At 62.7% G+C, this 57,671-nt stretch carries 42 protein-coding genes (1 of these 42 running past the window's edge); 13 read left to right on the forward strand and 29 right to left on the reverse strand.

The features are described from left to right. Positions 1 to 872: 872 nt before the first annotated feature. Positions 873 to 1,766 (reverse strand): hypothetical protein, encoded by an 894-nt coding sequence (locus DQG19_RS19460; protein ID WP_116128019.1) that lies wholly within the window; start codon positions 1,764 to 1,766, stop codon positions 873 to 875. 191 nt (positions 1,767 to 1,957) lie between these two features. After that, entirely contained in the window at positions 1,958 to 3,592 is a 1,635-nt protein-coding gene (locus DQG19_RS19465) for an ABC-F family ATP-binding cassette domain-containing protein (protein WP_116128021.1), read from the reverse strand. Positions 3,593 to 4,036: 444 nt separating this feature from the next. Here DQG19_RS19465 and DQG19_RS19470 point away from each other — a divergent pair, with 444 nt between their 5' ends. The 3 genes from DQG19_RS19470 to DQG19_RS19480 all read left to right on the forward strand — a co-directional run bounded on the left by DQG19_RS19470 (position 4,037) and on the right by DQG19_RS19480 (position 5,734). After that, entirely contained in the window at positions 4,037 to 4,360 is a 324-nt protein-coding gene (locus DQG19_RS19470) for a winged helix-turn-helix transcriptional regulator (protein WP_198661815.1), read from the forward strand. 175 nt (positions 4,361 to 4,535) lie between these two features. Next, positions 4,536 to 5,132 (forward strand): FMN-dependent NADH-azoreductase, encoded by a 597-nt coding sequence (locus DQG19_RS19475; RefSeq protein WP_116128023.1) that lies wholly within the window; start codon positions 4,536 to 4,538, stop codon positions 5,130 to 5,132. 176 nt (positions 5,133 to 5,308) lie between these two features. Beyond that, positions 5,309 to 5,734, forward strand: a complete 426-nt coding sequence (locus tag DQG19_RS19480; protein ID WP_116128025.1) for a DUF4259 domain-containing protein — start codon at positions 5,309 to 5,311, stop codon at positions 5,732 to 5,734. 35 nt (positions 5,735 to 5,769) lie between these two features. On the opposite strand, the gene DQG19_RS19485 is transcribed toward DQG19_RS19480, so the two are convergent. Next, entirely contained in the window at positions 5,770 to 6,681 is a 912-nt protein-coding gene (locus DQG19_RS19485; protein WP_157974612.1) for an alpha/beta fold hydrolase, read from the reverse strand. A gap of 279 nt (positions 6,682 to 6,960) precedes the next feature. Here DQG19_RS19485 and DQG19_RS19490 point away from each other — a divergent pair, with 279 nt between their 5' ends. After that, positions 6,961 to 8,130 carry a hypothetical protein gene (locus DQG19_RS19490; RefSeq protein WP_116128029.1) on the forward strand — a complete coding sequence of 390 codons (1,170 nt, stop codon included), beginning with the start codon at positions 6,961 to 6,963 and terminating at the stop codon, positions 8,128 to 8,130. A 1,352-nt stretch (positions 8,131 to 9,482) separates the two neighbouring features. Here DQG19_RS19490 and DQG19_RS19495 read toward each other — a convergent pair. The 6 genes from DQG19_RS19495 to DQG19_RS19520 form a co-directional block, all read right to left on the reverse strand. Beyond that, positions 9,483 to 11,213: a glycoside hydrolase family 13 protein gene (locus tag DQG19_RS19495; RefSeq protein WP_116128031.1), complete on the reverse strand. Its 1,731-nt coding sequence runs from the start codon at positions 11,211 to 11,213 to the stop codon at positions 9,483 to 9,485. 103 nt (positions 11,214 to 11,316) lie between these two features. After that, the gene (locus DQG19_RS19500; RefSeq protein WP_116128033.1) at positions 11,317 to 13,125 is read right to left on the reverse strand and encodes a T9SS type A sorting domain-containing protein; all 1,809 of its coding nucleotides are present in this window, start codon (positions 13,123 to 13,125) and stop codon (positions 11,317 to 11,319) included. A 337-nt stretch (positions 13,126 to 13,462) separates the two neighbouring features. Beyond that, positions 13,463 to 16,546: a T9SS type A sorting domain-containing protein gene (locus DQG19_RS19505; protein ID WP_198661816.1), complete on the reverse strand. Its 3,084-nt coding sequence runs from the start codon at positions 16,544 to 16,546 to the stop codon at positions 13,463 to 13,465. A gap of 724 nt (positions 16,547 to 17,270) precedes the next feature. Beyond that, positions 17,271 to 18,401 (reverse strand): Sb-PDE family phosphodiesterase, encoded by a 1,131-nt coding sequence (locus tag DQG19_RS19510; RefSeq protein ID WP_232826556.1) that lies wholly within the window; start codon positions 18,399 to 18,401, stop codon positions 17,271 to 17,273. Between the two features lie 63 nt (positions 18,402 to 18,464). After that, entirely contained in the window at positions 18,465 to 19,865 is a 1,401-nt protein-coding gene (locus tag DQG19_RS19515) for a SusD/RagB family nutrient-binding outer membrane lipoprotein (RefSeq protein ID WP_157974613.1), read from the reverse strand. A 44-nt stretch (positions 19,866 to 19,909) separates the two neighbouring features. After that, positions 19,910 to 22,999 (reverse strand): SusC/RagA family TonB-linked outer membrane protein, encoded by a 3,090-nt coding sequence (locus DQG19_RS19520; protein WP_116128039.1) that lies wholly within the window; start codon positions 22,997 to 22,999, stop codon positions 19,910 to 19,912. A gap of 231 nt (positions 23,000 to 23,230) precedes the next feature. On the opposite strand from DQG19_RS19520, the gene DQG19_RS19525 reads away from it, so the two are divergent. Further along, the gene (locus tag DQG19_RS19525; protein ID WP_157974614.1) at positions 23,231 to 24,145 is read left to right on the forward strand and encodes a DUF2167 domain-containing protein; all 915 of its coding nucleotides are present in this window, start codon (positions 23,231 to 23,233) and stop codon (positions 24,143 to 24,145) included. 24 nt (positions 24,146 to 24,169) lie between these two features. On the opposite strand, the gene DQG19_RS19530 is transcribed toward DQG19_RS19525, so the two are convergent. Further along, positions 24,170 to 24,769 carry a hypothetical protein gene (locus DQG19_RS19530; protein WP_116128043.1) on the reverse strand — a complete coding sequence of 200 codons (600 nt, stop codon included), beginning with the start codon at positions 24,767 to 24,769 and terminating at the stop codon, positions 24,170 to 24,172. A 184-nt stretch (positions 24,770 to 24,953) separates the two neighbouring features. On the opposite strand from DQG19_RS19530, the gene DQG19_RS19535 reads away from it, so the two are divergent. Then, positions 24,954 to 28,259, forward strand: coding sequence for a WD40/YVTN/BNR-like repeat-containing protein (locus DQG19_RS19535; RefSeq protein WP_116128044.1), 3,306 nt, complete (start codon positions 24,954 to 24,956; stop codon positions 28,257 to 28,259). A gap of 8 nt (positions 28,260 to 28,267) precedes the next feature. On the opposite strand, the gene DQG19_RS19540 is transcribed toward DQG19_RS19535, so the two are convergent. The 4 genes from DQG19_RS19540 to DQG19_RS19555 form a co-directional block, all read right to left on the reverse strand. After that, a complete protein-coding gene (locus tag DQG19_RS19540) occupies positions 28,268 to 29,701 on the reverse strand; it encodes a T9SS type A sorting domain-containing protein (RefSeq protein WP_116128046.1) in 1,434 nt (477 codons plus the stop codon). A gap of 156 nt (positions 29,702 to 29,857) precedes the next feature. Then, complete coding sequence (locus DQG19_RS19545) at positions 29,858 to 30,976, reverse strand: cytochrome-c peroxidase (protein WP_116128049.1); 1,119 nt, start codon at positions 30,974 to 30,976, stop codon at positions 29,858 to 29,860. 114 nt (positions 30,977 to 31,090) lie between these two features. Beyond that, entirely contained in the window at positions 31,091 to 32,107 is a 1,017-nt protein-coding gene (locus DQG19_RS19550; RefSeq protein WP_116128051.1) for a cytochrome-c peroxidase, read from the reverse strand. Continuing rightward, a complete protein-coding gene (locus DQG19_RS19555) occupies positions 32,108 to 32,875 on the reverse strand; it encodes an MbnP family protein (RefSeq protein WP_116128053.1) in 768 nt (255 codons plus the stop codon). Positions 32,876 to 33,050: 175 nt separating this feature from the next. Between DQG19_RS19555 and DQG19_RS19560 the strand changes: the two genes are divergently transcribed. The 3 genes from DQG19_RS19560 to cysS all read left to right on the forward strand — a co-directional run bounded on the left by DQG19_RS19560 (position 33,051) and on the right by cysS (position 36,115). Next, the gene (locus DQG19_RS19560; protein ID WP_116128055.1) at positions 33,051 to 33,587 is read left to right on the forward strand and encodes a flavin reductase family protein; all 537 of its coding nucleotides are present in this window, start codon (positions 33,051 to 33,053) and stop codon (positions 33,585 to 33,587) included. 86 nt (positions 33,588 to 33,673) lie between these two features. Next, entirely contained in the window at positions 33,674 to 34,288 is a 615-nt protein-coding gene (locus DQG19_RS19565) for a DNA-3-methyladenine glycosylase family protein (protein ID WP_116128057.1), read from the forward strand. 336 nt (positions 34,289 to 34,624) lie between these two features. Continuing rightward, on the forward strand, positions 34,625 to 36,115 hold the full coding sequence (cysS, locus tag DQG19_RS19570) for a cysteine--tRNA ligase (RefSeq protein ID WP_116128059.1): 1,491 nt from the start codon (positions 34,625 to 34,627) through the stop codon (positions 36,113 to 36,115). A gap of 28 nt (positions 36,116 to 36,143) precedes the next feature. Here cysS and ppgK read toward each other — a convergent pair whose 3' ends face one another. Genes ppgK through DQG19_RS19585 form a run of 3 tightly spaced genes read right to left on the reverse strand, consistent with a single transcriptional unit; the run spans position 36,144 to position 38,189 of the window. Further along, positions 36,144 to 36,941 (reverse strand): polyphosphate--glucose phosphotransferase, encoded by a 798-nt coding sequence (gene ppgK / locus DQG19_RS19575; RefSeq protein WP_116128061.1) that lies wholly within the window; start codon positions 36,939 to 36,941, stop codon positions 36,144 to 36,146. 52 nt (positions 36,942 to 36,993) lie between these two features. After that, on the reverse strand, positions 36,994 to 37,869 hold the full coding sequence (locus tag DQG19_RS21400; RefSeq protein ID WP_116128063.1) for a peptidylprolyl isomerase: 876 nt from the start codon (positions 37,867 to 37,869) through the stop codon (positions 36,994 to 36,996). Positions 37,870 to 37,898: 29 nt separating this feature from the next. Continuing rightward, positions 37,899 to 38,189: a hypothetical protein gene (locus DQG19_RS19585; protein ID WP_116128065.1), complete on the reverse strand. Its 291-nt coding sequence runs from the start codon at positions 38,187 to 38,189 to the stop codon at positions 37,899 to 37,901. A gap of 81 nt (positions 38,190 to 38,270) precedes the next feature. Between DQG19_RS19585 and DQG19_RS19590 the strand changes: the two genes are divergently transcribed. Continuing rightward, positions 38,271 to 40,154, forward strand: coding sequence for a cation:proton antiporter (locus DQG19_RS19590; protein WP_116128067.1), 1,884 nt, complete (start codon positions 38,271 to 38,273; stop codon positions 40,152 to 40,154). On the opposite strand, the gene DQG19_RS19595 is transcribed toward DQG19_RS19590, so the two are convergent. The 3 genes from DQG19_RS19595 to DQG19_RS19605 all read right to left on the reverse strand — a co-directional run bounded on the left by DQG19_RS19595 (position 40,140) and on the right by DQG19_RS19605 (position 43,881). Further along, positions 40,140 to 41,465 (reverse strand): UDP-N-acetylmuramoyl-tripeptide--D-alanyl-D-alanine ligase, encoded by a 1,326-nt coding sequence (locus DQG19_RS19595; protein WP_116128069.1) that lies wholly within the window; start codon positions 41,463 to 41,465, stop codon positions 40,140 to 40,142. The two genes, DQG19_RS19590 and DQG19_RS19595, sit on opposite strands and share 15 nt — an antisense overlap. An 86-nt stretch (positions 41,466 to 41,551) precedes the next feature. Then, entirely contained in the window at positions 41,552 to 43,063 is a 1,512-nt protein-coding gene (locus DQG19_RS19600; RefSeq protein ID WP_116128071.1) for an SUMF1/EgtB/PvdO family nonheme iron enzyme, read from the reverse strand. 215 nt (positions 43,064 to 43,278) lie between these two features. Then, the gene (locus DQG19_RS19605) at positions 43,279 to 43,881 is read right to left on the reverse strand and encodes a hypothetical protein (RefSeq protein ID WP_157974615.1); all 603 of its coding nucleotides are present in this window, start codon (positions 43,879 to 43,881) and stop codon (positions 43,279 to 43,281) included. A 64-nt stretch (positions 43,882 to 43,945) separates the two neighbouring features. Between DQG19_RS19605 and DQG19_RS19610 the strand changes: the two genes are divergently transcribed. Beyond that, positions 43,946 to 44,554 (forward strand): VOC family protein, encoded by a 609-nt coding sequence (locus DQG19_RS19610; protein WP_116128075.1) that lies wholly within the window; start codon positions 43,946 to 43,948, stop codon positions 44,552 to 44,554. Positions 44,555 to 44,701: 147 nt separating this feature from the next. On the opposite strand, the gene htpG is transcribed toward DQG19_RS19610, so the two are convergent. The 8 genes from htpG to DQG19_RS19650 form a co-directional block, all read right to left on the reverse strand. Beyond that, positions 44,702 to 46,585: a molecular chaperone HtpG gene (gene htpG, locus DQG19_RS19615; RefSeq protein ID WP_116128077.1), complete on the reverse strand. Its 1,884-nt coding sequence runs from the start codon at positions 46,583 to 46,585 to the stop codon at positions 44,702 to 44,704. A gap of 91 nt (positions 46,586 to 46,676) precedes the next feature. Further along, positions 46,677 to 47,258, reverse strand: a complete 582-nt coding sequence (gene nadD, locus DQG19_RS19620; RefSeq protein WP_116128079.1) for a nicotinate (nicotinamide) nucleotide adenylyltransferase — start codon at positions 47,256 to 47,258, stop codon at positions 46,677 to 46,679. A 9-nt stretch (positions 47,259 to 47,267) separates the two neighbouring features. After that, positions 47,268 to 48,257 carry a succinylglutamate desuccinylase/aspartoacylase family protein gene (locus tag DQG19_RS19625; RefSeq protein ID WP_116128081.1) on the reverse strand — a complete coding sequence of 330 codons (990 nt, stop codon included), beginning with the start codon at positions 48,255 to 48,257 and terminating at the stop codon, positions 47,268 to 47,270. After that, complete coding sequence (locus DQG19_RS19630) at positions 48,257 to 48,946, reverse strand: hypothetical protein (RefSeq protein WP_116128084.1); 690 nt, start codon at positions 48,944 to 48,946, stop codon at positions 48,257 to 48,259. Before DQG19_RS19630 ends, DQG19_RS19625 begins: the two co-directional genes overlap by 1 nt. 19 nt (positions 48,947 to 48,965) lie before the next feature. Further along, positions 48,966 to 50,900, reverse strand: coding sequence for an OmpA family protein (locus DQG19_RS21580; RefSeq protein ID WP_116128087.1), 1,935 nt, complete (start codon positions 50,898 to 50,900; stop codon positions 48,966 to 48,968). 56 nt (positions 50,901 to 50,956) lie between these two features. Beyond that, positions 50,957 to 51,907, reverse strand: coding sequence for a tetratricopeptide repeat protein (locus DQG19_RS19640; protein WP_198661817.1), 951 nt, complete (start codon positions 51,905 to 51,907; stop codon positions 50,957 to 50,959). 301 nt (positions 51,908 to 52,208) lie between these two features. After that, positions 52,209 to 53,879 carry a DUF6089 family protein gene (locus DQG19_RS19645; RefSeq protein WP_198661818.1) on the reverse strand — a complete coding sequence of 557 codons (1,671 nt, stop codon included), beginning with the start codon at positions 53,877 to 53,879 and terminating at the stop codon, positions 52,209 to 52,211. Between the two features lie 200 nt (positions 53,880 to 54,079). Then, on the reverse strand, positions 54,080 to 54,547 hold the full coding sequence (locus DQG19_RS19650) for a hypothetical protein (protein ID WP_232826557.1): 468 nt from the start codon (positions 54,545 to 54,547) through the stop codon (positions 54,080 to 54,082). Between the two features lie 56 nt (positions 54,548 to 54,603). Here DQG19_RS19650 and DQG19_RS19655 point away from each other — a divergent pair, with 56 nt between their 5' ends. Continuing rightward, positions 54,604 to 55,371 (forward strand): acyl-[acyl-carrier-protein] thioesterase, encoded by a 768-nt coding sequence (locus tag DQG19_RS19655; RefSeq protein ID WP_157974616.1) that lies wholly within the window; start codon positions 54,604 to 54,606, stop codon positions 55,369 to 55,371. Positions 55,372 to 55,412: 41 nt separating this feature from the next. Next, positions 55,413 to 56,735, forward strand: coding sequence for a serine hydrolase domain-containing protein (locus DQG19_RS19660; protein ID WP_116128095.1), 1,323 nt, complete (start codon positions 55,413 to 55,415; stop codon positions 56,733 to 56,735). Here DQG19_RS19660 and DQG19_RS19665 read toward each other — a convergent pair. Further along, a protein-coding gene (locus DQG19_RS19665; protein WP_198661819.1) for a lamin tail domain-containing protein crosses the window boundary here: on the reverse strand, positions 56,678 to 57,671 show its 3' portion. It continues 857 nt past the right edge of the window; only the last 994 of its 1,851 coding nucleotides appear in the window; its start codon lies off the right edge, out of view; it ends in the stop codon at positions 56,678 to 56,680. The genes DQG19_RS19660 and DQG19_RS19665 overlap by 58 nt on opposite strands.

The following is a 57,671-nucleotide window of genomic DNA, read 5'->3' on the forward strand; positions in this document are numbered from 1 at the left end:
TCGCGGTCCGGAACCCGGGCGTTCGCAAGGGCGGTCCTCCCGCACACTCAGGTTCTTGGGCAGTTTGTAGCCTGCGGGTAGGGTACGGAGGGCACTGGTGATTTGTGTCAGTGCCGCTGGCAGCCCGGCAGGGGCGGCCCGAATCAGTGTTATCCCGCATCGGCCCTGCGCGCCAATGCATCAGGTTTGCGGGAATCTGTGGCCATCTGTGCCCGAGCGCAGCGACACGAAGTTCGACGAAGTCAATCTGTGTTAGCCGCAGGCGATCTGTGGTAAGAGCCTATCCCGCCGGGAAGACCTACTGTTCGTTCTTTTCCCTTGATAGAAAAGAACCAAAAGATCAAGCCTGTGCGTCCGCCTATTCGTGTCCCGCACCCCGAACCGGCTAAAACCTGCAAACTCGCGTCAGCGGTACCGGCTTCGATTCAGTACGCTCCCGACTACTGATGACCAGGCACCTTGATGTCCCTGACGGCTCATACAGTGCAGCTTTTTTCACGCCGGTTCGCGGTCCGGAACCCGGGCGTTCGCAAGGGCGGTCCTCCCGCACACTCAGGTTCTTGGGCAGTTTGTAGCCTGCGGGTAGGGTACGGAGGGCACTGGTGATTTGTGTCAGTGCCGCTGGCAGCCCGCAGGGGCGGCCCGAATCAGTGTTATCCCGCATCGGCCCTGCGCGCCAATGCATCAGGTTTGCGGGAATCTGTGGTCATCTGTGCCCGAGCGCAGCGACACGAAGTTCGACGAAGTCAATCTGTGTTAGCCGCTGGCGATCTGTGGTAAAAACCTACCCCGCCGTCGACGTTTCGCGCTTTTCCTCGCCAAAGCGCAAGCCGCTACACTACGCAGCCGTGGTTGACGTATTTCCGGAAACACTAAAGTCCCAGCACCCACCCCTCGTGCCCGATCACCCGCTTCTCTACCTTCGGATCCTCGCCCCACGGCCGGTCCAGCAGGGCCGTAAGTCCCCCGTTGCGCTGCTGTTCCTGGAGCCAGGCAACGTAAGTTTTCACTTGCTCCCGGTCGAGTATGTCCCTTTTTCGGCGGGGGATAGTCAGCAGGCTCGGATAGATCTCCACGTGCAGGATCATTGCACCTGCGTCCGCGCCTACCCCTCCGGGCTGTTCGAACGGCCAGATACGGGAGACCTCCCGCAGCTTTTCGTGGTCCCGGAGGGCCCGCACCCGGGGAATGCCCAGCAGGGCCTGGCTGCCCACGCTCCCGGTGTAGGCCAACTTCCAAGCGGGTTGCAGGCGCAGGTTGTGGGTTTCCACGAGGCGACGCTCGCGGAGCCAGCCCTTTTTAGTCGGTACGGGAAAGTCAAAATCGCACTTGGAGCCCAGAAAAATCCCACTCTGTCCCACCGGCACCCCCCAAAACGGGCCGCTGGGTGCCTGGATACGCTCGTTGAGGCGGGCCCCGACGAGGAAGCGGTTGTTTTCGTTCTTCGGGCCGTCCTGGATCAGCTCGCTCAGCAGGTCCCAAACGGCACGCCAGGCGGGTTTGGCCTTCAGGCGCAGCGCCTTGGCAAAGCCCTTCGGGTAGCCGAAACTGAAGTCCCAGCCTACCAAGACCCGCTGGTTACGCAGGCGTACCAATCGCTTCGTTACGTATTCGCAGCAGGCCTGGCGGGTGCGGAAATACCGGGTGCGGATCCGGCCGGCGGCGGTGGCCTCAGCGATCCAGATGGCGTCTTTGGTGGGCTTGGCCGGACTGGGCTTATTACGGGCGCTCCAGTCTACGGCTATGAAATGGTCGAAGGGGGGCATGAGGGCCAAAATAGCAATTGGCGGATTACCGGGTTGTTGCCTTGATGCGTTGGCCGGCAGGCTTGCGCCACTCGCTACGCTCGGGTGTGCCCGACCAGGAGCCTCACCTACCGGAGCGAAGCAAGGGGCAAGGGGCAACTGCCAAACGGGCAACGCACCAATTCAGTAATGCAACAACTCACCAACCCTACCTAAGCAACCATCTCGTAGATCCCCTCCCGCTTCTTCTCTACCTCGTCCGATTCGAGGAACTCCTCGTAGGTCAGCAGGCTGTCCACCATGCCCTTCGGGCCGATCTCGATGATGCGGTTGGCGACGGTGTTGGTGAGCTCGTGGTCGTGGCTGCTCATGATGAGGTTACCCTTGAAGTCGCGCAGCGCATTGTTCAGGGCCGTGATGGACTCCAGGTCGAGGTGGTTGGTGGGCTCGTCGAGCAGGAGGAAGTTCGGGTGGTTGAGCATGGCCTTGGACATCATGCAACGCACCTTCTCGCCCCCACTGAGGACGCTTACGTTCTTGTGCACCTCCTCACCGCCGAAGAGCATGCGCCCGAGGAAGCCGCGGATGAACTGCTCGTCCTTGTTCTGGCTGTACTGCCGCAGCCACTCGACCAGATCGAGCTGTCCGACCTCTTCGGTGAAGAAGTCATTGTTCTCGTTGGGGAGGTACTGGGCGGTAATGGTCTGCCCCCACTCGATGCTACCGCTGTCGGGCTCGCTGATGCCGGACAGCACCTCGTAGAAGGCGGTCAGGGCGGCGGCTTCCTTGCTGACGAGGGCGATCTTATCGGGGCTGTTCATGGTGAAGCTGACGTTCTTGAACAGGACGGTGCCGTCGGGGGAGGTCTTGCTCAGGCCGGTCACTTTCAGGATCTGATCGCCGGGCTCGCGCTCGGGCTGGAAGGCGATGAAGGGGTAGCGGCGGCTGGAGGGCTTGATCTCGGTGAAGTCAAGCTTCTCCAGGGCCTTTTTGCGGCTGGTGGCCTGTTTTGACTTGGAGGCGTTGGCGGAGAAGCGCTGGATGAACTCCATCATCTCGGCCTTCTTCTGCTCCATCTTCTTGTTCTTGTTCTGCAGCTGCTGGGCGGCGAGCTGGCTCGACTGGTACCAGAAGCTGTAGTTGCCGGTGTAGATGCTGGCCTGCTGCCGGTCGATGTCGACGATGTGGGTACAGACCATGTCGAGGAAGTAACGGTCGTGGCTCACGACGATTACCGTATTGGGGAAGTCGGCGAGGAAGTCGGCCAGCCAGTGGACGGTATGGGCGTCGAGGTCGTTCGTCGGCTCATCCAATAGCAGGATATCGGGGTTGCCGAACAGGGCCTGGGCCAGCAGCACCTTCACCTTCTCGGAGCCGTTGAGCTCCTCCATCAGCTTGTAGTGGAGGTCTTCGGTGATGCCCATGTTGGACAGCAGTTCGGCGGCGTCGGAGTCGGCCGTCCAGCCGCCCATCTCGCCGTACTGGTTCTCGAGCTCGGCGGCGCGCATCCCGTCGGCGTCGCTGGCGTCGGGATTCATATAAATGGCGTTCTTCTCCTGCTCGATGGCGTAGAGCTCTTCGTAGCCCATCTTGACGACGTCGAGCACCTGCTTGTCCTCGAAGCCGAAGTGGTTCTGGCTCAGCACCGCCATCCGGTTGCCGGGCTCGAGGCTGGCCCCGCCGCGGTTGGGGGTGAGCTCCCCCGAAAGCACCTTCAGAAAGGTCGACTTCCCGGCGCCGTTGGCCCCGATGATCCCGTAGCAGTTACCGCGCACGAAGTTCAGGTTGACCTCATTGAAGAGGACGCGTTTGCCGAATTGTACGGTCAGGTCGTTGACTGAAAGCATAGTCGTCTGATTTTAAGGGCGCAAAGGTACGAACCTCGGTACAATGCGTCTTCTGGACGCGATGTTGAATGCGGCTTCCAGCCGCGGCGCGGGTTCTCCCACGGAAGGCGAATTAGGCGGACGCGGAGGTTTCCGCAAGGCGGTTAATCTAGGTACATGCGGTTGTTTTACTTTCCCGGTAGGTGCGGTAAAAAACCTGTGCTAACTCTCCGGAAGTACGTGGTAAGCTGGACGGCGGAGCGCAGGTGCCAGGTCTACCCCGGGAACACCGGTCCATCGGGTACGATTCATGCCATCGTGTTCGTGCCGGAGGGGAAAGCACGGGCGGTGCGCCAACCCGGTCCCGCGTAGGGGATGCCCCGGTGCCGGACACCCCCCCGGCGGAAACCCATTCGCCTAAGAAAGGTAGCCAACCAATCCTCCGCCCGTGATTACCCCCGAAGCGTGCGCCACCGGGCCGTCCGTGACACGTTGGACGTGATCGGCGGCAAATGGAAGATCATTATCCTGACCGTGCTGCGGGAACGCAATATGCAGTTCAACGCCCTCTGCCGGGAGATCGGCATCAGCCCCCGCATCCCCACCCGGGAACTGCGCGACCTGGAAATCAACCAGCGGGTCAGCCGCACGGAGCAGGACACCCGTCCCGTGACCCTGGTGTATGCGGCTACCCCCCCACGCCGGCACCCTGGCGCCCCTCATTGCCGCGCTGGGCGACTGGGGCTACCAACACTACGAGGCCCTGAGCGGCAGCCGTCGCGCAAATGACTCGCGGCCGGAATAGGTAGTTACCTGGAGATACCCGGTTGTAGATATATAATCTTCACCCTCCCGTACAACCACTACGCCGTTGACGTGTATTCAAGCTGTACATACCATATTGATGTACCTACATCATAATTCAGCCCACCCGTTCCCGGTGCGGGTCACAAACCAGCTAAACATGAAGATTTTACACGTCATCTCCAGCCCCCGCGGCAAAGACTCCTACAGCATTCCGCTGGGCAATTCCGTCATTGAGCACCTGCAGGCCACCGCGCCGGACAGTGACGTCACCGTCCGCGACCTGACGGCCCCGCCCTTCCCCCACCTGGAGGAGGTGCACCTGCAGTCGTTCTTCACCCCGGAAAAGGACCACACGCCCGAACAGGCGCAGGCCGTGCGCCACTCCAACGAGGCGATCGCCGAGCTCAAGGCTGCCGACGCCATCGTGATCGACGCGCCGATGTACAACTTCGGCATCCCCTCGGTGCTGAAGTCGTGGATCGACCACATCGCCCGGGCGGGCATCACCTTCCACTACACCGAGAACGGCCCCGAGGGCCTGGTGAAGGGCAAAAAGGTTTACCTCGCCGTTGCCTCCGGCGGCGTCTACAGCGAAGGCCCCGCGGCCGGCTACGACTTTGTAGCTCCCTACCTGAAGGCTGTTCTTGGCTTCCTAGGCATGACCGACGTGACCGTCTTCCGCGTAGAGGGTACCGCCGTTCCCGACCTGAAGGATCAGGCGCTGGAGAAGGCGATGGCCAGCGTGGAGGTATAGCCCCGGTCACGTGGATACGTGGCCGGGGCGCCGTTGTTTGGGAGGTTTCGCGTGCCTGCAGCAGGCCCTGTGGGTGTGGGTTTGCCGCCAGGTAGCGTAACTGGGCAAGAAGTAGCGGACCGCCAAGCCGCGCCGGACTATTTTCGGGCATCTTACCACCCTCCTATCTTCTACCCATGGGCGCCTGGGACTACGGCATTTTCGACGACGACACCGCCTACGACTTCCTCGATGACATCGCGGAGGATCCGCAGGGCTTCCTCACCGCCGCCTTCGAGCGCGCGGGCCGGGCCGATTACCTCGAATACGACGACGGAGTAGCGGCCCTGGTCGCGGCCGCCTACCTCGATAACCTGCTCAGCGGCACTTCTTTCCGCAACGATAACGAGGACCTACAGGACATCACCAACGTCAACCGCTTCCGGGAGCGCTACGCCGGCCCGCCGCTCGATCACCTGGCCGCGCCGGCGGCCGCCGCGGTACGGGCCGTGCGCACCGGCGATTCGGAATTGCAGGGACTATGGGAAGAAAACGAGGAGCTGTACCCGCTGTGGGTGCGGCAGCTGGAGGAGATGGAAGCGCGGCTGGATGGAGGTGAGTGAAAGCGGGTTATCAGTATCACCTTTTTGCGCGCCCCTTATAGATTATACCTTTCCAAAAACCCCCGGAGCAGCGGAAACACGACCTCCGGGTTTTCGTCGGCGGTGTCGTGGCCGGCATTCGGCACGATGGCCAGCTCCTTATTGCCGGGGTGCCGTTCGGTCAGGCCGGCGAAGATGATTCTTGCCTGATCGATGCCGATGGAGTAATCGCCGTCGCCCTGGATCACGAGTACGGGGATAGCGATGTCAGCCAGCCGGTTTACCATATTCAGGTTATTAAAAGCGGGATCCGTGCGGAAGGCTTCGTTGACGACTCTGCCTTTGGTGAAGAAACCCTTCGCGGTCTCCAGGTCTACCCCGGCGTCGGCGAGCACCTCCTCACTGGGGGGACCGCCGTGGGAGTTAACGCGGTAGGGATTGAAATTTAATTGTCGGGGAATAGTCCGCTTAATCAGCCGCGTGGCGGCGTAGAAATCGTCGAAACTGCTTCGCTCGATGCGTTCGAGTGCTGTGATCATCCTGCGGTATTCGGCGATTTCTTTCTCGTTGCGGGTTTCCGTCAGTAACCCACGGGCCAATTCTTTTTCCTTCTCAATCAGATTGCGGTACCCGTACGGGGCGTCGGCCACGCCCCCGTTACTGATCAGGGTGACGACCTGGGATGGGTGCTTCAGAACGTACAAAAACCCGTAGCTCGCGCCCCAGGAATCCCCCATCAGGTTGAGCCCCGGTTTGGCGTAGCGGTCAAGCAGTTGCTGTACGACCAATTGCAGGTCGCGCAGGTACTGGGTCATGGTGAGTTGATCGGTACCGTCGATCGCGCTCGACTGACCGCAGCCGCGCTGATCCAGGTAAGCGATTAGGTAGTCGGGCTCCAAGACGTTCCGGTACCGGTGGTGTTGCAGCGTGGAGAAGCCACCCGGTCCGCCGTGGAGGTACAGGATCAACGGGCGTTGTTCGTTCCCGCATACCCGGACAAATAGTTCGGCGCTCTCTACGGGCAAGTGTAAGGATTCGTCGATCATATTCGCGCGTCCCGGACGGATTGGTGAGACAGGGAATGTATGGCGTCTGCCGGGAAGGATTCCCAGCCACGCTTTCCCGTAGCAGGGCAGCCGGGTACAACGCCGCCCCCCGACAGCGGTAGTACGGGAATACCTCCCCTTCCCGGTCGGCCCGGCACCCGCGCCCGCGCCGAAGTCCCGCAAAGCGCCGATCTTCAGGCCATGACCCCGAGCCCCATAGCCGTAGGCATCATGCAGCTGGAAGTGGCCGGCCACTCCACGCCCGGATTGGCCCGGCTCACCCGGCGGGCCACCGAACGCTTTACGGAAGCGCTGGAACGGGAACCGCGGATCGCCATCACCTCCCTCACCTTCGCGGGGCCGCCATTGACACCCGACGAGAACGGCTACCGCGCGCTCGACTTCGTACAGATCGGCCTCAACGAGAAGACCGAACGGCAGCTCGCCTTCCTACTCATCGTCACGGAACTGGAGATCGCCGCCGATTCGCGCTCCTACCTGCTGGCGCTGCCCTCTCAGCTGACCAACGTGGCGGTACTCTCTACCCGCCGCCTCTCGGGCCGCAGCGATCCGCAGGCCGAGAACGAGGACCTGCTGGCCCAACGACTGGCGACCCTGATGGTCCATTGCTTCGGCCGACTGCTGAACCTCGACTACCAGGCCGATCCGGCCAACTACATGCGCCACATCCACCATCCCGCCGACCTCGATGCCATGCGCCACTTCACGGACGCGCAGTATGCCACCATGTCCGGGAACCTGCCGCGGGAGGCTAACGACGCTTATTCCGCAGGCAACCGCCTCGGCTTCTTTCTGCGACAAACGGTCCGTAACCTGCCCCGCATCCTCCGCGGGGCCTGGCGCGCTAACCCCCTGCACATCGCCACGAAATTGCCGCGGATGATCGCCACAGCGTTGTCGGCCATCGTGATTCTGATCTTCGGAGCAGAGACATGGGACTTCGCCGCCTCGGTGTCGCCGCCCCAGCTGGCTGTATTTGTCGTGGCCAGTTTTCTCGCCGCCACCTTCGTGCTGTACCGGGCCTTCTCCTTCCGGCTGGTCTCTACGCGGCAGGGCGAGATCTCCGAGAGTGCGGTGGTGACGGCCGGCGCTACCGGGCTGGCGCTCGTGCTCACGCTTTGCTGTCTGTTCGCCTTCTTTGCTCTGCTGATGTACGGGGTGGTGATCTTCGTCTTTCCGGATCCGCTGATGAGTACGTGGACCTCCGCCCGCGACGGTGCCTCCGCCGGGGCGCACTTCCGGTTGGTGCTGTTCCTGGCTTCGGTGGGCATCTTGTCGGGCTCGCTGGGCGGCTCGGCGGACTCTCGGTCGGTGGTGCGGAACGTGCTGTTTGCGGTGGATGAGACCTGATGCTTTCTTGTTACGCTCGGTTTGGGGGGGGCCAATAGGCGGGCGCACAGGCTTGATCTTTTAGTTCTTTTCTATCAAGAGAAAAGAACGAAGGGTAGCCGATTACTAGCAGGATAGGGTTTCACGCAGATCGCCTGCGGCTAACACAGAGGCGCTGCGCTTCCACACAGATTATCACAGATTCCCGCAGGGCTGATGCAATGGCGCGCAGGACTGATGCGGGATTACCCGGATTGCGGCCGCCCTGCGGGCTGCCGGCGGCACTGATGCGCACTTCTCAAGGTAAATTTGCATTTCCGCACGACCAATAGGCACAGGAATAGGTAAAGCGTCTACTACACGGAATGACCGCCCTTGCGAACGCCCGGGTTCCGGGCCGCGGACCGGCGTGAAAAAACCTGCACTGTATGAGCCGTAAGGAACAACAAGGTGCCTGATAAGCAGTAGTCGGGAGCGTACTGAATCGAAGCTGGTACCGCCGAGGCGAGTTTGCAGGTTTTAGCCGGTTCGGGGTGCGGGACACGAATAGGCGGGCGCACAGGCTTGATCTTTTGGTTCTTTTCCATCAAGGGAAAAGAACGAACAGTAGGTCTTCCCGACGGGATAGGGTTTCACACAGATCGCCTGCGGCTAACACAGAGGCGCTGCGCTTCCACACAGATTATCACAGATTCCCGCAGGCTGATGCAATGGCGCGCAGGACTGATGCGGGATTACCCGGATTGCGGCCGCCCTGCGGGCTGCCGGCGGCACTGATGCGCACTTCTCTAGGTGAATTTGCATTTCCGCACGACCAATAGGCACAGGAATAGGTAAAGCATCAACTACACGGAATGACCGCCCTTGCGAACGCCCGGGACCCGGGCCGCGGACCGGCGTGAAAAAACCTGCACTGTATGAGCCGTAAGGAACAACAAGGTGCCTGATAAGCAGTAGTCGGGAGCGTACTGAATCGAAGCAGGTACCGCCGAGGCGAGTTTGCAGGTTTTAGCCGGTTCGGGGTGCGGGACACGAATAGGCGGGCGCACAGGCTTGATCTTTTGGTTCTTTTCCATCAAGGGAAAAGAACGAACAGTAGGTCTTCCCGGCGGGACAGGTTTTACCACAGATCGCCTGCGGCTAACACAGATTGACTTCGTCGAACTTCGTGTCGCTACGCTCGGTCGCGGATGGAAACAGATTCCCGCAGGGCCGATGCGGGGGCGCGTAGTGCTGACGCTGGATTACACGGATAGAGCCAGACCTGCAGTCTGCCTGCGGCACCACGCGGAGCCCTAGTCAGCAAAGGAAAAGAACGAAGCTCCGCGCGGCTGGAAGCCGCATCCCACTGCGCGGTCGGAAACCGCATTCTACTAGCGGAGCACTACCGCCTGCCAGGGCAGCAGCTCCACCGTTGCATTGTCCGAGGTAAACTTCGGATAGTTGTTGATCAGAGGTTCCCCCAATTCTTCCATACCAGGCAAATCGACCGTCGCAGCTTCGTCGGAGAAATTCAGGAGTACCAGGATACGCTCCTCCCCCAGGGTGCGTGTGTAGGCGTACACCTGCTCGTGGTCGGGTACCAGCAGCTCATAGTCGCCGTAGACCAGCACCCGGTTTTCGTTTCGGAGGGCCGTCATCCGACGGAAGTGATTGAGCACCGACTCCGGATCGGCATCCTCGGCCTCCACGTTGATCGTTGCGTAATTGTCGTTGACGGGTAGCCAGGGCACGGCACTCGAGAAGCCCGCGTAGGTCGAGTCGCTCCACTGCATCGGGGTACGGCCGTTGTCGCGGGAGGTGAAGTTGAGCTCGGTGAGGAACTGCTCCATATCCTTCCCCTGGGACTCCGCTTTCTTATACCCGTTGATGGCGGCGATATCCTGGTAGTCGCTGATCTCGTCAAAATCAATATTGGTCATGCCAAGCTCGTCGCCGTAGTAGGCGTAGGGCGTACCCCGCATGCTGAGCAGGAAGGTGTTGAGCAATTTGGCGGAGGCGGCGCGGTAATTGGGGGTATCGTCCCCCCAGCGGCTCACCATGCGGGCCTGGTCGTGATTGCTGAGGAAAATGGACAGCCAGCCGCGCTCGGCAAAGGCGCTGTCCCAGCGGGTGAAGACCCGTTTCATCTCCGTAAGTTCGTAGCCGCCGTACTTCGGTACGTCCACCCCGTCGAAGGCGTAGGCCATATCCAGTTCGTTGCGGTCGGCGTCCACGAGTTCGTGGGCTTCGGTGAAGTTGCGGCCCGCCCCCTCGGCTACGCTCATCACGTTGTACTGGCTGAACACTTCGTCGTTCATCTCGCGGAGGTAGTCGTGCAGGCCGTCCTGCATGGCATAGTATTGGATGAAGTTTTCGTCCAAATCATCCGGGAACTTCGGATAGGTGGTGTCCTTAGCGGCAAACTGGAAGGCGTCCAGCCGGAAGCCGTCCACCCCCTTTTCGGCCCAGAACTTCATAATATCGTACACCTCCTGCCGCAGCTCGGGATTCTCCCAGTTCAGGTCGGGCTGCCCCTCGGCGAAGTAGTGCAGGTAGTAGCTATCGGTGGTCTCGTCGTACTTCCAGGCGTCGCCCGCCGCGTCGAAGAGGCTGTAGCGGTGGGGCGGCGTGCCCTTTTCAGCGGGCCACCAGTGGTAGTAGTCGCGGTAGGGGCTGTCCCGGCTGCTGCGGGCCGACTGGAACCAGGGATGCTCGTCGCTGCTGTGGTTCACCACGATGTCCATGATCAGCTTGATGTCGCGCTCGTGCATGGCGACAAGCATACGGTCGAAATCGGCCATGGTTCCGAAGTCGGCCATGATGTCGCGGTAGTCGCTCACGTCGTAGCCATTGTCGTCGTTGGGCGAGGTGTAGATGGGGTTGAGCCACACGGCGCTCACGCCCAGGCTCTGCACGTAGTCCAGCCGCTCGATGATGCCGTTGAGGTCCCCCACCCCGTCTCCGTCGGTATCCTGGAAGCTGCGGGGGTAGATCTGATAGATGATGAGCTCCTTCCACCATTCCCGGTCGGCCGGACTGCCACCTACGCCGGGAGCGGCAGGTTCCTGTCCGCTGCCACAGGACACAAAAACGGCTAGCAGTAAGTAGCAGGCAAAGCGCATGATCAACGTTTTCACCAAAGATAAGGGGTACGACCGGGCGGCGGCGCGCGGGTGCCGGGGGCCTCGTTAACCTGTCCTGCTCGGTAGGATAACGGACGAATGGCTATTCCTTGACCACCCGGGTCGTGTACGCGGCCTGCTGCCGGTCCAGGATGTAGAGGGTATACACGCCCCGGGGCAGGTCGCCCAGGTCCACGTCCGCGCCGCGGCCGGATTGCTGCAGCAGCTGTCGGCCGTAGCCGTCGAAGACCGTTACCGACGCCACGTCAACGCCTCCGATGCGGAAGCGGCCGGTGGTCGGGTTGGGGTAGACCGTCGCCGTACGGGCATCCGCGGCTGCCGTCACGGCCGTTGTCTCGAACCGTGCCATGTGCAGGCTGTAGGTACCCGCGGCGACGGAGCTTCCTCCGTCGATCAGGACCAAGTAGTTCGCACCGGCTTCGGTCTGGAATTCCAGCATGGCTGCGGGATCGTCCGCGCCGGCGTCCTCATTGCAGTCGAGTATCTGGGCGGTGGTACAGTTGCCCCCTATGAGCAGGGCGCGGGTATCTCCGCCGGGGATGGCCGACTCGCTGTCGTCCGTCTTGGTCCACATACGGTAGCTGTTGCCGTCGCCGGTAAAGCGGTAGAAGACGGGGTGGTACAGGGAATCCTTCTTAGCGTAACAGCCGACCAGCAGGGGACCGTCGACCTTAACACTCGAATAATCCGTATTGTCGGTTTCCTCCAGGATGTGTTCGGCGCCCGGCGCGCCGCCCAGCAGGCTATCGATCCCGATGGCCACGGCACAGGCTTCACCGGGCAGGTATTCGGTCATGGTGATGCTGGCCGCGGCGGTACATCCATTGTCGTCGGTGACCGCGACTTCGTACCGGCCGGAAGACAGTCCGGTGAGGGTTCCCGTGGTAACGTCCGGATGGGAGTTCCAGGCGTAGGTATAGGGGGCCGTGCCTCCGGTCGCCCGGGCCATGGCTACGCCGTCACCGGCACCGGTATCCTTGATGAGGCTGGTATCGATCGTCAGGGTGTCGGGTTCACGTACGGTTTCGAACGCCAGCCCTACACACTTCCTTTCGTCGAGGATGCGGACGCTGTACGCACCTCCCTCAAGTCCGGTGACGGTGGGTGTGGTGCTCTTGCCGGCGTCCGACCACATGTAGCTATAGTCGCCCGTTCCGCCGGTAACCGATACGGTGACGCTGCCGTCGGAGGCGCCGTAGCAGCTTACGTCGGTGGTGGCGACGGTGCCAATGATCATTTCCGGTTCGGTCAGTTCCAGCGCGGCAGTGGCCGTTCCGCCATTCGCGTCCGTGACCGTGACCTGATACGTCGCGGCGGCGAGCCCCGTAAGCGTATGGTTTTCGCTACCGACATCGGTTTCGGTGGTGCCGTCGGACCAGGCGTAAGTGTAGGGGGCGGCACCTCCGGTAACCGACACGGTCAGGCTGCCGTCGGACCCTCCGTTGCATTTGATTACCTCCGCAACCTGCAGGTTCAGTTCGGGCGGCTTGGGTTGAAAGGTAAGCTGATGCAGCTTCCACCCGGTTCTGGCGGTCTTGTAGTTCCCGTCGGCGTAGTCCGGCGGTACCATGCCGCTACCTTCAGCACCCTGAAACACTATCAGTGCGGAGGAGAAGCCGTTAGGTTTCGTTTCGGTAGGTGGGAACTTGATCGTAGCCACTACGATCCAGTCCATGTTGCTATTGTACTCCACCCGGATGGTGGTGTCTGAGAGTGTTGGCTCCCGGTACCTGTTCCGGCCGTTCGTAAGGGAAAAGAACTCCAGGGTTCCGGTCTTTCGCCTTCCGGTATCGTCTTCCAGTTCAAAGGTTCCGACATATTCTCCCTGAGCGACGAGGGGCGCCGCACCGGTAATCAACAGGCATAAGAGCGCGAGGTAGATATTCTTCATGAGCAAACGACTAAGTAACGGCACGCCCCGGCACAGCCGCCGGGAGACGTGGCAGATCAGTAAATGAGAGGGTATGAAGGGGGGCAATCCCAAAAAGAATTCCGGTATACTAACGTCCTTTCCGGCACTAGCCGGAAAGCGTGTAGAAGATGGCCGTCATACGACGGGGGACCATCGTGTGATGACACCCGATAGTACGGATACCCTGGGGGTCATATTGCCCGAATTGGTAGAATTTTCGGTGCCGACGCTGCACCCGCGTACCGCCGCACACAAAAAAGCCGGTACGGATCGTGACGATCCGTACCGGCGTAGACCAGCGGTGCTGGGTGATTGATTACTGCTTCACGATCCGTGAAGTGTAGTGCTGCTGTTCGGCGGTGGTCAGGTGGAGGTAGTACATCCCGCGGGGCAGGTCGCTCAGGTCGATCGTCCGGCTGGCGTTGCGCTGCTGGAGCACGAGGCGTCCGTAGCTGTCCGTGACGGTCAGCGCGCTGATGCCCAGTTCCGGGAGGCGTACCACGCCCGTGGTCGGGTTGGGGTAGACCGTGATGGCGGTGGGCAGGGCCGTGCGGACGCCGGTGGTGGCCATCCGCATGACTTCGAGGCCGTACCGTCCGCCGGTACCTTCGACCCCGTCGACCAGCAGGGTGTATTCCATACCGGCTACCGTCTGGATTTCGATCCGTGCGTTGGCGTCCAGTTCCGATTCATCCAGGTTCCACTTCATCAGGTCGGCACTGCCGCAGTCGCCGGCGAAGAGGGCCGCGCGGGTATCGGTCAGCACGTTCACCGAATCCAGATCGCTGGTGCGGATGTGGTAGATGTTGCCGTCGCCCACAAAGGAGAAGTAGGTGGCGTGGTAGAGCTTATCGTGACCGAAGCCGGCGATGAGGTTTTCATCCGTTACCACTCCGTGGGGGTAGGCGGTATTATCCATCAGGTGGGTACGGGTTGCCACGTTCATACCGTGGCCGAACAAGCTGTCGATGGCTATGGAACTGGTACAGCTCTCACCCATGAGGGGTACGCTGACGCTCTCCGTTTTCACACATCCCATGGCGTCCTGTACGGTTACGGTGTAGGTACCCGCCGCGAGGTCGGTCAGGGTGTCGGTGGTGGCGACCGGATCGGTATCCCAGGTGTATACCACAGGGCCCTGGTTGCGGGTCGTGGCTACGGTGAGGCTGCCGTCTCCGGCGCCGGAATCGTCGGTGGTGGTGAAGGCCAGCTGCAGCTCATCCGGCTCCACGACGGCGACGGAGTCGGTCTGCGTACAGCCTTTCCCGTCGGTAACGGTCACGTAGTACATGCCGGCGGCCAGGTCGAAAATGCTGGGGGTGGTGGCCTGCGTCGACCAGGCGTAGGCGTAGGAGCCCGTGCCCCCGCGCACCGCCACCGCGGCTATGCCGTCGTTGGCGCCGAAGCAGGAGAGCGTATCGCCGGCTACGGCATTTACCTGGAGGGGGGCGGGCTGCGTAAGGGTCACCTGGGCGGTGGCCGAACAGCCGTTGGCGTCGGTCACGACCACCTCGTGGGTACCCGCCGTGAGGGAGGTGGCGGTAGCCACGGACTCATCGTTGGCCCACGCAAAGCTGTAGGGGCCGGTACCGCCCGTAGCGGTTGCGGTAGCGGAGCCGTCGGCCCCGCCAAAGCAGGTGAGGTTTTTGTCGACGGTGGCGGAGGCTACCAGGCCGGCCGGCTCGGTCACGGTGACGGTGGTCGTGGCGGTACAGCCGTTGGCGTCGGTCACGGTCACCTGGTAGGTGGCGGCTGCGAGGCCACCCACCTCTTCGGTAGTAGCGGAATTGTCCCAGGCGTAGGTGTAGGGGGCGGTACCGCCCGAGGCCTGTACGGAGGCGGCGCCGTCGCTTTCGCCGTTACAGCTGACGGTGGCCGCCACGGTGGCGGTAGCGATGAGCGCGGCAGGCTCAACGATGGTTACCTTGGCCGAAACGTGGCAGCCCTGCGCGTCCATGACGTACACGGTGTAGTTGCCGGCCGGCAGATCGGTGGCCTTTTCTGCTTCCGAAACGACCGAGCTACACTTCGCTAGCGAGCCGGGTTTGAGGCCGCAGCCGTTGGCATCGTCTACCCAGTAGTAGCTGTAGGGCGCATTGCCCCCCGAGACGCTGACCGAAGCGGCGCCATCCTTTCCCCCATTACAGGATACGTTAGCGTCGACGCTGGTCACCGCCACGATTGCGGCGGGTTCGGACAGGACCACCTGGCCGGTGCTGGTACAGTTGTTGGCGTCGGTAATTGTTACGGTATAGGTGCCGGCGGACAGGCCCGACAGCTTTCCAGTAGTGGCCGCATTGTTCCAAGTGTAAGCATAGGGAGCAGTACCGCCCGCTCCCTGGGCCGTCACTGCGCCGGTGGCGCCACCGTTACAGGAGATTTCCTGGTTGACCGTGAGCGCTACGGAGAGGGGGGCCGGCTCCTTTACCGTAGCGCTTTCCGTTGCGGTACAGTTGTTGGCGTCGGTGATCGTGACGGTGTAGGTACCGGCGGACAGGCCCGTCAGCTTCTCGGTAGTGGCCGAGTTGCTCCAGGCGTAGGTATAGGGGGATGTGCCACCCGTTGCGCCCGCCATTACGGCACCGTTGTCGCCGTCGAAGCAGGATGCGTCACTCTCGACCAGCGCCGCCGCGGTGAGGACGGCGGGCTCGGTAACCGTAACCTTCTCGGTAGAGATACAGCCTTTGTTGTCGGTGACCGTCACGCCGTAGTTACCGGCGGGCAAATTCGCAACTTCCGCCGTGGCGGAGCCGTCGGACCAGAGGTACGTGTAAGGGGCTTCACCGCCGGACGCCACAACGCCGATCTTTCCGTCAGTACCGGCGTGGCAACTGACGTTGGCGAGGACGGTGGCGCTCGTTTTGAGCGTGGACTGTGACTTCAGGGTCACCTCCGCTATCGTTTCGCAGTGGTTGTGATCCATGACCGTAACCTTGTAGGTCTTCGCGTCCAGGCCGATCAGGTCCTCCGTGGTCGCACCGTTCGACCACATGAAGGTGTAGGGGGGAGCACCGCCCACCACGGTGAGGTCGACGGTACCATCAGGTGTCCCGCCGCAGCTCACGTCCGTCTTCTGAATGGACGCCGTCAGTTTCATAGGCTCGGCCACCGTCGCGGAAGCGGTGGTGGAGCCGCCCTTGTCGTCCGTGACCGTAACGGTATAGTTGCCGGCGGCCAGGCCGCTCAGGGAATTAGTGGTGGAGCTGGTGTTCGATGTTTTGGTACCATTGGACCAACTGTACGAATAGACGCCCGAACCGCCGGAAGCGACTACCTGCACTGATCCGGTTGCCCCACCGTGGCAGGATACGTCCGTATGCCCCTGGATCGAGGCCGCTAGGGGATCCGGGGCACCACCGGTACCCGACCCTTCCAGTTTTGTGAGCTTAAAACCAGGCAAGTCTACCCACGTTCCGCTAGTCAGGCTCGGTGGCTTTTCTCCAACATCATCAGAGGATGCGGATACAGAGAAAGCTTTTAGTGAACCAGAGGGTCTATACCGAATCGTCCAGCTCTCACCACTCCAGTAAATTGTGGTAGAATGAGAACTGTTGGAACCGTGGTACAAAAGCTTTCCAGCATTCTGTCCAGCATAAGAAGCAGTACCAGAATACTGCACTAAGTCGTGAGTAAAAGCATAGTCAATGGACTGAGCTGTCAGGTCATGGGTTGGTGATACCGCAAGGAATAGCAAGAAGACCCATAGTGGGTACAGGTATTTCATGAGAGGGAGTTGAATAGGCGAATCAGCCGGTCGCGTCAGCGCGCCGGACAGAAAAATTGGGTGAGGAAGGTGAATTGATGGGTGAAGGACATATCTACACGGGTGGTCACATCGGAACCAGAGGGATTACCTAGTATATACCGGATAATCCCGCCGCACGGATCAAGTACGCTCTTTTAGACGCTATAATCCACGTGGTATTGCACGCTGAATCCGTCTTTAGACCAGATTTTTTGCCCCTCTCTTGCACGACCCTACAGTAAAGGTCACAACATCTTTAATTGGATATTGTGACTCAACCAATTTATATATGCATAGCCCGCGAATGTGTTTCAACCCCGTGGCGGCCGTGAAATTGCAGGTCGGAGCGCCCTGCCCCGGCCCCGGGTTGCTGCAAGCCTCACTCCGTCACCGCAACGGGTACGGTAATCTCCAACCGCTCCTCCACGCCGGTGACGGCGTTGAGCACCCGGAAGCGCAGGTCGAACGCTCCCAGTCGTTCCAGGGTCATCACGTTCAGGGTGGTTTCGCTGTGGGGCGGCAGGTGCAGCAGCCCCAGGTCGCTCTGCAGGGAGTAGCCGCTCACGTTTTCTACCGTATAGTCGGCGTCGGAATCGTTGCGGAGGGTTACGTCCGCCACCGCGCTGGGCCCCTGGTAATGGGCCTCCGCCACCGACAGGCTGCCCGCCACCACCCGGCGCACGTTTTCTTCCCTGCCCACCAGCGTATTTTCGAACCAGGCCACGGTACGGCCCGCAAAGAGGGCCTCCCGGATGGCCTCCACGCTCCGTTCCGCGGCCAGCACCAGCGTCACGGGCCGGTGCCCACCCTCGGCGATGCCGTACTGGTAATCGACCAGCCCGTGGATGTCGGAGGTCCCCATGATGGTCAGGTCGTTGTCGAGGGCCACCTGCAGGGCCTCCGCGCTGATGGTCAGGTCGTTGACGACCTCGATGCCGTGCAGCAGGTCGTTGTCTATCAGGTAGCGGTGGAAGGGGGTAAGTTCCGCTACGCCGTCGGGGCGCTGGGCCACCCAGTTGGGGTGGTTCCAGAAGGTAAAGGCCCCCTGCCGGTGGGCCTCCTCGAAGACCGCGAGGCTGTCGGCGATCAGCAGGCGGTTGGCGTCCTCGATGAAGAGGGCGTTGGAGTGGCCGGGGGGCAGGCTGCGCGTGATCTCCGCCCCCTGTACCACCAGCAGGTCGTAGGGACGGGCGTATTGCTCGGCCAGCACGTGGCTGCGGTTGCGGTCGGGGTGCGGCAGGTCGTCGGCGTGCGGCTGGTACTCCAGGTGCTCGGTCATCGCTACGGCATCGAGGCTGTCGCGCACCGCTTCCTGGATCCGGATGTCCGGCCACACGCTGCCGTCGCTGAAGACGGTATGGATGTGGAAGTCACAGGCCAGCACGCGGTATTCCTCGGTGTCCGGGAAGTCGATATCCCGCGCCGGGGCGTGGGCGTGGGGGTGGTTGTGCTGGGCCGGCAGCGCCAGGCTGCTGAGTACGATCGCTAATCCTGTCCAGTAGGTCTTCATGGTATCCGTTTTTCGCCCCCGGCGACCGGGTAGGCGCGTATGGTAATGGCTTGGCGGGCGGGGCTACTCATCGTACCACACCCGGGAGTTGATATTGTCCCCCCCAATCCGGTCGGCGGCGGCCCGGTAGTTGTCCGGATTGACCGATTGCTCGATGCTGGGGTACAGCAGGCGCACCGGCACCTCCCCCCCGTTCACCGTACCCGGTCCGGCGGCGATGAAGGTAGGGCGCCCCGTCCGTTTCCAGTCGAACCAGGCCTCGGTCGTATTCTGCCACAGGCTCAACCACTTCTGCCGCGCGATGAGCTCCCGGGCTGCACCAGCATCCCACGCGGCGGCCCCGTCGAAGTAATCGGCCGGCAGCTCCACGCCCCACTGCGCGAAGGATGCCTCCACGCCCGCCCGGTAGTAGGCCGCCCCCTCGCCCGCGATCAACCCGCGCACCGCCGCCTCGGCCAGCAGGAAGTTGAGCTCGCTGTACGTCAGGAAGATAGCGTCCAGCTTGCCCGGTTCTTCAAAATAGGCGGGTGCCTTGGTCGCGAAGGCGTCCGGCCGGCCGATGTCGCCCAGGGTCTGCCCCGGGGCCACACCGCGGTAGTCGGGCTGCTCGTTGCGGTCCAGCCACTCCGCCAGGCGGGGGTCGTCGTATTCCTGCAGTAGGCCCACGAGGTTCGTAGTCGGAATGCCGAGGTAGTACTCGTAGCTGCGGCCCACCGGCGCGGCGGTCGGGGCCACGTTGGGCAGCACGCCCGTGAAGTCGTAGATAGCGTTGTCGGCGTTGCTCTCCATGAGGGGGTAGGTGTCCGGGTCCGCGAGCAGGGCGGTGAGTTCGTCGGATACGTCCGTCACCTCACTGGTCCGCATAAGGAGGCGTACGCGCAAAGTGTTGCCGAAGCGCCGCCACTTCATGCCGTCGCCACCGAAGAGGTTATCCCCCGCGATGGTCGCTCCGGTGAAGAGGCCGTTGGCCCGCTCCAGGTCGGCGAGCAGGCCGGCGTAAATACTTTCCTGGCTATCGTAGGCCGGGGCGTAGATGCCGTCGGTTTCTGCCCGCCCGGCCTCGGAATACGGTACGTCGCCGTAGGCGTCGGTGAGGATGGAAAACATGTAGGCCTGCAGGATCAGCGATACCGCCTCGTAGTCGGGCGCGTCGGTGGCCTGTCCGAAGGCTTCGATGTCCTTCGCGTCCTGGATCACGGCGTACAGGTCCCAGAAGCGGCTGTCGGCCGCCCACTGGTAGATGTCGATGTCGTTGAATTCGTAATTCGCCGTGTACTGTCCCACGACGTCGCCGAAGGCCTGCACGTTCGCGACGTGGTTGCTGGCCAGCTCGAAGGTGACCGTGCGCAGGAGCAGGTCGGCGGTCACCACTTCCGGTTCGTTAGGGTTGGTATTGATATCGGCGAAGCCGTCGGTGCAGCGGGTGAGCAGCAGGGCCGGTAGCAGGAGCAGGAGGGTACGCATAGCGGACATCGATTGGGCGGCGGGGCGCGGGTGCAACAAAATGTCTAAAACGATAGGTTCAGGCGGAAGCCGAAGGAGCGGGTGGAGGGCAGCTGCGTCACTTCGAAGCCGGGCACCAGGGTGCCGCCGTTGAGGGCAAAAGCCTCGGGGTCGATGTTGGGCACGTCGGTCCAGAGGGCCACGTTCTGCCCCACGAAGGCGATACTGGCGGTGGTCAGGCCCACGGGCTCCAGCCAGCGGGCGGGCAGTTGGTAGCCGATGGTCAGCTCCCGCAACTTGGCGAAGCTGGCGTCGAAGCTGTTGACCTCCACGTTGTCGCGGCGGTAGTAACCGCCGTAGTACCAGGTTTCGGGCGCCACGACGGTGGTATTGGGGACGAAGGTGCCGTCCACGTCGCGCATCACCCCGTCGCCTACCAGTCCGTCCTCCCGTCCGGGCAGGGAATGCTGCAGGATGCCGCTCTCCGCGCCGATGGCGTTGGTGTAGGAGTAGATCCGCCCGCCGCGGCGCACGTCGAGCAGGGCGCTGGCGAAGAGCCCGCGGTAGCTCAGGCGGTTGGTGATGCCTACGGTGAAGTCGGGGTTGTAGTTGCCCACGCTCCGCCGGTCGGTGCTCACCTCCGGCAGGCCGTTGCTGCCGTAGATCACCTGCCCGTCTGGCGCACGGTTGAAGACCAGTCCGTAGATGTCGCCCATACGGCCACCCACCCGGGCCTCCACGGTAGCGCCGTCGGGACCGTAGCCCACGATGAAGGTTTCGATGCCCGGCGCCAGGGCGTTGACGTAGCTGCGGCTGCGGGCGAAATTGAGGTCCACGTCCCAGTTGAAGCCGTCGGTGCTCTGGAAGGGGCTGCCGCCGAGGACCAGTTCCAGGCCGTTCGTTTCGATCTCCCCGGCGTTGATGACGGTGGAGGTGAAGCCGGCGGCCGGGCTGATGCCGGCCCGGATGATCTGGTCCTTGGCCAGGCTGTTGTAGTAGGTCAGGTCGAAGCGCAGGCGGTTACCGAGAAATACGCCGGCCAGGCCCACTTCGTAGCTGTTGGTGCGCTCGGGCTTGAGGTTGGCGTTGGGCAGTTCGTCCGGGTTGGTGACCGAGTTTGGCAGGGTGGCGAAGGGATAGGTCTTGCGCAGGCTGAAGGCCCGGGTATCGTTGCCGACCTGGGCCACGTTGGCCCGCAGCTTCAGGTAGTCGACCCGGTCGCCGAGGTCGATGATCTCCGAGGGCAGGAAGCTGAGCGAGAGCGAGGGGTAGAAGTAGGAATTGTTCCCTTCCGGCAGGGCGCTGCTCCAGTCGTTCCGGGCCGTCACATCGAGGTAGAGGAAATCCCGGTAGCCGACGTTGGCGAAGGCGTAGGCGCTGTTGACGCGCTTGGGCAGCACGGTGCGGCGGCTGGTGGGCGTCACGTTGATGTTCTGCAGGTTGTAGATGCCGGGTACCGCCAGGCCGCGGCCCTCGATGAAGCTTTCGTTGTAGGCCTCGTCGCGCCGGTTGGCGCCACCGCTGACGACCGTGCTGAAGTCCCCGAACCGCCGCTCGTAGGTCAGCAGGAGGTCGAGGTTCGTCTCCCGGAAGTTGACGTTCTGCTCGCGGTACATCCCGTTGGCGTAGCGGATGGCTCCCACGGGCCGGCGGCTGGTGCGCAGGTCGTCGAAGTAATCAGTGCCCGCCCGCAGCAGGAGGCTGAGCTCCGGCGTCAGCTGGGCGGTGGCCGAGATGCGCCCGAAGAGGCGGTCCTTGGTGAAGCCGTTCAGGTTTTCGTTGGCGATCAGGTAGGGGTTATCGGCCCAGGTGAAAATGTAGTCCTGCTCGCGGTCGGTGCCGCCCTCGGCCCAGTAGTCGCGGTACCAGTCGAGGTCCACGTTGTTGTAGTTCCAGAGCAGCACGTACATCAGGCCCTGGCTGCCGTAGCCGGCCACGGGCACGTTGTCGCTGCCACTGTTGATGTAGTTGGCGCTCAGATCGACCGTGAGCCAGTCGGCGGCCCGGTACTCGGTGTTGAGGCTGATCGTGTGGCGGTCGAGGTTCGTATTGGGTACGATGCCGGTGTTGTGGCTGTTGCCGTAGCTGAGGCGGAAGTTGCCGCGGTCGTAACCGCCGGTGATGGCTACCTGGTTGTTGGTGCTGAAGCCGGTCTCAAAGAAATCGGCCAGCCGGTAGCGGTAGTCGAAGGGTAACGCGCCGGCCGTGGGCGCACCGTCCTGCGGGAGCTGCAGCCCCTCGTTCAGGGCCGGCCCGAAGTTGGTCCCGAAATCGGAGGCGTAGTCCAGTCCCCAGCCGCCGCCGTACTGCGTCTGCTGATCGGGCAGCACCAGGGGGCTGCTCCAGGTGGTGTTAGTACTCAGGCTGACGCCGAGGCCCTCCTGCTGGCTACCGCTTTTGGTGGTGATGAGCAGCACTCCGTTGGCCGCCCGCGACCCGTAGAGGGCCGAGGCGGCGGCGCCCTTCAGGACGGAGACGGACGCGATATCGGCCGGGTTGATCTCTGCGGCGCCGTTGCCGTAGTCGCTGGGCAGGTCGCTCTGGCTAGTGCTGCCGCCGCCAACGCCGTAGATCTGGTTGTTTATGGGGATGCCGTCGACGACCACCAGCGGCCCGTTGGCGTTGAGATTGAGGCTGCTTTCCCCGCGGATAACAACCCGCGAACTGCTCGTCAGGCCATTGCCGGCGTTGGTGACCGTGAGGCCGGCGACCCGGCCGCTCAGGCTGCTGAGCATGTTGACGGGACGCACCGCATCCAGCGCCTCGCCGCCTACTTCCTCCACCGCGTAGCCCAGGGCCTTCTTTTCCCGCCTGATCCCCAGGGCGGTGACGACCACTTCGTTCAGGTTGACCCCGTCCTGCAGCGCTACGTCGACGGTGGTACGCCCGTTCAGCGGCACGGACTGCGCCTGGTATCCGACGTAGGTGAAGCGGAGCGTGGCATCGGTCGTGGTCACGGTGAGGGTGTAGTTGCCGTCGAGGTCCGTCACCGTACCGGCCGTACCGCCGGTGGCCAGCACCGATACCCCGATCAGCGGTTCCGCGCTACCGGCGTCGGTGACCCGCCCGGAAACGGTAACCTGGGCCGCCAGGCCGGTGGTGATCAGCCCCAGCAGTACGGCAAGGAGGGGCAGGCGGAGGTTGGGTGCCTTCATGTGGTAGTAAGTGTATAGCGGACGCAAAGCTAGGGGGAATTCGTAGGCCCGTCACCTTACATCCGTTAAGTTACGGTAAAGCCTGAGCGGTAGCCGTTAAGGAGGTCCGCCGGGGTACTCCCGCGGGCAGGGCCGCGTTGTAATTCCCTACCCCGCCGGCCGTTTGTACGGTTGCCCCTGCCGCCACCCCGCCGGCGGAAGGCGGGGACCACCCGCACGACCCGCCCGCCTATGCCCCACCTGTACCCGACGGCAGCCGCCCTGCTCCTCCCCTTTCTGCTCGCCGCCCAGGCAGTGGCCCCGCCCCCGCCCCCCACGGCCCAGCCACCACGCTACATCGACCGGGCGGACAGCCTGGAGAACGGACTCACCTACCACAACGATACCACCGTTGCTCTGGCGGGTGGGCGCGCCAAGCTGACCGTTCCGACGGGCTATCGCTACCTGGACACCCGGGATGCGGCGACCGTCCTGGTTGACTTGTGGGGCAATCCGCCGGTAGCCGCGGGAGGCTCTCTGGGCCTTCTCGTTCCCGACGGGGTCTCGGTATCCCACCCCGCCTGCTACGCCATTCACCTCCTGTATACCGAAGACGGGCACGTACGTGACGCGGATGCCTCCGACATCGACTACGGGACGCTGCTTCAGCGCCTCGAGGAAGAAGTGACGGCCGAAAACGCCGCCCGCGCCGCGGCGGGGTTCGGGCCGGTGCAGCTCATTGGCTGGGCCGTACCGCCCCACTACGACCCCGCCGGGCATCACCTGCACTGGGCCAAGGAACTTTACTTCGCCGGCGAAGACAACTATACCGTGAACTACAACGTACGGTTTCTTAGCCGCCGGGGCTACCTGACCATGAGTATCGTAGGCCGAATGAAGGACCTGCCGCGCATCAACAGCCACCTGGACGACCTCCTGGCGAGCGTTCGTTTTACTCCCGGCGAGCGGTACGCGGATTTCGACCCGTCCACCGATAAAGAGGCCGAATACGGGTTGGTACGGCTCGTCTCCGGAGCGGACTCCGGCGGAGATGGACTGCTGGCGACGCTGGCGTGGTTCTTTTCCGGCTGGAAACTTGCCGTAATCGGCCTGATCGGGATCGGTGTCAGCCTGCGCAGCCTGATCGCGCCCAAGACCCCCTTCTGACCGACGCTTCCGGCCCCTGCCCCACTAGCCCCGCCGCCGCTCCAGCAGGATCATCATCATCAGCCCCAGCATGATTCGCTCGTCGTCCGCACCGTCGAGGGGCGGCCCGAGCCGGTCTACTTGGAACCGGCGCCCGAAGAAAGAAGCCTGTTTCGAGAGGCGGACCACCTCCCGTCCCCGCCGGTCGGTGACCAGGTAGGAGGGATTGAAGACGTAGCCCGTGAACCAGCCGATAACGGGCAACTCCCCCACCAGTTGGTCGATGACCTTCACCCACCCGTTCTCCTCCCGGATCGTAAACTGCGGTTGCGCGTGATCGTCCACGATCTCGTATTCAGCCTTCCAGATCGACTTCCACCCCCTGCGGGCCACCTTCCCGAATTCGCGCCCGCCAGCATCGTAAAAGGCGTAGGCGGCCGACCAGTCGAGCCAGCGGTCGGCGCGGATCTGGTACATCACTTCACTCTGGCTGCCGTCGCGGTAGATCTGAATGTCCTCCTTCAGCCGCAGCATCTTCTGCCGCACGTACGCGATCTCCCGGTTCGTCGCGTCGGTGGTGGTGAAGTCGTTGGCAAGCGTGCCAATATTGAAGGTAAAGGTGAGCGGAAAGCGGAGATCTTGCATACGGCTAAGATAAGCCCGTACAATGCTGCCTCCGGCAGCGGAAGTACAAAGCAGCCTCCGGCTGCGCTAGTAATTGCCCCTAGCCCCAAGCCGCGCCCCCCCATCAATACGACCAAACCAAACGATTCCCCCCCGAAAAGCTACCTTCATGCAGACCATTTGCCTCCCTTAACCAACTTCCCCGATGCGTCTTATCCTACTCATCTGCTGCGGCCTGCTTCTGCTGACCGCCGACGTCGACGCCCAACGTCGGAAACGATCCGCGCCCGACACGACGGCGGCGGAAACGCCCGCCTACCTTCAGCCCTCCACCTACGGTGCCCTGCGGTGGCGCAGTATCGGACCGGCCGTGACCAGCGGGCGGATAGCGGACTTCGCGGTCAACCCCGACAACCGCAGTGAGTACTACGTGGCCACCGCCGCCGGAGGCGTCTGGAAGACCGTCAACCACGGCGTCACCTACGAGCCGCTCTTCGACAACGAAGGCTCCTACTCGATCGGCTGCGTTTCCCTCGACCCCTCCGACTCCCAGACGGTCTGGGTAGGGACCGGCGAAAACAACAACCAGCGGTCGGTCAACTACGGCGACGGCGTCTACAAGTCGGTGGACGGCGGTAAACGCTGGAAGAACATGGGACTCAAGAACTCCGAGCACATCGCCAATGTCCTCGTCGACCCGACCGACAGCGACGTGGTATGGGTAGCCGCCTACGGCCCCCTGTGGAGCAACGGCGGCGAACGCGGGGTATACAAGTCGACCGACGGCGGCGAGACCTGGGAAGCCAGCAAGCAGGTCAGCGACTACACCGGCTGCAACGACCTGCGCATGGACCCCCGCGATCCGAACGTCCTCTACGCCGCCTTCCACCAGCGGCAGCGCAAGGTCTTCACCTACCTGGGCGGCGGCCCGGAGTCTGGCCTGTACAAGACCACGGACGGCGGTGCTACCTGGATGCCCCTCAAGAACGGACTGCCGGGCGGCGACCTGGGCCGGATCGGCATCGACGTGTCGCCCGCCAACCCCGATGTTGTGTACGCCGTCGTGGAAGCCCCCGACGGGAAGGGTGGCATCTATCGCTCGGACAACGGCGGCGCCAGCTGGGCCAAGCAATCCGGCACCTTCACCAGCGGCAATTACTACCAGGAACTTACCTGCGACCCCCGGAACGTGGACCGCATTTTTCTGGCCGATACCTACTACAAGGTGAGTGACGACGGCGGCAAGACCGTCCGCAACTTGGGGGAGCTCAATAAGCACGTCGATAACCACGCCATCTGGGTCGACCCGTCCGATACCGACCACCTCCTGGTGGGCTGCGACGGGGGCATTTACGAAAGCTGGGATTTTGCCAGCACCTGGCACTTCAAGCCTAACCTGCCCGTCACCCAATTCTATAAGGTGACCACCGACCAGTCGGGTCCCTTCTACCACGTGCACGGCGGCACCCAGGACAACCTGAGCCTCGGAGGTCCCAACAAGAATACCAGCATTAACGGCGTCCTGAATTCCGACTGGTACGTAACCAGCACCGGCGACGGATTCGAAACGCAGGTCGACCCCACCGACCCCAACATCATTTACGCCCAGAGCCAATACGGCGGCCTGTCGCGCTTCGACCGCCGCAGCGGAGAGTACCTCCCGATCAAACCGGTCGAGGGGGAAGGAGAAAACGCCTTGCGGTGGAACTGGGACGCTCCCCTGACCATCTCCCAGCACCAGCCGACCCGCCTGTATTTCGGTGCCAACCGCGTCTACCGCACCGATGACCGGGGCAACTCGTGGACGGCCATCAGCCCCGACCTCACCCGCGGCATCGACCGCAATACTCTGCCCGTCATGGACCGCGTCTGGAGCGTGGATGCGGTGGCCAAGAACGGATCCACCTCCATCTTCGGACAGACCACCACCATCGCCGAGAGCGGGATCGACCCGGACCTGCTGTGGGTCGGCACCGACGACGGGCTGCTCCACAAGACCACCGACGGCGGCGATACCTGGACCGCCTACGACAACCTGCCCGGCGTACCGGAGATGAGCTACGTCAACCAGGTCATCGCCTCCCTCCACGACCGCAATACGGCCTACGTAGCCTACAACCACCACCGCTACGGTGATTTTGCACCTTACCTGCTGAAGACGACCGACGGTGGCGCCACCTGGACCTCCATCGCCTCCACCCTGCCGGAGCGGGGCAGCGTATACACCGTTGCCGAAGACCACGAGGACCCCAACCTGCTGTTCTGCGGAACGGAGTTCGGGGCCTTCTTTTCCCCCGATGCCGGGGAACACTGGATCGCCCTGCGCAGCGGACTGCCCACCATCGCCGTGCGCGACATCGAGATTCAGCGTGGGGAAAACGACGTGGTGATCGGCACCTTCGGCCGGGGCTTCTACGTCCTGGATGACTATAGCCCCCTGCGCAACCTCGGCCCCGAAACCTTTGCGGGGGACGCGGTGATCTTCGCGTCACGCGATCCCTGGCTCTACGTGCAGCGCACGCCCATCGGTCTGCGCGACAAGGGCCACCTCGGCAGCAGCCTGTTCCGGTCCGACAATCCCGATTACGGTGCCGCCATCACCTACTACGTGCGGGAGGCTCCGAAAACCCTCCGGGCGCAGCGTCAGGAACGCGAGCGCGCCATCATGGAGCGCAAGGAGTCCGTCTACTACCCCTCCATCGACAGCCTGCGGCTCGAGCAGGAGCAGGAAGACCCCTTTTTCCTGGTCACCGTCAGCGATGCCGAAGGCCGCGTGATCCGCCAGCTCAAGCGGCCGGCCACTTCCGGTATGCAGCGTTTCCACTGGGACCTCCGCTATCCGCCCGCCGAACCGGTAAACAGCCGGTATACCCCGGCCCCCGATGTACTTTTCGGTAGCGAATCGAAGGGACAGCTGGTAACCCCCGGCACCTATACGCTTCGCCTGCGGCAGTTTTTCGATGGTGAGATGACAGATCTGGCCGGCCCGGTATCCTTCGACGTCAAGTACCTCGATGAGGCCACTTTCCCGACGCAGGACTGGGGTGAATACCGCCGGTTTACCGGAGAGGTTGCCGCCCTTACCAAAGCGGTCAGCGCCCTGGGTGATATCCGCCGCGACCTCGATCAGCGGGTGTCGGCCCTGGAGAAGGCGGCCCTGGAAACTACCAACAATCCCGAGACGGCATTGACGGATATCTACGCCATCAAGGGCCGGCTGGCGGACTTCACCACCGCCCTCTACGGCGATCGTACCCTGAGCAGTCTCGAGATAGAAACCCCACCCTCGGTGGCCCAGCGCATCGGTTCGGTCAAGTACGGGATGTGGGACGTCACCAGTGCTCCCACTACTACGTACCGGGACAACATCCGCATTGCCTCCGCTCAGCTGCCCCCCCTGGTCGAGCAGCTCCGGGGCATCGAGCGGTCCATCCTTTCCTTGGAGGGTGAGCTCGAGCAGCAGGGAGCTCCCTATACGCCGGGCCGGTGGCCCACGCTGGGTCGCGAGTAAGCCGTAGCCTACTGCTTGATTATCCGGGTCACATATGTCCGCGCGCCGCGGTCCGTGATACGTAGGTGGTATATCCCGGCCGGGTACCCGCTGAGATCCAGCTCGGTGCCGGGATCGGAAAATGCCGCGACTTTCCGGCCGGCAGCATCGTAGACTTCTACTTCCCGGGCGGAGAACTCATCCAGCCGCAAGTAACCGGAGCTGGGGTTGGGGTACAGGCTTATCCACGTACTTGAAGGCCGGTGGACGGAAGTGGTGGTGATGGCCGTCACCTCCAGACAACGGCTGCTGCCTGCCGCCAGGGTGTCATCGACGAGCAGGGTGTACGTTTGTCCGGGTTCGGTAAGCAGTTCGATCGTGCCGCCGGAAGAACAGGTACGTACGACTGCTTCCCCGCAAGACCCGGCGTATAAGGCCACGCGTACGCCCGCGGGATTGCCCCCCGGACCGCAGTATACCGGACGCAGGCGGTACGGCCGGCCGTCGCCCGTGAAGGTCATCCACACCGGGTGGTGCAGGGTATCCCGGCCTACGAAACAGTCCGGGCGGTCAGCTTCCGTGGTCGCGGAACCGGGAAAATTGCCCGTATTCAGTGCGGTCAGGTAGCGGGGTGCCTCCACGGCGCCCCCCAGCAGACTGTCCAACGCCAAAGCCGTAGTGCAGCGCGCACCCGGCGGGAGTCGATCGACGGATACGCTGTCCGCTACCGTGCATCCGTTCCTGTCGCTGACCGTCACCGCATAGGTACCGGACGGCAGGCTTTGAATTGTAGCGCTCCGCCGGACCGGGTTGGTCGACCAGGTGTACGTGTAGGGCTCCGTGCCACCGGCCGCCATTACGGTAGCGGTGCCGTCTCCGGGGCCCGCGTCTCCCGCGGTGGCGAAGGCCAGCGCCAGGCTGTCGGGTTCCCGGACCGCTACGCCGGAGGAGGTGCCGCACAGGTTCGCGTCGATGACCACCACTTCGTAGAACCCACCGGGAAGTCCGTCAGCGGTGACGCCGGTCGCTCCGTTCGACCAGTTGTATTCGTAGGGGGGCGTGCCTCCGGAAACGGCGACGCTCGCGCGGCCGTCGGTGGCGGCGTAGCAGGTGGGATATCGCTCGGCGCTGGCCCGCACCTCCAGGCCGGCGGGCTCGGTGACGGTGACGGCCGCCTGTGCGGTATCCCCCGCCGTGTCGGTCACCGTGACGGAGTAGATGCCCGTGGGCAGATTATCCAGGGTAGCGGTGCCCGTGGCCCCGGTGGACCAGGCGTAGCGGTAATGCTCCGTGCCCCCCGTAGCCGTAGCCGCGACGCGACCGTTCGAGCCGGAAAAGCAGCTTACCTGCTGCTCTACTTGCAGGGTTACCTTCAGGGGAGCGGAGTGGGACGGGGTGAGGGCCAAAAGGCTTCCGGAGATAAAAAGGATTAGCGCAAGCCAGATCCGGTACAGGTTGTTCATAGCAAAAAGAAAATCGAAATCCGAACGGGTAGCGCCTGCCGTCAAAGGACGGTCAGTAGGGACGGATGGCAAAAGCCGATCCCGGCGCCGGTTTATCCGACACCTTACTGTACGTACTTTCCCACGTCGGTAGTTTCTCCGCAATAAGGGGTATCCTTATTCCGGAGCAGCGTAGCGGGGGTCGGTCAGCAGCGACTCGTCGGTCAAGGTATGGAGAAAAGCCAGCAAGGCCGCCTTCTCCCGCTCCGTTAACGTAAACCCGGTGATGTTGGGATCCTCGTTCTCAAGGTTGTGACCGCCGGAGGCATAGTGATCGATGACCTCCTCCAGCGTTTTGAAGCGCCCGTCGTGCATATAGGGGGCGGTCAGCGCAATGTTGCGCAGCGTCGGTGTTCTGAACTTGCCGTTGTCGAAGCGGCTGCCCGTCACGTCACCGTAGCCCTTGTCGATGATGTCGTCGAGGCTCGACGCATCCTCGATGCCGTTGTTGTGGAACTTGTTGTCCCCGAAGGTGGGGGCGTTGTGGCAGTGCCCGCAGCCGGGATGGAGGGTGGCGGGCGGCACGTTTTCCACGAAGAAGAGGCTATCGGCACCCAGTTGCTCCTGCTCGGTGAAAAACTCGGTGTTCTGGTAGAATACGCGGTCGAACTTGCTGTCCGCCGAGATGATCGTACGCTCGAACTGGGCCAGGGCCTTAACGGTAAGTTCCCGGGTGATCTCGTCCGTATGGTCGATGCCAAAGGCGGCCCGGAAGCGGGCCGGGTAGTCGGCGTGCTCCCGCAATTTGCGGATGACTTCCTCCCAGTCGTTGTCGAGTTCGAGCATATCCTCTACCGGATGGATAGCCTGCTCCCAAAGTTTCGGCGAGCGGCCGTCCCAGTTGAAGCCGTTCGGATTGAAAGCCAGGTTGACCAGCGACATGGCGCTACGGGGCCCGGGTTCGCCGCGGACGCCCAGGGCCCGGCCCAGGCCGTCGGTGAAGGCCAACTCCTGCTTATGGCAGCTGGCGCACGACATATTCCCGTCGGTACTGAAGATCGAGGCGTCGTAGAACAGGTGGCGCCCCAGCTCCACGCCCTCCTCCGACAGCGGGTTCTCGGGATCGGTGATCGGGGCGGGCAGGTAATCGGGCACCTCCAGGGCGTAGGGGGTCGGGGCGTCGGGACCGGTAATGGTGCCTCCGTCCGGAACTTCCGGCCCGGTCACGGGCTCCTCCCTGCAGCCCACGACCGCGAGCAGGACCAGAAAACCGACCAGATAGAAGTGACGAATCATACGCTATTACTTTTCCCAACACCTACCGCACCCGCGCGCCGCCGCCCGCCCCGGCCTTTAACTGTTAGTTAACCGACGGAACTCCATAACGCCGCCCCCGGATCGTGCAGTACGCTACCGCCCGGCCACGAAGGTGGAATCCGTGAGCGTATTCAGAAAGGCGACCAGGGCCTCCCGTTGCTCCGCGTCTAGGCCCAGGGGGCGTACGTTGGGGCTGCGGTTCTCGGCGTAGTGGCCGCCGGAGTTGTAGTGGTCGACCACCTCCTCCAGGGTGGCCATACGCCCGTCGTGCATGTAGGGAGCCGTCAGGGCCACGTTACGCAGGCCCGGCGTCCGGAAGCGGCCGTAGTCGTAGGGGTTACCGCTGATGGCTCCGCGTCCCGGATCGGTAAAGGCCGCCAGGTCATCGGCCGCGTCCAGGCCGTTGTTCTCGAAGCGTTCGTTGGTGAAGTGGGGGGGCGTATGGCAGTGCGCGCACTCGGCGGTCGGCAGGCCGGCCCAGGCGCCGCCGGGGTCGTCGCCGAAGTCGAAAAAGAGGGCGTGCCCCAGCGCCTCCTGCGGCGTGTAGGTCGCCTCTCCGCGCCGGACGCGGTCGTACTTGCTGTCGCGGGATACCAGGGTGCGCTGATACTGGGCCAAGGCCCGCCCGACCCGGATCGAGTCGGTGCCCCCGGCCCCGAAGGCGGTTTGGAACGCTTCCGCGTAACCCGCATCGGCACGCAGCCGGGCCACCACCGATTGCCAGTCGCCGCCCATCTCGTGGGGGGTCCCAACGGGGTGCAGGGCCTGGGTCTCCAGGTTATCGGCGCGGCCGTCCCAGAACAGGGGATGGTGAAAGTACCCGATGTTCGTCAGCCCCGGCGTGTTGCGGATGCCCGGGCGACCGGCGAGGCCCACGGCCACGGATCGTCCGTCCGTAAAGGCGCGTTCCGGCCGGTGGCAGCTGGCGCAACTGATGGTGGAGTCGGCGGAGAGGACGGGGTCGAAGAAGAGCCGCTCGCCCAGGGCGATCCCCGCCGCGGTGGAGGGGTTATCGGCGGGATACAGGATGGCGGCAAACTCCGGCGGGGCGTCCGGCGCGTCATTGCAGGCCAGCCACAACAGCAGGAATATGCCGCACCACCCGCGCATCTAGTTGACCTCGAGCCGGAAGCTGCGGGACAGGCGGTGCCATACGCCGCTGGCCACCTGCTGGTTGCCGCCATGAACGGCCTGCTTGGTGGGGTCGGTGATGTCAAGGGTTTGCCCGTTGCTGCTGAGGGCATTGCGTACGTCGACGACGATCGTCAAGTGAGGGCTGCTGCCGTCCGTGATGGTGAAAGAGCGGTCCAGCTGTACCCCCCGGTAGAGCGAGTCGCTGCCCATGTGGTAGCTCAGGCCGGTGTCGTAGCGGCCGTCCTCCTCCAGCTGAGCGTTGGCCTCGATCTTGGCGAATACGTAGCGGGTCGTGGGGCCCCAGAATTCGTTCTCGTTCAGCACGTAGTCGGCGGGGAAGTTACTGGGGTCGGTGGCGTTGAGCGTGGGCTTCACGCCGAGGCCGAAGGTCAGCCCCTGGTAGGTACCGACGGGCACGGAAACGGTATAGGTACGCTCCTGCGTAGGATCGTCGGTGGCCGAGTTCCAGCGGATGAGGTCGATATCGGACAGTAAGTACTGCCGGCGACCGCTACCGTCGTTCAGGGCAAGGTCGGAAAGGTAGTACTGGAACAGCAGCAGCTTCAGGGAGTCGCCGGTCGGGTACCCGTAGGCTTCGGACTGAATGTGGAGCGGTTCGCCCCCGTACTCGGCGCGGAACGCGATGGTGAGCTCGGCGTCCTGGAGGGTTTCCATGCCGTCGTCATCGTCGAGACAGCCGGTGAGCGGGAGGAGGAGCAGTAGTAGGAGAAGCAGGTTCTTCATAGTCAGCGGGGCGCGGGTGCGGCGGGTTCAATGTATCCGGTAGAACGCGGTTGGGAGGGTTGGGGCTTCGTAAAACCCGAACTAATCTCAGCCTAACCGCAGACAAAGTACCCGAACATCGCCGGAAAGCCACCCGTTAAAAAGGTGCATTAGTTAATTAAACGATTATCCCCCTATGGCAACCCAAGTAGCCGACCAGCAATTAGACAACGCCCTCAAGCAATTATCCTACGGATTCTACATCGTAGCCACCCGCAAGGGCGGTCAGGACCTGAAGACCCGCGAGGAGGACTGGGTGAGCGCCGCCACCGTAAGCTGGGCCATGCAGTCCAGTTTTCACCCGCCGCTCATCACCATCGCCGTGCAAAAGGACAGCGACCTCAACGAAACCATCCAGAAGGCCCAGGCCTTCTCGCTCAGCGTCCTCGGCAAGAGCGACGAGGCACTCATCAAGAAATTCGCCAAGCAGTCCGAAGTGGACTACAGCAACCAGTCCGTGAACGGCATCAAGTACACGGAGGGAGAGACCGGTGCCCCGCTGCTCGACTGTGGCGTCGCTACCCTCGAGTGTAAGCTCGAAGATGCCCTGACCACGCCCGGCGACCACCTCCTCTTCGTCGGACGCATCGTAGGAGCCACCTCCAAAGATGGCCAGCCCATCACCGAGGCGGATACCCGCAAGCACTACGAGGGCGTCAGCGAACGCAGCTAGTCCCCTCCCGGCAAAGCATCCCCACCGCGCAGGGCCCCGGACGACCGTCCGGGGCCCTGTGTCGTCGGGGGCAGTACCTTGTGCTTATGACCGACCCCGCCATCCTCGAGCACCTGGGCCGCGAGCCGCACCTGGCCCCGATCGTGGCGGCCCACGCCCTGCGGGAGCGGCCCGACTTCGGTGGCGACGTGTATTTCGGCCTGATCCGGTCCATCACCTACCAGCAGCTGAGCGGGCGGGCGGCGGGGACCATCTTCGGCCGCTTCCTGGAGCTCTTTCCCGACGGCTACCCCCACCCCGACCGGCTGCTCGACCTCGACGTCCCCGACCTGCGCGCGGTGGGGATGAGCCGGCCCAAGGCCGGCTACCTCCACAACGTGGCGGAGTTTTGGCTCGACCACCAACTCATCAACCAGGACTGGAGCATCTACACCGACGAGGAGATCATTGATCTGCTCACCCCCATCAAGGGCGTCGGCCGCTGGACGGTCGAGATGGTTCTCATGTTCATCCTGCACCGCCCCGACCTGCTCCCCCTCGACGACCTCGTCGTCCGCCGCAACCTCATCGCCCTCTTCGACCTACACCACCTCAAGGGCAAGGCCCTCACCGTGGCCATGACCGAAGCCGCGGAGCCCTGGCGCCCGTACCGCAGTTTCGCCAGCCGGTTTCTTTGGGAGATAGATGGTACGGAGGTTTAGGGGTTAATAACCACGGGACCAACGCGCGCCTCCGGGTTGAGGACCTCCAGGTCCGATCACCTATCCAAGCCAAGCAAAGGACCAAGCCCGGGTTAAGGACCTCCAGGTCCGATTACGCCCCAAGCCAGGCGAGGGACCAGGCCCGGGTTGAGGACCTTCAGGCCCGGGTTGAGGACCTCCAGGTCCGATCACGGGACACAAAGAGAAACGAATTACTGCATCCCTTTCAAGACACTTACTCCTCGCTTCGCGAGGGTTTGCATCGGGCCGGGAGGCCCGCCACCCGCAACCACCCCGAGAAAACGCGTAATTTCGCCCCCAGAACGTATCCCATCCATGCCCACCGACCTTACACTATACAATAGTCTGACCCGTAAAAAAGAAGTTTTTCACCCCCTGGTACCTGGGCACGTGGGGCTGTACGTCTGTGGTCCGACCGTCTACAACCCCGTCCACCTGGGCAACTGCCGGACCTTCGTAAGCTTCGATATCATCTACCGCTACCTGATGGCCAAGGGGTACAAGGTGCGGTATGTGCGCAACATCACCGACGTGGGGCACCTCACCGACGACGGCGAGGACCGGATGAGCAAGGGCGCCCGCCTGGAGCAGCTGGAACCCATGGAAGTAGCGCAGAAGTTCAGCAACCAGTTCCACGATATGATGCGGACCTTCAACGCGCTGCCGCCCAGTATCGAGCCGCGTGCCACGGGACACATCATCGAGCAAATCGATATGGTACGCGAGATCATCGAAAACGGCTACGCCTACGAGGTTAATGGCTCCGTGTACTTCGACGTCGAGGCTTACAACAACGCCAACGAAGAGCGATACGGTGAACTGTCCGGCCGCCGCATCGAGGAGCTGATGGCCGAAAGCCGCGAGCTGAAGTCGCAGGGGGAGAAACGCAGCCCTTCTGACTTCGCCATCTGGATGAAGGCCTCCGACGACCACATCCTGCGCTGGGACAGCCCCTGGGGGGCCGGCTTCCCCGGCTGGCACCTGGAGTGCTCCGCCATGAGCACGAAATACCTCGGCCGCGACTTCGACATCCACGGCGGCGGCAACGATCTGAAGTTCCCCCACCACGAGAACGAGATCGCCCAGAACGTCGGCGCCTGCCACCACGCCGGTGCCCGCTACTGGCTGCATACCAATATGCTGCTGATGAACGGCAAGAAGATGTCGAAGTCGGACGGTAATACCATCACGCCGGAAGAACTTTTCACCGGCGACAGCGAGCATGTCTCCGAAGGCTATGCGCCAATGGTAGTGCGCTTCTTTATGCTCCAGACCCACTACCGCAGCACGATGGACCTCAGCGAGGAGGCCCTGCAGGCCGCCAAAAAGGGCTACACCCGCCTACTGGAGGCCTGGGACAGCCTGCAGGATATGGAAGGGGCGGGCGGCGCCCAGAACGGTACCGTAGGCAAGGAACTGGCCGCCGGCCTCGCCGCGGCCTACGCGGAGATGGACGACGACTTTAATACGCCGAAGGCCATGGCCCGCATCTTCGAGCTGGTTACGCGGATCAATGCCCTGAAGGGTGGTCAGCTTTCGCTCGAGGAAGTTAGCGCCGAGGGGCTGGAAAGCTTCCGGGACGGACTCGGCACCCTACTGTGGAATGTGCTGGGCCTGAAGGCGGAAGCCGCGACGGGCGGGGCCGAGCAGGAAGCCCTGGACCGGGTGATGGAGATCGTGCTCGAACTGCGGCAGCAAGCCCGGGCCGACAAGGACTGGGCCCTCTCCGACAAGCTGCGCGACGCACTGACGGAGGCCGGTATTACGGTAAAGGACGGGAAAGAAGGAGCGACCTGGTCGCTCTAGGGCGGGGCGGCCCGCCGGGACGATGTCGTCAGATAGCGGCCACCTTGCGGTGGTGACGCTGGTAGGCGTACACGGCGGCCCCCACCGTGCCGGCGGTGTTGCGCATCTCCGCGGGTTTCACCTCGCAGTTGACCTTCAGGTGCTTCTTATAATCGGTAAAGTACTTGCTGCCGCCGCCGCCCAGAACGATAAGGTCCGGATTCAGTAAGCCATTAACTTGTACCAGGTACTTGTTAAGGCGCTTGCCGAAGGTCTTCCAGTCCATGTCCGTGTCCTTACGGATCTTATTGGAGATGAACTTCTCGGCGATCACATCCATCCCCTTGAGGTAAAGGGAACCGAGCTCGAAGTTGGGGACCAGTTTTCCATCGAGGAACATGGCTCCACCGAGTCCCGTACCGATAGTGATCATGACCACCGTACCGTCTTCCTTGTGGGAGCGGCCGGTACCGAAGTTCATGGTGGCGATGCCTGCGGCGTCGGCATCGTTGAGCGCGTAGATGGACACGTCGCGCATTCGCCCGAAGGTTTCGGAGATCGAGGTGCCGATCCAGCCCTTGTCGATATTGGCAGCCGTTTTGGCGACGTTGCGGTTGACGACGGCGGGAAAGCCCACGCCCACTACGCCGCTGTACTCAAAGTGGTCGACCAGGCTGCGGAACGTATAGGCCATGGCCGAGGGCGTAGCCGGCTGCGGGGTATCAAACCGGTGCCGCTCGGTGAGCATGGTACCGGTCTTTATGTCGACCAGTCCGCCCTTGAATCCGGTGGCGCCTACATCGACGCCCAGTATGGTGGTGCTGTTGCTTCCGCTGTTCTCTGCCATGAGCGTGAATATAGCAGTTTGTTGGAGAAGGGATTAACGCGTCCGGTACCGGCTAGCGGACCAGCGTGATCTTCATCGGTACGTCCTCCTTGGGCCGGTCGCCGGCGCCCGTGGCTACGGCGGCGATCTTGTCGATGACGTCGAGCCCCTCGATCACCTGCCCGAAAACGGTGTAATTCTGGTCGAGGAAGGGTACGCCGCCCTGCTCCAGGTATTGCTCGCGAACGTCGCTTGGGTACCGGACGCCCGTCTGGCTTTCCTGGCGGTTCAGTTCGGTTTCGGTGACCGGACGGCCCTGTACGATGTAGAACTGCGAGCCGGAGCTCTTCTTGTCGGGATTGTTGGTTCGGGCCGCGGCAATGGCTCCCTTGACGTGGGCCAGGGAGGGATCGAATTCCGCGGGGACCTGGTAGCCGGGGCCACCGCTGCCGAGCCGGTCGTTGGGGCCGGCATTCTTGCTGGTAGGGTCACCACCCTGTACCATGAATCCCTCGATCACCCGGTGAAAGAGAAGACTGTCGTAGAAGTTTTCCTCGACCAACTTGACGAAGTTATCCTGGTGCTGGGGAGTCAAATCGGAGAGGCGGGCCAGCATATCGCCCTGGGGCGTCTCGATACGGATGAGGCATTCTTTCGGTGGAGTCACGTTGATGGTTTGGGTGGTGGTTCTCGATTTTCCTTTTTCGTTGGTGGCCGTCAGGGCTACCTCGTAGTCGCCCGAACGGAAATACCGGACGCTGGGTTCCGCTTCGGTACTGGTCTGTCCGTTTCCGAAGTCCCACGCGTAACTTACCGCCTTTTCTGAACTATTGGTCAATCGCAGGGTATCGGCAGCGGCCAGATCGGTGGAAGACGGCGTAAACCGGGCCACGGGGCGGGCACAGTAACTAAGGAAAAGCAGGGGAAGGAGCAGTAGGGAAAGGCGCATGAATGAAAGTTGTTACCTACCGTAACGGCCTAGGATTCCAGAAAGTGTTGCAGCAGTACCTCGCGTTCCCGCACCAGCCCGTAGTCCGGGCGATTCCGGCCGGCCCGGCGGTACCAGTACCCGGCATTGGCCTCGTCGCCCTCGATGCGGTGCAGGTGTGCGTGCACCCAGGCGCAGTCGGAACCCGGCGCGGCGTCGATAAGCGAATGTGCGCGATCCCAGTTATTTTTGCTGATCCACCAGAGCGAGGCAAGCTCGGTACGGGCGGCGGCGGGGGGGTGCGCCTCCTGGAGGGAGGCATCGAATTCTGGGCGGGTCACTGGGATAGGATTGTCAGGGTTTGCGCGGCGAAGATACCCCGCGGGGCCTAAACAACTTTGCGCACCAAGCGATTTACTGCTATGTACGAAATTGGAAGCCTGATTATCATAGGGGTCGTCGCGCAGTGGATCGCTTGGCGGCTCAGGGTTCCGTCCATTCTCCCCCTCATCATTGCCGGTATCCTCATCGGCCCGGGCTGGGAGCTCTACACCGGTCACCGGCTGCTCAACCCCCGCTTTGACAGCGAAGCCGGCACCGGCCTGTTTCCCGGCAACCTCCTCTACAGTTTCGTTTCCCTCTCCATCGGCCTCGTGCTCTTCGAGGGAGGGCTTACCCTCAAGGTGAAGGAGGTCCGCGGTATGGCCGACAGCATCCTGCGTCTGACCACCTTCGGGGCGGCGACCACCACGGTGGTAGCCGGCCTGGCAGCGCACTACCTGCTCGGCCTGGACTGGCAGATCGCCTTTCTCTTCTCCACGCTCATCGTAGTGACCGGCCCCACCGTCATTGCGCCCATCATGCGGCAGATCAACGTGAAGCGGCAGGTGGCCACGATCCTGAAGTGGGAGAGCATCATCGTCGATCCGGTCGGCGCTTTCCTCGCGGTGCTCTTTTACAACTTCATCGTATCCTACTACGATGCCGAAGCCACGGTCTACGACTCGTTGATCAAGTTCTTCCAGTCCGGCCTCGTCGGCATCGGCCTGGGTTTCGTGCTGGGCCACGCCCTGTTCTACCTCATCTCCCGGATGTACATCCCGAGGTTCCTGCTCAACATCGTCACCCTCGGCTTCGTCGTGGCCGCCTTTCTCATTTCCGATTCGATCGCCCACGAGAGTGGACTGCTTACCACCGTAGTCATGGGCGCCTACCTCGCCAACCGCGAGGTCCCCTTCCTGCACGATATCCTCGACTTCAAGGAAAGCCTGACCCTGCTGCTCATCTCCCTGCTCTTCATCCTGCTGTCGGCCAACATGACCGTCGAGCAGATCGAGCTGGTCCTCAACTGGGAAAGCCTCTACATCTTCCTGATCGTCGTCTTTGTAGCGCGCCCCCTCGGCGTCTTTTGGAGCCTCAGCACTTCCGACCTCACCTGGCGCGACAAGGCCTTCATCAGTTGGGTAGGCCCCCGCGGTATCGTAGCGGCCGGCGTGGCATCCCTCTTCGGTATCGAGCTGGCCAAGGAGGGCATCCCCGACGCGGAGTACATCACCCCCCTGGTGTTTCTGATTGTTCTCGGCACCGTACTACTGAACGCCACCCTCGCCGGGGTCCTCGCCCGCCGGCTCAAGGTTAGCTTGCCCAAGGGCAGCGGGGTGCTCATTTTCGGCGCCTCCGAGGGGGCCCGACAACTCGCCCACTCCCTGGTGGAGAGTGGCCGCGACGTCACCCTCGTCACCCCCAACCGGGCCGAGGCCGATATCGCCGAAGAAAACAACCTGACCGCCATGCAGTCGCCGATCGATACCGACATCCTGGACGACCGCCTCGATCTGACCGACATCGGCTACGTGCTGGCCCTTACCGGCAACGACGAGGAGAATTTCTATCTCCTCAACAATTACCGCAGCCGCGAAGGCATCCGGGGTGCCTATCGCCTGGTGACCCGCAAGGAGATCCAGTTGCAGCGCTACAGCAAGGAGGCCCTCTTCGGGCAGTACGTCAGCTACCTGCTCTTCAACCGGGCAGCCCGCAATTTCGGCACCGTGAACGCGATCGAGCTGCTCGACCCCGGGCACATCGGCACCATCCTCGGCAAACTGCGTGAGGAACGCGCCATCCCCCTCTACCTGCGGTGCACGGAGTACGGGGACATCACCTTCATTCCGGCCAACGACAACGGCGATCGCCCCTTGTCCGTCAGCGCCGGCGACGTACTCTACTACATCGGGGAGCCGCTCGCGGAGGTCGATGAGGAGGCAGCCCGTCAGATTCCCAAGGAGGACGGATCACTCGTCGAGTAGCCGCTCCAGACGGTTGCCCCGGCTGCCCTTGACAAAAATCCGCTTCCCACTCCAGTCCTGTGCCCAGAACCACTCGGCCAGGAGACGGCTGTCGACAAAGTGGGGGCGGTCGAATTCGCGGGCCACGTCTTCCATTTCGGCACCTACGAGCAGCACCGTGCGTGCTACCTGCCCCGCCCGTAATACCACCCGACGGTGGGCGGCGGGAGAGGCGGCCCCTAGCTCAAGCATTTCTCCCAGTATGACGACGCTGTCCAACGGCTCGTTATCGGTGGCGAAGCCCGCCAGTGCCGCCGTCACGCTACTCGGGTTCGCGTTGTACGCGTCCCAGTAGAAGGTTACCCCGCGGTGTTCCATCCACTGGCTGCGGTGATTGGCGGGCCGGTATTCGGCGAGGGCCGCGGCAATGGATGCCCCGGGGACCTTGAAGTACTTCCCTACCGCGACGGCGGATTTTACATTTTGCAGATTATGCACCCCGGCCAGTTGGGTGCTCGTCTGGACCAACTGCCGCTGCTCGTCCAGGAAAGCGACCTCGATGAAGGGGTGCACGGCCAGGGACTTGACTTCCAGGCCGGCCACCGTGGGGGAAGGCTCCTCGCTGACGAAGTAAGGAATACGCCGCGGGAGGGCGTCGGACATCTCTTCCAAGTCCAGCTCGTCGGTGTTTACGAACGCTACCCCACTCACCTTCTCCAGCCAGTCGTAGAGCTCGCCCTTGCCCCGCTTGACCCCCTCCCGGCCTCCGAAGCCTTCCAGGTGTGCCTCCCCGATATTGGTGATGAGGCCGTGAGTAGGCCGTCCGATCCGGCACAGCTCGGCAATCTCCCCCTGGTGGTTGGCCCCCATTTCCAGGATGAGAAATTCCGTTCCCTCGGGCATCGACAGAATGGTCAGCGGCAAGCCGATGTGGTTATTGTAGTTGCCGGGGGTAGCGTGTACCCGGTACTGCCGTCCCATGACCGCCGCGATGAGTTCCTTAGTGGTCGTCTTTCCGTTGCTGCCCGTAATGGCGAATACCGGCATTCGGAAGGCGGAGCGGTGTCGCAGCGCGATCTCCTGCAGGGCAACCAGTGAATCCTCGACCAGGAGGTAGCGGTCGTCTCCCGCCGCGACCACGTCGGGGTTATCGACGATAGCGTAAGCCGCTCCCGCTTCCAGCGCCCCGGCGGCGTACTGATTGCCGTCCGACTGCCCCCGTAGGGCTACGAACAGGCCGCCCGCCGCGACCCGCCTGCTGTCAATGCTTACCCGGGGGTGCCGCAGGTATACCGCGTATAGATCCGAAGGGTCGGCGTAGAGGAGCTTCATGCTGCAAAGCTACGAGGAGGGGGGCAAAAGAAATGCCCCACCCAAAAATTGGGTGAGGCATTCCGGAATTATAGGTGCTTATACGCCTAGCGACGGGAGCGCCGGCGGTTCTTTTGCTTGCCCGGCCGCATGCCGAAGCGGTTTACCTGCCCTTCGTCCACGCCTTGGCTGTTGCCAACGCGGACCATGGCACAGCGGAAGCCGATCGTACGGGAAGCGCGGTCCTGATCGAGGAAGCGGCGGGTTCCGGGGCTGAGCCAGTAGGCCCGGTCGGCCCAGCTGCCGCCCTTGTAGACGCGTGCTTTGTCACTGATCAGGGTGTATTCGTTGGTGGAGTAGGAAGCACCGCTTTCCTCGTCGCCGTCCAGGTAGTCGTAGACGCGGCCACGGTTGTAGTTGTCGCGGTCGGCCACCTCTTCGTCCTGTACGGGTACGTACACGAGGCGTCCGAGACTGTCCTTCTCGACGGGGCGGCCATCCTGGTCGCGCTTCACGTTCATGAAGTCGTTACCCCGGAAGCTGTTTAGGTCGTGGTTCTCGACGTCGACCAGCGTCTGGGTGGTCAGGGGACGGTAAAGGTCCAGTACCCATTCGTTGACGTTGCCGGCCATGTTGTAGAGGCCGAAGTCGTTGGGGAAATTGTCGAAGACGTTACTGGTGATCATGTTCTCGTCGTTCGGCTTGCCCGCGATACCGGAGTAGTCACCACCGCCACGCTTATAGTTGGCGTACATCTTACCCTGGTTCTTATCGTGGCGCTGGTAGCGCATGCTCGTTCCGCTCCAGGGGTAGATGCGGCGGTCGGTGTAGTTTTCGTCCTTTTCGTTAGCCTGCAGGCCTTCGAGGGCCAGGGCTGCGTATTCCCACTCGGCTTCGGTGGGCAGGCGGAAGTCGGGCTGGAGAATACCGTCCTCAAGGCGTACCGGGCGGGTTTCGCCGTTCTTGAGGTCCTTCATTCCCTTGCGCTCAACGCCTTCGTACTGGCCGGCAAGGTAAGCATCGGTGACGAATACGTCAGAGCCCTGCTGGTCGGGGCGCTGCTCCTGGATACCCTTGTCGATCAGGATGGCCTCGTTCACGCGGTCCGTCCGCCAGCGGCTGTATTCGCGGGCCTGGACCCAGCTCACGCCCACGACGGGGTGCTGAGCGTAGGCGGGGTGGCGGAGGTAACCGGTCACGTAAGGCTCGTTGAAGGACAGCTCGTCGCGCCATACCAGGGTATCCGGCAGGGCGGACTGGAGTACCTCGGGGTATTCGCTGTAGACGTCTTCCGTCCAGTGCAGGTACAGGAGGTAATCTTCGTTGCTGATCTCCGTCTGGTCCATGTAGAAGCTGGACACCGTAACGCGCCGCGGGATGTTGTCCCAGTCGTAGGGTACGTCCTCCTCGGTGAAACCCATGACGAACGTTCCGCCGGGAATGAGCACCATGTTGGGAGGCGTTTCCTGTCCCTCGAATTCATTGTTGCGTTCGTATCCGCCCCACTTCTCGTCGTTGTACTTCCAGTTGGTGGTGCGGGAGCGATCGTTGTTACGGTTGCAGCTCGCCACCAGGAGTACCAGGCAGAGGTAGGGCAGCGTCTTGAGCAGTATCTTCATGTTGCGGTGGTAGTCCAAAATTGATAGATGGGGTTCTTGGCTCGCCGCCCGAAACGGACGGGTCGTCATCGACCTCGGCTAGTTAAACCGAATCGCTGCGACAACTATTGTGTTCGAAAACTTAATATTTCCGCGGAAAAGCAGTTGTCCACTGCCCTGTCGCCCCGCTTGCGCACGGCCCGAAGATGCTGTTTCCCGGTGAACATACGGCCCGCTTACGGCAACCGCTTGTTGATCTCGTTCTGCAGTTGCCGCCGCAGGTCCTGCTCGACGGTCAGCCGGCTTTTCCGGCTCTGCTCGAGCTCCTCCGACAGCTTATCGCGCTCCCGCTTCAGGTCGTTGTTGTTGCGGGCGGCCAGGCGGGTACTCGCCAGCGCCACCAGCAACGCGATGAGCAGACCGATCACCAGCGACCACATGATGAGGCTGTACGTTCCTTTATCAAGTTGCAGGCCCAAAAGGTTCACGCTGTCACGCTCCTGGTTCAGGGCGGCAATGGTCGCGTCGCGGTCGGCTACCTCGGAAGAGTTTTTGTCGATCTGCCCCTGCAGGCTCGCCTCCTGCTGTTCCAGCTCGCTGATGCGGCGGGTATAGATGGAGATGGAATCACCGACATTATTCATGAAGGCGTCCAGGTAATCCCGGCGTACTACCTTGAACTCGCGGCTGCCCTCGCGGTACCGGTTGGAGACATCCAGCATGGACTCGAACTGCGTGCGCAAAGATTCGTCACTGCCCTGGGAAGGATCCCCCGACTGTTGGGCGTAGGCGGAAAACGTACCGAGAAAAATAAAAAGTAGCGGGAGAAGGACACGCATAGACAGGTGTTTGAGGGGTCGTCCATTCGTAAAGCAGCGCAAAGTTAGTAACTACCTTTGGCAAATGCTTGATCACCTAGTATACGTCGTAGCGGACCTGTCTATTGCCGTTGACCGTTTTTCTAAGCTCGGCTACCCCCCGGTGATCGGTGGTCGCCACCCCGCCCGGGGCACCCACAACGCGCTGCTGCGGCTCGGTGACCGTTCGTACCTCGAGCTGTTGGCGGTCGATCCGGCCACCTCCGTCCCCCCACCCCGGTGGATGGGCATCGACCTGGTCGACGCGCCGGTACTGAGTCGTTGGGCGCTTCACGCGGGTGCGGAGATCGTCCGTATGGCAGAGCTGCTCGGTTCCGGCACAGAGGTACAGGCAGGCAGCCGTGACCGCCCGGACGGAGAAACCCTCAGCTGGCGCCTTACCGACCCCGGCCCCGAGCCCGCCGTTTCGGTGCTGCCCTTTCTGATCGACTGGGGCGGCGCCGAGGCCCCCCACCCCGCCGATACCCTCCCCGACCTCGGACTGTACCTGACGGAGTTGCGCCTCTTCCACCCCGCGCCCGACCGCGTCAATCCGGTACTGCATGCGCTGGGATCGCCCTTTCTGGCTCACCCGGGCGACACGGACCGGATCGAGGCCGTCTTCACCGGTCCGGCCGGCCGACTGGTAGTGTAGCCGGGCAATTAACCGCTCCACCGCCGATGCAGGCTCCTCTCCGCACCCCGCGACCGCGCAAAAAAAACGGCCGGCACCCACGCGCGAAGCGTGTGTACCGGCCGTTCGGTAGCCGGGGAACGGAGCGGCGTTCTCCCGCCCCCTGCGCTACATCATTTTTAGGGAACGGTCGATGAAAGCCTTCAGCTCGGCTCCGCTCAGCATCTGTTGGCTGAGCTTGGCCAGCTGGTAGAGGTAAGCGGCATTCTCCTGCCGGGCGGCAGCGTCCTCCACCTGCAACAGGCGCTCCTTGACGACCGGGCTGTTTGCGTTCACCACGACCTGAAAAGAATCGGGGAACATGGCGGTGTCCATGCCCTGCATCATCTGCATCTCTTTCATGCGACGCATGAACTCGTTGCGGACGATCTGTACCGGGGCATCCTGGACGTCGAGCGGCTTCAGTTCCACGGACCCGGCCGACCCCACGGTCTCGGTGAACAGCTGGGTAAGGGTTTCCTGCTCTTCCTCGGTGAGAAGGTTATCCTTTTCCTCATCCTTCTGCACGAGTTGGTCCGGGGTGGCGCTGTCCACGCGGACGAAGTTGAGCTTATCCTCCTTCTGCTCGAGCGTCTGGATCGTGGGCGCGTCGATGGCGTGTTCCATCTTCAGCACGTCATAGCCGCGATCCTTTACCGACTCGATGAGGGTGTGCTGCCGGTCGGCGTCGGCGGTGTAGATGGCCACCAGGCGCTCGTACTTGTCGGTCTGGTTCTCCTTGATGCGCTCCCGGTACTCCTCGATGGTGAAGTACTTGTCTTCGGTGTTCTGGAGCAGGGTGAACTTCTGCGCCCGCTCGAAGAACTTGTCGTCCGAGATCAGTCCGTACTTCACGAATACGCCCAGGTCGGACCACTTGGCCTCGTAGGCTTCCCTGTCCTCCTTAAAGAGGCTGCTAAGTTTCTCGGCTACCTTCTTAGTGATGTACCCGGTGATCTTCTTCACGTTGGTGTCGGCCTGCAGGTAGCTACGCGACACGTTCAGGGGAATATCGGGGGAGTCGATCACGCCGTGCAGCAGGGTCAGGAACTCCGGCACGATGTCGGACACGTTGTCCGTCACGTATACCTGGTTGCTGTACAGCTGGATCTTGTTACGCTGCAGTTCGAGCTTACCGGATACCTTGGGGAAGTAGAGGATACCCGTGAGGTTGAACGGGTAATCGATGTTCAGGTGGATCCAGAACATGGGAGGCTCACCCATCGGGTAGAGTTCCCGGTAGAAAGCCTTATAGTCTTCGTCGGTCAGGTCGGCGGGCGACTTTTTCCACAGCGGATCGGTGTTGTTGATGACGTTGTCAACCTCGGTCTCGATCTTCTTGGGATCGGGCTTTTCCTCGCTGCCTTCCTCGGCTTCCACCTCCTCGTAGGTGGTTTCGGTCTTGGTACCGAACCGAATGGGATAGGGCAGGAAGCGGCAGTACTTCAGCAGCAGCCCTTCGATCTCGTCGGTTTCCAGGTACTGCTTGCTGTCCTCGCTGATGTGGAGAATGACGTCGGTGCCCTGCATGTCGCGCTCGGCCTCTCCGATCTCATAGCTTGGATCGCCTTCGCAGATCCAGCGGACGGCACTGGCTCCGTCCTGGTAGCTTTTAGTAACAACTTCCACCCTGTCCGCCACCATGAAGGCCGAGTAGAAACCCAGTCCGAAGTGACCGATAATGGAAGCGTCATCCTGGTACTTGTCGACGAACTCCTGGGCGGAGGAGAGGGCCACCTGGTTCAGGTACTTCTTGACCTCTTCCTCGGTCATGCCGATGCCGCGGTCGCGGATGGTGAGGGTGCCGGCTTCCTCGTCGATCATGATGTCGATCGTCTTGTCCGTGAAGTCGCCCTTCGCCGCTCCCTTCCGGGCCAGCGTGGCCAGCTTGCTGGTTGCGTCGGTGGCGTTCGAGACGAGCTCGCGCAGAAAGATTTCCTGGTCGGAGTACAGGAACTTCTTGATGATCGGAAAGATGTTTTCCGTTTGTACGGATATGTTACCTTTTTGCATAGTTGTAAATGTTTTGGCTATAGATCCCCCCGCACGAAAGGGACAACTTCCGTTCCAGCCCTCCAGGCCTGTCAAAATGTCGGTGACGATTTTACCGGTACATCCCGGACTTGTGCAACTCCGCGGCCACGGCCGGGGGCACCAGGTAATGGATACTGTACCCTTCGCGGACGGCTTCCCGGATGTAAGTAGCGGACAGGTGCATCAGGGGGGCATCGTACTGGGCTACGTTCGGATGGTCGAGGAACTCACCGCCCGGATAGCCCGGCCGGGGGTAGACCTTAATGGAGAAGTCGCGCAGGATCAACTCATAGTTCTTCCACTTATGGAGGGAGGCCAGGTTATCGCTTCCCATGATGAGGGAAAAGTCATATTCGGGATACTTGTCGCGTAGTACGGCGAGGGTATCGATGGTATAGGAGGGCTTTGGCAGGTCGAATTCCACGCGGCTGGCGCGGAGGCGGGGGGTATCGCCGATAGCCAGCTCCACGAGGTGCAGCCGGTCGTGGTCGCGGGCCAGCGTGCCGCGCTTCTTGAGGGGGTTCTGGGGGCTAACCACCAGCCATACCTCGTCCAGGCCGGTACGGGTGGCCATGAAGTTGGCGAGAATCATGTGGCCCACGTGGACCGGATTAAAAGAGCCGAAAAAGAGGCCGACCTGTCGCGAAGCCATGGAGGGAGTTTAGTAGCTGGCGGAACCTTCGTAGCGCTGTACGATGAAGAATCCCTCGTCGCCCTGGTTCTGGTAGAGGGGCATCAGTAGATAGCCCGCGCACGGGGCGGCAATGGGGCCGTCGGCATCCTCGGCGAGGATTTCCCCGGCATTGATTTTCTGGAAGTTGAGGTAGCCGGGCCGCATGACGAAACCGTGCCGACCGCCCGCCGGCAGGCGATGAACGTAGACCAGCTCGAGCACGGGCGGCACGCCGGGGTTGGAGGTACGGAGTGTTTCCTCGTGGTGGGTGCTGACGTCTTCGTCGCGTACGCAGCCGACCGAGCGCAGGAGGTTGACGGTGGCGGCCAGGGCCCGGTCTACGGAAACCGGGTCGGTGTGTCCTCCCGCTTCGAAGGTGACGGCCCGGCAGGGGCGTTCGAGGTCGTACTGCCCGGACCGGAAGTAGCTCAGGGTAGTTCCCTGCAGACCGCTGAGCATTCCCTTGATGACCGGCACTCCGAGTTCCGCGGCCAGCGACAGGCTAGGAGCGTCGTCGCCGGTAATGGAGAATACGCCCCCGGTGGCCGTCGTGGTGTGCAGGTCCAGCAGCACGATCTCGGCCACGGGCGAGTCGACCAGGGCATTATCGATCGCGGCAAGCATGCCGTCCAACTCCCGCGCCTCGACGGTAGGGTAAGAATCGTCCACGCCCCGCACGACGTGGCGCCAGATGCGGTTGAGGTCGGTATCGATGTAGCGGCGACCGCTACGGAGGGCTTCGAGATTACCGCGCAGGGCCAGCAGCTCGCCGCGGAAGGTGAAACCCGGATTGATCAGCGGCTCTTCCCGCAGCAGCTCGAACAGTTGCTCGAGGGCCGCCACGCCCGCCGGCTCGTTGCCGTGGATGCCACCGATGGCTACTACTAGGGGGCCGTTCTCTTCCCCTACGTAATGCCCGATGACCCGGGGGGATTCGCCCAGCGGATCGTGGGGGAGAGGATCGGTGAGGCTAGGCATCAGAAATAGAATTTCAGGGCCACGAACTGGGCGACGAAGCCGATCAGGTACCCCGCGATGACCTGCAGCAAACTGTGGGCGCCCAGGGACAGGCGTGCCGTACCGACCACCCCGGCCAGCAGCACGCTGACCAGCACCAGCAGCGGAAGACCGACGGTAACCTCACCCACATTGATCCCGTTCGGACCGAAGAGGGCGAGCATGATCACGGAAACGGCCACCAAACCGCCCATCCCCACGGCGTGCAGGCTGATCTTGTCGAGCAGATTGACCACGAAGCTCGTCACCAGCGCAATCACTACCCCGAGCAGGAAGGAGGTGAAGATGGTCGGCGTCTGGTTGCTCTGGCTGAAATTGTAGAAGATCCAGAAGTAAAGCACCATCACGAGCAACAGCGGCCCGATGCGTTCCGACTTCTCGTGCATCATCACGCTGTTGATCATGTTCAGCCTGACCATGATGAGCACCGCGATCACCGGGATGACAAAGGTGTCGAGAAAGATCAGGATCAGGTTGCTCATCGCCCGCGGCTCTCCGAGGTCGGAGGTGCCGAACAGGTAGGGATTGACGCCCGCCAGGATGAGAAAGATGTACGTAGGCAGCAACAACGGGTGAAACAGGCCGCTGATGGCCAGGGCCGGATAGTTGGGCGGCGGGGGCGCCTCCGATAGCTGTACTTCAGCGGACATGGCGCGAAAGTAAGGACTTCTAGAAGAGCAGCCGGAAGGTAGTACGCCGGTTGCTCGCCCGCCCCTCCTCGGTAGCATTCGTTGCCACGGGCCGGCTTTCCCCGTAGCCGACCGACTGTATCCGGTCGGCGCCGATCCCCTGCTGCTCCAGGTACGCCTTTACGGCGGCGGCCCGCCGCTCGCTGAGGTCCTGGTTATCGGCCTCCGAGCCGACGTCGTCGGTGTGGCCCGCGATCTCTACCCGCAGCCCGGGCCGCCCCGCCAGGAGGGTCACCAGCCGGTCAAGCTCCTCGGTCGACAGGTCGAGGAGTGCGTCGCTGCCGGTGGCAAAGAAAACGTTGCGCAGTACGATGGCGCCGTCGTCCTCGGCATCCGGTGCAGCGGCCGTTTCGGTGATCGGCTGCAACCTGATCCGCAATTCGTACGGTTCGTCGGCGGAGTGGAGCCCCGTCAGTTCAAAGCGGTCGGAGTAGAAGACGTAGCCTTCCTTTTCTACGGTGAACCCGTAGTCTTCCCCGACGGGAAGTACGGTGAGGTAGCGGCCGGTACGGTCCGTGCGGCTCTCGACCACGGTGCCGGAACTATCCTGGGTCTGAAGACGCACGGACGCCTCCAGGGGACGGTCGCTTTCCGCATCCACCACGGTTACTTCCACGTAGGTAGCGGGAGCGGGCCGAATGGCTTCCGGCATGTCGAAGGTGTAGATATCGATCCCGTTCTCCACGCCCTTGCTGAAGAAGGCGGTCACCCCGTCCAGCGCGATAAACAGATTACTTTCCTCGCCCGCCGTATTGATGGGGTAGCCAAGATTTACCGGCGATTCCCAGGTGTTGTCGGGCCGGACCGAGGTTTTGAAGAGGTCGGCCCCACCCATACCCGGCCGGCCGTTGGAGGTGAAGTAGAGGGTTCGGTTATCGGCGGCCCAGAAGGGGTAGCGATCGTTCCCGGAAGTATTGATGGTTGGGCCGAGGTTCATTGGCCGGCTCCAGCTACCGTCCGGTCCGCGACCGCTTACGTACAGATCGTCGTTACCGAATCCACCGGGTCGGTTGCTGGCGAAGAAGAGCAGCTTTCCGTCCGGGGAAAGGCTCGGCTGGCTTTCCGAGGATCGGGTATTAACGGTTGGCCCGAGGTTCTCTGCCTCCGACCACTGCCCCGCGGTACGCTCGCTGAAGTACAGGTCACAGGACCCCATCCCCGAGGGCCGGCCGCAGCCGGTGAAGACGAGGTAGCTGCCGTCGGCCGTGACGCTCTGGGCGCCCTCGTTCATTGGGGTGTTGATGCCGGGGAGGGGCGCCGCCGTGCCCCATGTACCGTCGGGCAGGCGCTCGCTTTGGTAGAAGTCTTCCTGCCGCTTCCCCACGCGCCGCGTGAAGATGAGCCGCTGCCCGTCTACGCTAAGGCTGGGAAAATATTCGAGGTGTTCCCTGGTATTCACGCCCGGACCGAGGGGGCGGGGGGAAAAGGAAAGCGGGCGCGCGGCCAGGTCGGCGGCTACGCGGGCGGTAGCCAATAGCTCGGTCGCTCGGTCTACGAGACTGGCATTCCGCCCGTCGGCCCGCAGGCGGTCCAGGTAACGCTCGTAATCGGCCGCGGCTGCGGCGTAGTCGTTAAGTTGGGTGTGGAGTTCGGCACGCTTGCGGTAGGCGATGGCGGGCGGATTCTCTTCAAGGCTCAGGCCGCGGTCCAGGGCCGCAAGCGCGGCGGCGTACTGCTGCTGTTCCCGTCCGATCTCGGAATCAAGGTAGTACAATTCGGCCACGTCGGTATATCGCCGCAGCAGGCGATCCACCTTCTCACGGGCTTCCGGATACTGCTGCAGGCTGAGCAGCGACTGGGCGGCGGCGAGCTCCTTCTGGTCACTTTTGCGCAGCTCGGTACGGCCGGATTGCGCCGTCAGGCCGGCGGAACAGGCCGTTACGAAGAGAAATAAAAAGGGGAAAAGCGCACGCATGATCGACGGGATGGATCCGAAACGTACAACGCGCAGCGGCGAGTGCCTAGTGCGCCTTATGCGCCGGAGCCGGAGGATGGGGCGAGCAGTTTGTCCAGGTCCTGTCGTATCCGGTCTTCCGCGGGCGCCTTGTGATCGGCTTCCGCGGCAAGGGCCCGCTCGAAGGCATTGATCGCGTCCTTGGTCCGTCCGGCGCGGGCGTACAACTGCCCCGCCTGAAAGGCGACACGCCGGTCGTAGCGATCGAGGCTAGCAATGCGTTGCTTGCGCTTCATGAACATCCCGAAAATGCGCATGGCATCGGCGGGCCGGCCCAGTTCGAGGTAGGCGTCGCCAAGGGCCACCTGGGCCATCCAGTAAATCGCCTGGTGGGGAATGCTGTTTTTGGTAACGGCCTCGAAATCGTCCGCCGCTTCGCTCATCTTATCCTGGCGGAGATACACCAGCCCGCGTCCGTAGTAGCTCTCCGGCATCAGCGGGTTGATGGAAATGCTTTTGGTGTAGTCGTAGAGGGCATCCTTGTCGTTGCCCAGGCGGTAGTTAACAAAACCGCGCCGCTCGTAGGCCTGCGCGTGGCGCTCGAAGCGCGTGACCACCTTGGTCATCATGTTCAGGGCCTCCTGCTCATTGTCGCGCTGGTCCACCAGCTCCCGCCCGCGGTTGAAAAGTTGCACGGTGGTGCGGTCGCTCTTGGGTTCGAGCTTGTAGTGGTCGATCATCACGCCGGCGTCAAGGCGCCACAGGTTCAGGCTGCCGGCGATGCTGAAGGTGACCACCCGTTCCAGTAGGTTCAGGGTATTGAGCCAGAGACGCTCCGAACTGGGTAGGACCGTGCGGGGCACGTCGAGGGTGAGCTCATCTTCCTTGAAGATGGTTTCCGGCTTCAAGAGAATATCATTCTTGTAATAATTCTCCATCCGGTGGGCATACTGCTCCATCACCTGGTTGTACGCCCGCGGCGAACCGAATTCCAATTGGCCGGCTATAATCACCTTATACTCAGACATTTCCCTGACTGCTTTTACAAATATCAAAATAAGAAATTCCCGCCCAAAACGCTGCCGAGACATCTCCGGGCGGAGACAACAGATGGTACGAATGGTGAACACCGGTGGGAAGGGGCGGACCGCTGACGCGTATGAATCCCCCCGTTAAGACTGCTAATCAGCTATTTGCAACAGCCCACCCGGTAGAAAGGTGCGCTTGGCCGGGGTAAAAAAGCCTGGGCCGGGGTAGTGTCGCAAAAAACAGGGGGTGCCTCCTTTCGGAAGCACCCCCTGTTGTCGGGGTCACCGGTAAAGTACCGGATTAGTTATTCGGCATCATCCGGGTGGGCTCGGTAGCTACCGGGATCACTACGCGGTTCTCGCGGAGCGTGCTGCCGACCGGCTGGTTCTCACCGAAGCCAATGGCGCTGAGGTTAGCCGCTTCGGCGCCGTCTTGCTCGGCGGTGTAATCGCGGGCGGAGTTGGCACGACGCTCGGACAAGCGCTGGTTGTACTCGTCGGAAGCACGGCGGTCAGCGTGACCTTCGTAGCGGATCATGAAGTCCTCGGCTCCGGGCAGTGCCAGGAAGCGGTCGATCTCCTCGATGATCATGCGGTCGGGGCGGTTGAGGCTCGACACGTCGGTGGGGAAGTAGATCCGGTCGATCTCAATGGTTCCGTTAATGGAATCGATGCGGATGTGCTCGAAGTCCTGACCTTCCAGGATACGGCCGTAGCGGGCGATACGCTCCTGCAGGTTCTCGGGCCGCTCGTTGGGTCCGGGGCAACCGTTGTACTCGGGAACACCGGCTTCGTCGGGACACTCATCGTCTTTGTCAGCGATACCGTCACCGTCGCGGTCGGGGCAACCGTTGGTAGCGGCGGGACCGGCTTCGGCGGGACACTCATCGTCTTTGTCGGCGATACCGTCACCGTCGCCATCGGGGCAGCCGTTCAGGCTGGCGAGTCCGGCTTCGTTGGGGCAATCGTCGTCTTTGTCAGCAACACCGTCGCCGTCGCTATCGGGGCAACCGTTGGTAGCTGCGGTACCTGGCTCGGTGGGGCATTCGTCATCTTTGTCAGCCACACCGTCGCCGTCGCCATCGGGGCAACCGTTGAGGTTAGCCAGGCCGGCCTCGTTGGGGCAGTCGTCATCTTTGTCAGCCACGCCGTCGCCGTCCGTGTCAGGACAGCCGTTGGTAGCGGCGGGGCCGGGCTCCGTGGGGCATTCGTCAACCAGGTCGTTGACACCGTCGCGGTCCGCGTCGCGGGCACCGAAACCAACGGAGTAGGTCAGGCCAATAAAGTTATAGGTATCGTCGTCGTCGGGATCACCGGAAGCGGAAACACCGTCGATAAGGTCGGAGCTAGTAAGGCTGAGGGAGTACTCGAGCCCGAGGCTGGAGCGGGGGGAGATATAGTACCGCAAACCGATGCCGAGGGGGAAAGTCACCCCACCGCTATCATCAATCTCGTCGGCGATGTCCTGCTGGACAGGGGCCTCGTTGGTGTCGTCGCCGTAGGTGGTGGTAACATCACCCCAGATGCCGTAGCCTACACCCGCTGAAATGTAGGGGGAGAGGCCGCCACGGAAGGTGTAATCATCGGAAAAGCGCGATCCGTAGAAGGGCTCGAGTACCAGGCTGAGGCTGGGCTCGATGACGGTGGCCTCCGAAGTGTAGCCGCGGTCGACGAATTGTTGGTCTTCACTCTCGGCGTCATCGCTGTGCAGCGAACCGTACATGACCGCAGCCTTCAGCGACAGGGCAGAACCCAACCGGCGGCTGAGCCAGAGCCCGCCTCCAAAGTGTGCCTGATTGAAGAAGATAATATCGTCTTCGATCATGTCACCACCAAGAGCAGAGGTGCCGAGTTTGATTCCAAACTCCCAGGGGTAGGGCGATTCGGGCATTTCCGTGCTGGCCGGCATATCCTGTGCGGATAAGTTGATACAGGAAAGCACCGCGAAGACTAAAAGTAACTGCTTGAGCATGTTTGCGGGTTTGACGTGAGGGTTAATTACATATAAAACTAGCATAGCTCCCAGCTATTACCGGGAACCAACTACCGCTGTATCGCCTGGAAACGTATTTTGTTCAGGGCGGTATGTTTCGGGGTGCAATTTTAGGACATTAACCCCTTACCTAGATAACATTTAGGGCAAACCTTCCCTCCGGGCATCCAATTTTCTGCTTATCGCCGGTGAAAACGGAGGAGATGGCCCGTTGCGGTTTCATCATAAATCTCGAGCAACAGCCCGCCCCGGCGCCCCCCGGGGGGTGGAAAAAGGACCTTTACGGGATTGTGCACGTAGCCGTCCTCCCCGAAGAGAGATAGCTGGTGACGCAGTTTCGGCGGCAGCCGGAAACGCCGCAGTTCTTCCACGTCGGCCGGCAGGGGCACGTTCGCGTAGCCCTCCTCGACCAGGAAGGCCCGTAACAGCTCGTAGGTTGCCGCCAGCCGGCCGGCTGCAAAGGTGATGCGGTAGCAATAACCGTCGGAGGCACCACCGTGCCGGACCTCCCCGGCCCCGGGGAAGCGGTCCCGTATCCGTTCGGTTGCTTGCGGAGTATCTTCCGCCCTGCCGTCCGCCGGCTCGCTTCCCCCGGAACCGAAGGAGGCGATGAATACCGGCCGGCGCGTTACCGCCCTGAGTGCCATACAAGATGTTTTGAGTGGTACAAATCTAAACAAAAAGTTTATTTCAACCCATCCCTTTGGTACCCGCCTCCCCCCTCCAGGAAACCTTCAATACCCGCGTCGCCGCCGCCAGCGTAGGTCCGCACCGCTATCTCACCCTCCCCCACCTCATCCGGTTGTTTCAGGAGGCCGCTCTCGTTAATACGGACCGGCTCGGCATCTCCAGCGAGCGGTTGACCGCCGACCACGGTCTCACCTGGGTCCTGCACCGGCAGGTCGTGGATGCCGAACGGTGGCCGCGCCTCGGCGACCGGGTGACGGTCCTTACCCTACCCACCCACATCGAACGGCGGCTGGTTTCCTACCGTGACTTTTACCTGCTCGACGCCAAGGGTCACCCCATCGTGCGGTCCACCACCGCGTGGTCGCTGATGAGCCTCGACGCGCGGCGCATCCGCCCAATCCCCGTTGAAGTGTCCGATCGCCTCGCCGGATTGCCCCCGGCGGGGCAGCACCTGACCCGCCCCGGCGACAAACCCGACCCGCCCGGGGAGCCGGCCGCGGAACGCACGTCGCGGGTGACCTTCGCCCACCTGGACTTTAACAACCACCTCACCAATCCGGCCTTCCCCGAGCTGATGCTCGAGCCCCTCGGCGCCCCGTTCCTGAGCACTCACCTGCCCCGCCACGCCGACATCACCTACCACCGCGAGGCCCGCTACGGCGACTACCTGACCGCCCGGTCTTCCGCCCCCGACGCCGGAGATGCCGTCGGCCACGCCCTGTACCGCGACGAATCCGAGCTACTCGCGGCGATGGCAAGCCGGTGGACACCGCTTTTATAGTACATTCACCGCACCCGCGAACCCGCCAAATCCTTCCGCTTATGCGCTTGCGTTTGCTCCTGCCCCTGCTGCTGCTGGCAGCCTCCGCCCCGGCCCAGCGCGCCCTCAAAGACTCCATCCGCTCCGTCCTCGAGGAAGGGATCGCCGCGGGGGCCTTCCCCGGGGCCCAGGTACTCGTCTGGCACCACGGCGAACCCCTGCTGCACGTCACCAGCGGCTACCACACCTACGAAAACCTGCGTCCGACGCGCGCCGACGACGTTTACGACCTCGCCTCGATCACCAAGACCGCCTCCGGCCTCCTGGTGCTGATGCAGCAGTACGGCGAGGGGCGGCTGCGCCTCGATGCCCCCCTCGGCCTCCTCTTCCGGGAGCTCAAGCAGACCAATAAACAAAGCATCCCCCTGCGCTCCGCGCTCGCCCACCGCGCCGGACTGCTGTCGTGGGTACCCTACTGGCAGTCTACCCTGCGCGCTAACGCCCGCTACCCCTGGCAGGACGGTTGGTCGTCAGCGCTGACCAACGACTACCGCTTCCGCAACCATACGATCCGGCGCGACAGCTCGGCCCGCTACCCTATCCGCCTGACCGACGATATGTGGCTCTACCGCAACTACCGCAAGCGGGGCATCGGCCGCGCCATCCGCAAATCGCCGGTCAAGCCCCCCGGCGAGTACGTCTACTCCGGACTGCTGTTCTACCTGCTGCCCGCCTACGTGGAGCGCACTACCGGACAGGACTACCGCACCTACCTGCGGGAAAACTTCTACGACCCGCTCGGCGCCACCACGCTCGGATACCGCCCCCTGGACCGGGGCATCCCCCTCGACCGCATCGTGCCCACCGAGGTGGATACCTTCTTCCGGATGGACACCCTCCACGGCGTGGTGCACGACGAGGGAGCAGCCATGATGGACGGGGTCAGCGGCAACGCCGGCCTCTTCTCCTCCGCCGAGGACCTGGCCAAGCTCTACCAGATGCTGCTCAACGGCGGGGAATACGCGGGCCGTCGCTACATCGCGGAGAAGGCCGTGCGGGAGTTCACCCGCTACCAGTACCCCGAGGAAGGGAGCCGCCGCGGCCTGGGCTTTGACAAGCCCCTGCTGGAATACGACGCGGCGAGCAGCTCCGTAGCCAAGGACGCCTCGCCGGCCAGCTTCGGGCACAGCGGATACACCGGTACATTCGTGTGGGCCGATCCCGAGTACGATCTGCTCTATGTCTTCCTCAGCAACCGGGTGCACCCCAGCCGCGACAGCCGGGCGATCTACGAACTTTCCATCCGACCCCGGATCCAGGAAATGATCTACTCCTTTATAAAGCGGAATGACGGGGCTCCCGAGGCGCGCGACAGCCGCAGGTAGTACACGCCCGCGGGCAGGTCGCGCAGGTTGGCCTCGGCACCGGTGAACCGGCGAACGAGCCGCCCGTCGGCCCGGAATACCGTGACCTGCTCGGTGGCGGCTACCTCTCCGGACAAGTGCAGCTTACCGACCACCGGATTCGGATACACGCGTACGTCACCGCTGTCGGTCCGCACCAGGACGGGCCCGTACACCGTTTCGCGACCATCCACGTCCACCTGCCGCAGGCGGTACAGGTTCTGCCCCGGGAAGGGCGTATAGTCCACGTAGCTATACCGGCCGTTCCCCGCCGGCACTTCCCCGAAGGGAGTAAAGGTCCGCCCCGCCTTGCTGCGCTCGATGACAAAGCGGTCGTTGTGCCGTTCCGCGTCCGTAGCCCAGTCGAGGCGTACCGCGTCGTGCAGGGAGGTGGCGGTGAAGAACCGCAACTCGACCGGCAGGGCCGCGGCCGTCTGGCAGGCCGTGGAGCGATTGCCGTCGACCTCGGTGTGGGGTTGGTAGCCGCCGGCCAAATTGCCGTCGGGCGAAAGGACCAGCGACGCGCCGGCCGGCGCATCGGCAAAATCGGCCTGGGCTACGACGCGTCCGGAGGCGGTCCGCAACGTCACCGTTTCCGGGCTGTCGTTGTTCAGCCCCAGGAAACCCCGGGCGACGCCGTAGGTGCAGCCGCCCCCAAGCCCTTCGCCCTCCGTGGCTAGAATACTGTAGGTGGCCCCGGGCGCAAGCAGCGTACCCTCCGGGAAGGTGAAGCGGGCACCGGAGTTAGAGCCGTCGTGCAGGGTGTGGCGGGAGAGATCGTAGGCGGTGGCGCCTACGTTGTAGAGTTCTACGAATTCGTCCCCGGCGTCCACCCTGCCGTCTCCGTTGATGTCTTCCCCGGGGTCGGCGAGCACCTCGTTGATGACCACGCTGCCGGGGGCGCACTGGGCAGTGGGG

This window comes from Lewinella sp. IMCC34183, from assembly GCF_003390915.1.
Taxonomy (GTDB): Bacteria; Bacteroidota; Bacteroidia; order Chitinophagales; family Saprospiraceae; genus Neolewinella.

Excerpts from the sequence above, each read along its gene's own strand:
- DQG19_RS19460 (WP_116128019.1), bottom strand. The coding sequence starts at position 1,766 with ATGCCCCCCTTCGACCATTTCATAGCCGTAGACTGGAGCGCCCGTAAT.
- DQG19_RS19465 (WP_116128021.1), bottom strand. The coding sequence starts at position 3,592 with ATGCTTTCAGTCAACGACCTGACCGTACAATTCGGCAAACGCGTCCTC.
- DQG19_RS19475 (WP_116128023.1), top strand. The coding sequence starts at position 4,536 with ATGAAGATTTTACACGTCATCTCCAGCCCCCGCGGCAAAGACTCCTAC.
- DQG19_RS19480 (WP_116128025.1), top strand. The coding sequence starts at position 5,309 with ATGGGCGCCTGGGACTACGGCATTTTCGACGACGACACCGCCTACGAC.
- DQG19_RS19490 (WP_116128029.1), top strand. The coding sequence starts at position 6,961 with ATGACCCCGAGCCCCATAGCCGTAGGCATCATGCAGCTGGAAGTGGCC.
- DQG19_RS19495 (WP_116128031.1), bottom strand. The coding sequence starts at position 11,213 with ATGCGCTTTGCCTGCTACTTACTGCTAGCCGTTTTTGTGTCCTGTGGC.
- DQG19_RS19500 (WP_116128033.1), bottom strand. The coding sequence starts at position 13,125 with ATGAAGAATATCTACCTCGCGCTCTTATGCCTGTTGATTACCGGTGCG.
- DQG19_RS19510 (WP_232826556.1), bottom strand. The coding sequence starts at position 18,401 with ATGAAGACCTACTGGACAGGATTAGCGATCGTACTCAGCAGCCTGGCG.
- DQG19_RS19515 (WP_157974613.1), bottom strand. The coding sequence starts at position 19,865 with ATGCGTACCCTCCTGCTCCTGCTACCGGCCCTGCTGCTCACCCGCTGC.
- DQG19_RS19520 (WP_116128039.1), bottom strand. The coding sequence starts at position 22,999 with ATGAAGGCACCCAACCTCCGCCTGCCCCTCCTTGCCGTACTGCTGGGG.
- DQG19_RS19525 (WP_157974614.1), top strand. The coding sequence starts at position 23,231 with ATGCCCCACCTGTACCCGACGGCAGCCGCCCTGCTCCTCCCCTTTCTG.
- DQG19_RS19530 (WP_116128043.1), bottom strand. The coding sequence starts at position 24,769 with ATGCAAGATCTCCGCTTTCCGCTCACCTTTACCTTCAATATTGGCACG.
- DQG19_RS19535 (WP_116128044.1), top strand. The coding sequence starts at position 24,954 with ATGCGTCTTATCCTACTCATCTGCTGCGGCCTGCTTCTGCTGACCGCC.
- DQG19_RS19540 (WP_116128046.1), bottom strand. The coding sequence starts at position 29,701 with ATGAACAACCTGTACCGGATCTGGCTTGCGCTAATCCTTTTTATCTCC.
- DQG19_RS19545 (WP_116128049.1), bottom strand. The coding sequence starts at position 30,976 with ATGATTCGTCACTTCTATCTGGTCGGTTTTCTGGTCCTGCTCGCGGTC.
- DQG19_RS19550 (WP_116128051.1), bottom strand. The coding sequence starts at position 32,107 with ATGCGCGGGTGGTGCGGCATATTCCTGCTGTTGTGGCTGGCCTGCAAT.
- DQG19_RS19555 (WP_116128053.1), bottom strand. The coding sequence starts at position 32,875 with ATGAAGAACCTGCTTCTCCTACTACTGCTCCTCCTCCCGCTCACCGGC.
- DQG19_RS19560 (WP_116128055.1), top strand. The coding sequence starts at position 33,051 with ATGGCAACCCAAGTAGCCGACCAGCAATTAGACAACGCCCTCAAGCAA.
- DQG19_RS19565 (WP_116128057.1), top strand. The coding sequence starts at position 33,674 with ATGACCGACCCCGCCATCCTCGAGCACCTGGGCCGCGAGCCGCACCTG.
- cysS (WP_116128059.1), top strand. The coding sequence starts at position 34,625 with ATGCCCACCGACCTTACACTATACAATAGTCTGACCCGTAAAAAAGAA.
- ppgK (WP_116128061.1), bottom strand. The coding sequence starts at position 36,941 with ATGGCAGAGAACAGCGGAAGCAACAGCACCACCATACTGGGCGTCGAT.
- DQG19_RS21400 (WP_116128063.1), bottom strand. The coding sequence starts at position 37,869 with ATGCGCCTTTCCCTACTGCTCCTTCCCCTGCTTTTCCTTAGTTACTGT.
- DQG19_RS19590 (WP_116128067.1), top strand. The coding sequence starts at position 38,271 with ATGTACGAAATTGGAAGCCTGATTATCATAGGGGTCGTCGCGCAGTGG.
- DQG19_RS19595 (WP_116128069.1), bottom strand. The coding sequence starts at position 41,465 with ATGAAGCTCCTCTACGCCGACCCTTCGGATCTATACGCGGTATACCTG.
- DQG19_RS19600 (WP_116128071.1), bottom strand. The coding sequence starts at position 43,063 with ATGAAGATACTGCTCAAGACGCTGCCCTACCTCTGCCTGGTACTCCTG.
- DQG19_RS19605 (WP_157974615.1), bottom strand. The coding sequence starts at position 43,881 with ATGCGTGTCCTTCTCCCGCTACTTTTTATTTTTCTCGGTACGTTTTCC.
- DQG19_RS19610 (WP_116128075.1), top strand. The coding sequence starts at position 43,946 with ATGCTTGATCACCTAGTATACGTCGTAGCGGACCTGTCTATTGCCGTT.
- htpG (WP_116128077.1), bottom strand. The coding sequence starts at position 46,585 with ATGCAAAAAGGTAACATATCCGTACAAACGGAAAACATCTTTCCGATC.
- nadD (WP_116128079.1), bottom strand. The coding sequence starts at position 47,258 with ATGGCTTCGCGACAGGTCGGCCTCTTTTTCGGCTCTTTTAATCCGGTC.
- DQG19_RS19625 (WP_116128081.1), bottom strand. The coding sequence starts at position 48,257 with ATGCCTAGCCTCACCGATCCTCTCCCCCACGATCCGCTGGGCGAATCC.
- DQG19_RS19630 (WP_116128084.1), bottom strand. The coding sequence starts at position 48,946 with ATGTCCGCTGAAGTACAGCTATCGGAGGCGCCCCCGCCGCCCAACTAT.
- DQG19_RS21580 (WP_116128087.1), bottom strand. The coding sequence starts at position 50,900 with ATGCGTGCGCTTTTCCCCTTTTTATTTCTCTTCGTAACGGCCTGTTCC.
- DQG19_RS19640 (WP_198661817.1), bottom strand. The coding sequence starts at position 51,907 with ATGTCTGAGTATAAGGTGATTATAGCCGGCCAATTGGAATTCGGTTCG.
- DQG19_RS19645 (WP_198661818.1), bottom strand. The coding sequence starts at position 53,879 with ATGCTCAAGCAGTTACTTTTAGTCTTCGCGGTGCTTTCCTGTATCAAC.
- DQG19_RS19650 (WP_232826557.1), bottom strand. The coding sequence starts at position 54,547 with ATGGCACTCAGGGCGGTAACGCGCCGGCCGGTATTCATCGCCTCCTTC.
- DQG19_RS19660 (WP_116128095.1), top strand. The coding sequence starts at position 55,413 with ATGCGCTTGCGTTTGCTCCTGCCCCTGCTGCTGCTGGCAGCCTCCGCC.